The organism is Streptomyces sp. P9-A4 (genome assembly GCF_036634195.1).
Taxonomy (GTDB): Bacteria; Actinomycetota; Actinomycetes; order Streptomycetales; family Streptomycetaceae; genus Streptomyces.
The window spans coordinates 1,117,844-1,175,124 of record NZ_JAZIFY010000001.1 but is presented as its reverse complement, the minus strand read 5'-3'; the positions used below and the strand labels follow the sequence as shown (position 1 = coordinate 1,175,124).

The 57,281-nt window shown below is 71.3% G+C and carries 54 protein-coding genes and 1 tRNA gene (2 of these 55 running past the window's edge); 46 read left to right on the top strand and 9 right to left on the bottom strand.

Annotated elements, in window-relative coordinates; genetic code table 11:
- Window positions 1-144, bottom strand: partial view of an SCO7613 C-terminal domain-containing membrane protein gene (locus V4Y03_RS05165; protein WP_332434164.1) — the start only. Its footprint begins 2,406 nt before the window's first position; only the first 144 of its 2,550 coding nucleotides appear in the window; its start codon is at window positions 142-144; its stop codon lies beyond the left edge, outside the window.
- Between the two features lie 92 nt (window positions 145-236).
- Here V4Y03_RS05165 and V4Y03_RS05160 point away from each other — a divergent pair, with 92 nt between their 5' ends.
- Together V4Y03_RS05160 and V4Y03_RS05155 are read left to right on the top strand one after the other, a co-directional pair.
- On the top strand, window positions 237-698 hold the full coding sequence (locus V4Y03_RS05160) for an SRPBCC family protein (protein ID WP_332434163.1): 462 nt from the start codon (window positions 237-239) through the stop codon (window positions 696-698).
- A 73-nt stretch (window positions 699-771) separates the two neighbouring features.
- Window positions 772-843 (top strand) — tRNA-Val (locus V4Y03_RS05155).
- Window positions 844-891: 48 nt separating this feature from the next.
- Here the strand turns inward: V4Y03_RS05155 and V4Y03_RS05150 are convergent.
- Entirely contained in the window at window positions 892-1,620 is a 729-nt protein-coding gene (locus V4Y03_RS05150; protein ID WP_332434162.1) for a 3'-5' exonuclease, read from the bottom strand.
- A gap of 122 nt (window positions 1,621-1,742) precedes the next feature.
- Here V4Y03_RS05150 and V4Y03_RS05145 point away from each other — a divergent pair, with 122 nt between their 5' ends.
- The 3 genes from V4Y03_RS05145 to thrS all read left to right on the top strand — a co-directional run bounded on the left by V4Y03_RS05145 (window position 1,743) and on the right by thrS (window position 5,786).
- Window positions 1,743-2,309, top strand: coding sequence for a DUF4365 domain-containing protein (locus V4Y03_RS05145; RefSeq protein ID WP_317878797.1), 567 nt, complete (start codon window positions 1,743-1,745; stop codon window positions 2,307-2,309).
- Entirely contained in the window at window positions 2,309-3,622 is a 1,314-nt protein-coding gene (locus V4Y03_RS05140) for a hypothetical protein (RefSeq protein ID WP_332434161.1), read from the top strand. The genes V4Y03_RS05145 and V4Y03_RS05140 overlap by 1 nt, the downstream gene beginning before the upstream one ends.
- A 187-nt stretch (window positions 3,623-3,809) precedes the next feature.
- Window positions 3,810-5,786 carry a threonine--tRNA ligase gene (gene thrS / locus V4Y03_RS05135; RefSeq protein ID WP_317874506.1) on the top strand — a complete coding sequence of 659 codons (1,977 nt, stop codon included), beginning with the start codon at window positions 3,810-3,812 and terminating at the stop codon, window positions 5,784-5,786.
- A gap of 30 nt (window positions 5,787-5,816) precedes the next feature.
- Here the strand turns inward: thrS and V4Y03_RS05130 are convergent, their stop codons facing one another.
- Entirely contained in the window at window positions 5,817-6,503 is a 687-nt protein-coding gene (locus V4Y03_RS05130) for a potassium channel family protein (protein ID WP_332434160.1), read from the bottom strand.
- Between the two features lie 65 nt (window positions 6,504-6,568).
- Between V4Y03_RS05130 and V4Y03_RS05125 the strand changes: the two genes are divergently transcribed.
- A complete protein-coding gene (locus tag V4Y03_RS05125) occupies window positions 6,569-7,132 on the top strand; it encodes an HIT family protein (protein WP_332434159.1) in 564 nt (187 codons plus the stop codon).
- Between the two features lie 86 nt (window positions 7,133-7,218).
- Here V4Y03_RS05125 and V4Y03_RS05120 read toward each other — a convergent pair whose 3' ends face one another.
- Window positions 7,219-8,874: a hypothetical protein gene (locus V4Y03_RS05120; RefSeq protein ID WP_332434158.1), complete on the bottom strand. Its 1,656-nt coding sequence runs from the start codon at window positions 8,872-8,874 to the stop codon at window positions 7,219-7,221.
- A gap of 175 nt (window positions 8,875-9,049) precedes the next feature.
- Window positions 9,050-11,257, bottom strand: coding sequence for an elongation factor G-like protein EF-G2 (locus tag V4Y03_RS05115; protein ID WP_332434157.1), 2,208 nt, complete (start codon window positions 11,255-11,257; stop codon window positions 9,050-9,052).
- Window positions 11,258-11,531: 274 nt separating this feature from the next.
- Here V4Y03_RS05115 and pgsA point away from each other — a divergent pair, with 274 nt between their 5' ends.
- The 15 genes from pgsA (at window position 11,532) to V4Y03_RS05040 (ending at window position 26,761) form a co-directional block, all read left to right on the top strand.
- Window positions 11,532-12,194 (top strand): phosphatidylinositol phosphate synthase, encoded by a 663-nt coding sequence (gene pgsA, locus V4Y03_RS05110; RefSeq protein ID WP_317874511.1) that lies wholly within the window; start codon window positions 11,532-11,534, stop codon window positions 12,192-12,194.
- On the top strand, window positions 12,191-13,135 hold the full coding sequence (locus V4Y03_RS05105) for a phosphatidylinositol mannoside acyltransferase (protein WP_332434156.1): 945 nt from the start codon (window positions 12,191-12,193) through the stop codon (window positions 13,133-13,135). Before pgsA ends, V4Y03_RS05105 begins: the two co-directional genes overlap by 4 nt.
- A complete protein-coding gene (locus V4Y03_RS05100) occupies window positions 13,132-14,283 on the top strand; it encodes a glycosyltransferase family 4 protein (protein ID WP_332434155.1) in 1,152 nt (383 codons plus the stop codon). Before V4Y03_RS05105 ends, V4Y03_RS05100 begins: the two co-directional genes overlap by 4 nt.
- Window positions 14,284-14,428: 145 nt before the next feature.
- Window positions 14,429-14,971, top strand: a complete 543-nt coding sequence (locus V4Y03_RS05095) for a hypothetical protein (RefSeq protein WP_317874514.1) — start codon at window positions 14,429-14,431, stop codon at window positions 14,969-14,971.
- 117 nt (window positions 14,972-15,088) lie between these two features.
- Window positions 15,089-16,003, top strand: a complete 915-nt coding sequence (gene pdxS, locus V4Y03_RS05090; RefSeq protein ID WP_317874515.1) for a pyridoxal 5'-phosphate synthase lyase subunit PdxS — start codon at window positions 15,089-15,091, stop codon at window positions 16,001-16,003.
- Window positions 16,004-16,009: 6 nt separating this feature from the next.
- Window positions 16,010-16,600 carry a pyridoxal 5'-phosphate synthase glutaminase subunit PdxT gene (gene pdxT / locus V4Y03_RS05085; protein WP_317874516.1) on the top strand — a complete coding sequence of 197 codons (591 nt, stop codon included), beginning with the start codon at window positions 16,010-16,012 and terminating at the stop codon, window positions 16,598-16,600.
- A 62-nt stretch (window positions 16,601-16,662) separates the two neighbouring features.
- The gene (locus V4Y03_RS05080) at window positions 16,663-17,415 is read left to right on the top strand and encodes a YebC/PmpR family DNA-binding transcriptional regulator (RefSeq protein WP_317874517.1); all 753 of its coding nucleotides are present in this window, start codon (window positions 16,663-16,665) and stop codon (window positions 17,413-17,415) included.
- A gap of 110 nt (window positions 17,416-17,525) precedes the next feature.
- The gene (gene ruvC, locus V4Y03_RS05075; RefSeq protein WP_332434154.1) at window positions 17,526-18,089 is read left to right on the top strand and encodes a crossover junction endodeoxyribonuclease RuvC; all 564 of its coding nucleotides are present in this window, start codon (window positions 17,526-17,528) and stop codon (window positions 18,087-18,089) included.
- Window positions 18,086-18,718, top strand: a complete 633-nt coding sequence (ruvA, locus tag V4Y03_RS05070; protein ID WP_332434153.1) for a Holliday junction branch migration protein RuvA — start codon at window positions 18,086-18,088, stop codon at window positions 18,716-18,718. Before ruvC ends, ruvA begins: the two co-directional genes overlap by 4 nt.
- A 74-nt stretch (window positions 18,719-18,792) precedes the next feature.
- Complete coding sequence (ruvB, locus tag V4Y03_RS05065; protein WP_332434152.1) at window positions 18,793-19,881, top strand: Holliday junction branch migration DNA helicase RuvB; 1,089 nt, start codon at window positions 18,793-18,795, stop codon at window positions 19,879-19,881.
- Between the two features lie 165 nt (window positions 19,882-20,046).
- The gene (yajC, locus tag V4Y03_RS05060; RefSeq protein ID WP_332434151.1) at window positions 20,047-20,523 is read left to right on the top strand and encodes a preprotein translocase subunit YajC; all 477 of its coding nucleotides are present in this window, start codon (window positions 20,047-20,049) and stop codon (window positions 20,521-20,523) included.
- 144 nt (window positions 20,524-20,667) lie between these two features.
- On the top strand, window positions 20,668-22,419 hold the full coding sequence (secD, locus tag V4Y03_RS05055; RefSeq protein WP_332434150.1) for a protein translocase subunit SecD: 1,752 nt from the start codon (window positions 20,668-20,670) through the stop codon (window positions 22,417-22,419).
- A 1-nt stretch (window position 22,420) separates the two neighbouring features.
- Window positions 22,421-23,500 (top strand): protein translocase subunit SecF, encoded by a 1,080-nt coding sequence (secF, locus tag V4Y03_RS05050; protein ID WP_317874523.1) that lies wholly within the window; start codon window positions 22,421-22,423, stop codon window positions 23,498-23,500.
- A complete protein-coding gene (locus tag V4Y03_RS05045) occupies window positions 23,497-24,048 on the top strand; it encodes an adenine phosphoribosyltransferase (protein ID WP_317874524.1) in 552 nt (183 codons plus the stop codon). Before secF ends, V4Y03_RS05045 begins: the two co-directional genes overlap by 4 nt.
- Before the next feature lie 229 nt (window positions 24,049-24,277).
- Window positions 24,278-26,761 carry a RelA/SpoT family protein gene (locus tag V4Y03_RS05040; RefSeq protein ID WP_332434149.1) on the top strand — a complete coding sequence of 828 codons (2,484 nt, stop codon included), beginning with the start codon at window positions 24,278-24,280 and terminating at the stop codon, window positions 26,759-26,761.
- A gap of 67 nt (window positions 26,762-26,828) precedes the next feature.
- On the opposite strand, the gene V4Y03_RS05035 is transcribed toward V4Y03_RS05040, so the two are convergent.
- Together V4Y03_RS05035 and V4Y03_RS05030 are read right to left on the bottom strand one after the other, a co-directional pair.
- Window positions 26,829-28,058, bottom strand: coding sequence for a DUF349 domain-containing protein (locus V4Y03_RS05035; protein WP_317874444.1), 1,230 nt, complete (start codon window positions 28,056-28,058; stop codon window positions 26,829-26,831).
- Between the two features lie 200 nt (window positions 28,059-28,258).
- A complete protein-coding gene (locus tag V4Y03_RS05030) occupies window positions 28,259-29,056 on the bottom strand; it encodes a peptidylprolyl isomerase (protein ID WP_317874443.1) in 798 nt (265 codons plus the stop codon).
- A 161-nt stretch (window positions 29,057-29,217) separates the two neighbouring features.
- Between V4Y03_RS05030 and V4Y03_RS05025 the strand changes: the two genes are divergently transcribed.
- From V4Y03_RS05025 to rpsD, 5 genes are all read left to right on the top strand, one after another.
- On the top strand, window positions 29,218-29,925 hold the full coding sequence (locus V4Y03_RS05025; RefSeq protein ID WP_317874442.1) for an MBL fold metallo-hydrolase: 708 nt from the start codon (window positions 29,218-29,220) through the stop codon (window positions 29,923-29,925).
- Window positions 29,926-29,933: 8 nt separating this feature from the next.
- Window positions 29,934-31,196, top strand: coding sequence for a histidine--tRNA ligase (gene hisS / locus V4Y03_RS05020; protein WP_332434148.1), 1,263 nt, complete (start codon window positions 29,934-29,936; stop codon window positions 31,194-31,196).
- 165 nt (window positions 31,197-31,361) lie between these two features.
- The gene (locus V4Y03_RS05015; RefSeq protein WP_317874440.1) at window positions 31,362-31,988 is read left to right on the top strand and encodes a vitamin K epoxide reductase family protein; all 627 of its coding nucleotides are present in this window, start codon (window positions 31,362-31,364) and stop codon (window positions 31,986-31,988) included.
- Window positions 31,989-32,042: 54 nt separating this feature from the next.
- Window positions 32,043-33,395, top strand: coding sequence for a replication-associated recombination protein A (locus V4Y03_RS05010; protein WP_317874446.1), 1,353 nt, complete (start codon window positions 32,043-32,045; stop codon window positions 33,393-33,395).
- A 354-nt stretch (window positions 33,396-33,749) separates the two neighbouring features.
- Window positions 33,750-34,364: a 30S ribosomal protein S4 gene (rpsD, locus tag V4Y03_RS05005; RefSeq protein ID WP_015032311.1), complete on the top strand. Its 615-nt coding sequence runs from the start codon at window positions 33,750-33,752 to the stop codon at window positions 34,362-34,364.
- Between the two features lie 34 nt (window positions 34,365-34,398).
- On the opposite strand, the gene V4Y03_RS05000 is transcribed toward rpsD, so the two are convergent.
- On the bottom strand, window positions 34,399-36,585 hold the full coding sequence (locus V4Y03_RS05000; RefSeq protein ID WP_332434147.1) for an ATP-binding protein: 2,187 nt from the start codon (window positions 36,583-36,585) through the stop codon (window positions 34,399-34,401).
- 158 nt (window positions 36,586-36,743) lie between these two features.
- On the opposite strand from V4Y03_RS05000, the gene V4Y03_RS04995 reads away from it, so the two are divergent.
- The 14 genes from V4Y03_RS04995 to nusB all read left to right on the top strand — a co-directional run bounded on the left by V4Y03_RS04995 (window position 36,744) and on the right by nusB (window position 50,411).
- Window positions 36,744-37,181, top strand: a complete 438-nt coding sequence (locus V4Y03_RS04995) for a DUF948 domain-containing protein (RefSeq protein ID WP_317874438.1) — start codon at window positions 36,744-36,746, stop codon at window positions 37,179-37,181.
- A gap of 6 nt (window positions 37,182-37,187) precedes the next feature.
- Complete coding sequence (locus tag V4Y03_RS04990; RefSeq protein WP_317874437.1) at window positions 37,188-37,544, top strand: DUF6167 family protein; 357 nt, start codon at window positions 37,188-37,190, stop codon at window positions 37,542-37,544.
- Window positions 37,544-40,213 (top strand): alanine--tRNA ligase, encoded by a 2,670-nt coding sequence (gene alaS / locus V4Y03_RS04985; RefSeq protein ID WP_332434146.1) that lies wholly within the window; start codon window positions 37,544-37,546, stop codon window positions 40,211-40,213. Before V4Y03_RS04990 ends, alaS begins: the two co-directional genes overlap by 1 nt.
- A 2-nt stretch (window positions 40,214-40,215) precedes the next feature.
- Window positions 40,216-40,680, top strand: a complete 465-nt coding sequence (ruvX, locus tag V4Y03_RS04980; RefSeq protein WP_056566744.1) for a Holliday junction resolvase RuvX — start codon at window positions 40,216-40,218, stop codon at window positions 40,678-40,680.
- 102 nt (window positions 40,681-40,782) lie between these two features.
- On the top strand, window positions 40,783-42,561 hold the full coding sequence (gene mltG / locus V4Y03_RS04975) for an endolytic transglycosylase MltG (protein ID WP_332434145.1): 1,779 nt from the start codon (window positions 40,783-40,785) through the stop codon (window positions 42,559-42,561).
- A 2-nt stretch (window positions 42,562-42,563) separates the two neighbouring features.
- Window positions 42,564-43,388 carry a shikimate dehydrogenase gene (locus tag V4Y03_RS04970; RefSeq protein WP_332434144.1) on the top strand — a complete coding sequence of 275 codons (825 nt, stop codon included), beginning with the start codon at window positions 42,564-42,566 and terminating at the stop codon, window positions 43,386-43,388.
- A 210-nt stretch (window positions 43,389-43,598) separates the two neighbouring features.
- On the top strand, window positions 43,599-44,783 hold the full coding sequence (gene aroC / locus V4Y03_RS04965) for a chorismate synthase (RefSeq protein ID WP_317874433.1): 1,185 nt from the start codon (window positions 43,599-43,601) through the stop codon (window positions 44,781-44,783).
- A complete protein-coding gene (locus tag V4Y03_RS04960) occupies window positions 44,780-45,301 on the top strand; it encodes a shikimate kinase (protein WP_332434143.1) in 522 nt (173 codons plus the stop codon). Before aroC ends, V4Y03_RS04960 begins: the two co-directional genes overlap by 4 nt.
- Window positions 45,298-46,395 carry a 3-dehydroquinate synthase gene (aroB, locus tag V4Y03_RS04955; protein WP_332434142.1) on the top strand — a complete coding sequence of 366 codons (1,098 nt, stop codon included), beginning with the start codon at window positions 45,298-45,300 and terminating at the stop codon, window positions 46,393-46,395. The genes V4Y03_RS04960 and aroB overlap by 4 nt, the downstream gene beginning before the upstream one ends.
- Window positions 46,392-46,838: a type II 3-dehydroquinate dehydratase gene (gene aroQ, locus V4Y03_RS04950; protein WP_317874430.1), complete on the top strand. Its 447-nt coding sequence runs from the start codon at window positions 46,392-46,394 to the stop codon at window positions 46,836-46,838. Before aroB ends, aroQ begins: the two co-directional genes overlap by 4 nt.
- A gap of 407 nt (window positions 46,839-47,245) precedes the next feature.
- Window positions 47,246-48,172, top strand: coding sequence for an AAA family ATPase (locus V4Y03_RS04945; protein WP_332434141.1), 927 nt, complete (start codon window positions 47,246-47,248; stop codon window positions 48,170-48,172).
- Window positions 48,173-48,242: 70 nt separating this feature from the next.
- Entirely contained in the window at window positions 48,243-49,355 is a 1,113-nt protein-coding gene (locus V4Y03_RS04940) for an aminopeptidase P family protein (protein WP_332434140.1), read from the top strand.
- A gap of 49 nt (window positions 49,356-49,404) precedes the next feature.
- Complete coding sequence (gene efp / locus V4Y03_RS04935) at window positions 49,405-49,971, top strand: elongation factor P (protein ID WP_317874994.1); 567 nt, start codon at window positions 49,405-49,407, stop codon at window positions 49,969-49,971.
- 2 nt (window positions 49,972-49,973) lie between these two features.
- Window positions 49,974-50,411 carry a transcription antitermination factor NusB gene (nusB, locus tag V4Y03_RS04930; RefSeq protein WP_317874995.1) on the top strand — a complete coding sequence of 146 codons (438 nt, stop codon included), beginning with the start codon at window positions 49,974-49,976 and terminating at the stop codon, window positions 50,409-50,411.
- A 170-nt stretch (window positions 50,412-50,581) separates the two neighbouring features.
- Here nusB and bldD read toward each other — a convergent pair whose 3' ends face one another.
- Window positions 50,582-51,082, bottom strand: a complete 501-nt coding sequence (gene bldD, locus V4Y03_RS04925; protein ID WP_015032294.1) for a transcriptional regulator BldD — start codon at window positions 51,080-51,082, stop codon at window positions 50,582-50,584.
- Between the two features lie 246 nt (window positions 51,083-51,328).
- Between bldD and pyrR the strand changes: the two genes are divergently transcribed.
- From pyrR to carB, 6 genes are all read left to right on the top strand, one after another.
- Window positions 51,329-51,895, top strand: a complete 567-nt coding sequence (gene pyrR, locus V4Y03_RS04920) for a bifunctional pyr operon transcriptional regulator/uracil phosphoribosyltransferase PyrR (RefSeq protein ID WP_317874996.1) — start codon at window positions 51,329-51,331, stop codon at window positions 51,893-51,895.
- A gap of 87 nt (window positions 51,896-51,982) precedes the next feature.
- A complete protein-coding gene (locus V4Y03_RS04915; RefSeq protein WP_332434139.1) occupies window positions 51,983-52,963 on the top strand; it encodes an aspartate carbamoyltransferase catalytic subunit in 981 nt (326 codons plus the stop codon).
- A gap of 2 nt (window positions 52,964-52,965) precedes the next feature.
- Entirely contained in the window at window positions 52,966-54,279 is a 1,314-nt protein-coding gene (locus tag V4Y03_RS04910) for a dihydroorotase (protein WP_317874998.1), read from the top strand.
- A complete protein-coding gene (locus V4Y03_RS04905; protein ID WP_332434137.1) occupies window positions 54,276-54,848 on the top strand; it encodes a PH-like domain-containing protein in 573 nt (190 codons plus the stop codon). The genes V4Y03_RS04910 and V4Y03_RS04905 overlap by 4 nt, the downstream gene beginning before the upstream one ends.
- The gene (gene carA / locus V4Y03_RS04900) at window positions 54,845-55,987 is read left to right on the top strand and encodes a glutamine-hydrolyzing carbamoyl-phosphate synthase small subunit (RefSeq protein ID WP_332434136.1); all 1,143 of its coding nucleotides are present in this window, start codon (window positions 54,845-54,847) and stop codon (window positions 55,985-55,987) included. The genes V4Y03_RS04905 and carA overlap by 4 nt, the downstream gene beginning before the upstream one ends.
- Window positions 55,980-57,281: the start of a carbamoyl-phosphate synthase large subunit gene (gene carB, locus V4Y03_RS04895; RefSeq protein WP_317875001.1), read on the top strand. Its footprint extends 2,007 nt past the window's final position; only the first 1,302 of its 3,309 coding nucleotides appear in the window; it begins with the start codon at window positions 55,980-55,982; the stop codon falls past the right edge of the window. Before carA ends, carB begins: the two co-directional genes overlap by 8 nt.

Below are 57,281 nucleotides of genomic sequence, written 5' to 3'. Positions count from 1 at the left end.
GGGCGCCATCGGCGCGGCCGACGCGTGGAGGACCTGGATCAGCCAGGCCCGCCGGGCCAGCAACTGGGACCGGCGTCCGTCGAGTTGGGCCAGCTCGCGGTCGACGAGCACCAGTTCGTCCGCGGGTGGCAGGGAGTTGTCCATGTCCGGAGTGTGGCCCCGGCCCCGGCCCGCAGGAATGCGTCCCGGTACTCATCTTCCGGCCCGAACGCCCTGAGTACCCCCACACTGGGGTCATGGACTGGTGCCGGTACCGCTTCCGCAGCGTCTGGCGGCTCGCCGCCCCGCCGGAGGCCGTCTACGCCGTCCTCGAACGCGCCGAGGAGTACCCGAGCTGGTGGCCCCAGGTCCGCGAGTTCGTCCCCCTCGACACCACCACCGGCACCGCCCGCTTCCGCTCCCTCCTCCCGTACGACCTCGTCGTCACGGCCGGCGCCCTGCGCCGCGACCCCGCGGCCGGGGTCCTGGAGGTCGGACTCGGCGGCGACCTGGTGGGCTGGGCCCGCTGGACGCTCGCCCCGGAGGGCACCGGCACCCGCGCCGTCTACGAGCAGGAGGTCGAGGTCCACGCCCGCCTCCTGCGGGCCCTCGCCGTCCTCGGCCGGCCCGTCTTCCGCGCCAACCACGCCTGGATGATGCGAGGCGGACGGCGGGGACTCGCCGCCCGTCTGAAGGGGTCGCTCGAAGAGCGTCGTTGAGGGCGGTGGCCGGGCGGCCGGCCGGCCGGTTTGAACGCGGGGCGCGAAGGCCTGTATGGTTCAACCCGTTCCCGGGCGATTAGCTCAGCGGGAGAGCACTTCGTTCACACCGAAGGGGTCACTGGTTCGATCCCAGTATCGCCCACCGGGTAGAGGCCGGTCCGTCGAAAGACGGACCGGCCTCTGTCATGTGTCAGGCCGCCGTGCCCAGTTCCGGCCGCAGCGGCCACGCCGGGTCGACCGTCTCCGGCGTCCCCTGCCGGGTGAACCACGCCTGTAGGCCCCGCGCCTGCGCCGCGTGCCACACCGCCTGGAGGGTGTGCAGCTCCGCCGGGGTCAGCCGCTCCAGGCGGGCCGAGAAGCGCCGCGCCACCGCCCGTACGACATCGAGCGCCGCCGCCGCGTCCGCCGCCGCGTCGTGCGCCCCCGCCAGATCCACCTCGTAGTGCGCGCACAGGTCGGTCAGCGTCCGGCGGCCCTTGCGGTACCGGTCCAGATGCTTGTCCAGCACCCGGGGGTCCAGCACGCACAGCGGGCTGCCCGCCAGGTAGTCGCCGAGCGTGGACGCCCGGTGCCTGCGCAGCTCGCGGTCGAGGATCGTCAGGTCGAACGGCGCGTTCATCACCACCAGCGGCCGTCCCGCCGCGGACTGCTCGGCCAGCGCGCGCGCCAGCTCCTCCATCACCGGGGCCGGCCAGCGGCCGTTCCGCTGGAGGTGATCGTCCGTCAGCCCGTGCACGGCGGTGGCCCCCTCGGGCACCGGTATGCCCGGATTGACCAGCCAGCGCGTGACCCGCGGACGTGCTCCCGCCGTGTCCTGCACGACGAGAGCGGCCGACACGATCCGGTCGCCCTCGACGTCGACCCCGGTGGTCTCCGTGTCGAAAGCGGCCAGGGGTCCTTCGTACCAGTGCATCGTCATCCCTGAACTCCCTGCACACGTGCGGCAGATGGCCAACCCCCTGCCCCCGAAACGGTGATACCCGGACTGTTTGCGCCGTACGCGGACCGGTCACAACAGAAGGGACGGGGAAGGAAGAAGACATGGCGCTCGCCCAGCCCGAGTCGGGAGGGCTGCCGCCCCAGCGGCTGGCTCCGACACGCGGCTCACTCGCCACCACCGCCTGCATGGAGACCCTTCAGGTGGGATACCTGCACGCCGTCGCGGCCGCGGCCGGCTGCTCGCTGTCCCAGCCCTTTCCGGACAACGGCATCGACTGGCACGTGAGCCACAGCGCTCCCGGCCACACCGTCGACGACGAGGTGACCATCAAGGTGCAGCTCAAGTGCACCTACCAGATACCGCCGCGCCCGCCCGGGAGCACGTTCTCGTTCACTCTCGACAACGACCACCTGGTGAAACTCGCCAGGACCCCGGTCTCCGTCCACAAGATCCTCGTCGTGATGCTCGTCCCGCGGGCACCTGAGGACTGGCTCAGGGCGAGCCACGACCGCCTCGACCTGCGGCACTGCTGCTACTGGACCAACCTGGCCGGACAGCCGGTCACGGGACGGCGCCGGACCACCGTGCGCATCCCGACGACGCGGATCTTCGACGACCGGGCACTCTGCGAGATCATGACCCGGGTCGGCGTGGGAGGGAGACCTTGATGCACCGACCGATCGACGAACCGGGGTTCGGGGACGAGGGGGGCGGAGCCGGGCGCGGCCCCGTCCCTCCGCCCTACCGGCCCCACCCGCCGCCCGGCGACACCCCCGGGCCCTGGACGGGCATCCCCGCCCCGCCCACCGGACCCTGGGCCGACACCCAGGGCGCCCCCGACCCGGGCAGGGTCGACCCGCGCGTCCTCGGCGCCCTCCTCGCCCGGCACGGCTGGCGGCGGCGCGGCGGGGCGGCCGGCCGCTACAGCCGCTGGACCCCGCCCGGCAGCGGCTCCGGCACCAGCCTCCTGGTCCCGGAGAGCCGCTCCTTCCCGGACTGCGAGGACCTGCTCGGCGAGGCCCTCACCGCCCTCGCCCACAGCGCCACGCCCTCCGCCCGCGAGGTCCTCACCGGCCTCGCCGTGCCCAGTGACGAGATCCGCTGGTGGCGCGACGTGCCCCCGGGCCCCGCGGGTACGGTCCCCTGGACCGTGCAGGAGCAGCTCAGGTCCGCCGCCCGCCAGCTCCTGCTGGCCGGCGCCCTCGCCGTACGCGGCCGGGCCGGCTACTACGGGGCCCGGCACCGGCGACCCGCCCAGACCTCCCTGGAGACCGTCGTCGTCGGCGCGGCCCCCGGCGGGCGCGGCCTCACCGCCTTCCTGCCCGTCGACCCCGGCCGCCCGATCGCCGTGCGGCTCTACCACGCGCTCCACGCGGCCCGCGAGGCCACCGACTACCAGCGGGCCACCGGCGGCATGGAGGCCTTCGACGCCGCCGTCGAGGCGGGTGTCAGCCGGGAACTCACCGAGGCCCTCGTCGCCCTCGTGCGGGGCACCGAGGGCGCCCGCGTCGCCCTGGAGTGGGCGCCGTCCGCCGGGGCGCCCGAGGGCTGCGCCGCCCGGCCCGAACCGGTCGAGTTCTCGCCCGGCGACCTGCCCGCGCTGCGCGAGGCGAGCGCCCGCTACCTCACCGGCGAACCGTCCGTACCGGTCAGGCTCACCGGCGCCGTCGTCCGCATGCGCCGCTCCGGGACGCGCGGCGAGGGCACCGTACGGCTCCGCGTGCTCGGCGGCGCGGAGGTCCCGCACGTCCGGGTGACCCTGGACGAGGAGGCGTACCGCACGGCGGGGCACGCCCATCTCGTAGGGCTCCCCATCCGGGTCGTGGGCCGGCTGGAGAGCCGGGGCGGCTTCCGGCGGCTCACCGACGCGTCGGGGGTCGTCCCCGTACAGGTCGATGAGACGGAGCGGGACCGGCTGATGAAGTCGCTCCAGGAGAATCTGGACTTCTTCGAGGAGGCGTGCGGGCCGGACGAGGGCTGAAAGGACGGAGGCCGGGACCGGGGACGGTGCGGCCGGACCGGGGACGGTGCGGCCGGGCGGTGGCAAACCGCTTCGCGGGCGGGCCGGTCGTCTCGGTAGGATCAGCGGTGCGCGGCACCTCGTCTCTGTCGCGCACCGCCGGCGCCGGCACCTCGTGTCTGCCTGCGCCCTTATGTACGGAGTACCCGTGTCTGATGTCCGTGTGACCGTCCAGTCCGCCTCGGAAGCAGAGGAGAGGGCGGTGAGCGCGGGCACCACCGCCGGCGCCCTGTTCGCCGACGACCGCACCGTCATCGCCGCCCGTGTGGCCGGCGAACTGAAGGACCTGTCGTACGAGCTCGCCGACGGCGATGTCGTCGAGGGCGTCGAGATCTCCTCCCCGGACGGTCTCGACATCCTGCGCCACTCGACCGCGCACGTCATGGCCCAGGCCGTGCAGGAGCTCTTCCCCGAGGCCAAGCTGGGCATCGGCCCGCCGGTCCGGGACGGCTTCTACTACGACTTCGACGTCGAGAAGCCCTTCACTCCCGAGGACCTCAAGGTCATCGAGAAGAAGATGCAGGAGATCCAGAAGCGCGGCCAGCGCTTCGCCCGCCGTGTGGTGACCGACGAGGACGCCCGCGCCGAGCTGGCGGACGAGCCGTACAAGCTGGAGCTCATCGGCATCAAGGGCTCCGCGTCGACCGACGACGGCGCGAACGTCGAGGTGGGCGGCGGCGAGCTGACCATCTACGACAACCTCGACGCCAAGACCGGCGACCTGTGCTGGAAGGACCTCTGCCGCGGTCCGCACCTGCCCACCACCCGGAACATCCCGGCGTTCAAGCTCATGCGCAACGCCGCCGCCTACTGGCGCGGCAGCGAGAAGAACCCGATGCTCCAGCGCATCTACGGCACCGCCTGGCCGTCGAAGGACGAGCTCAAGGCCCACCTCGACTTCCTCGCCGAGGCCGAGAAGCGCGACCACCGCAAGCTCGGCAACGAGCTGGACCTCTTCTCCATCCCGGACGAGATCGGCTCCGGCCTCGCGGTCTTCCACCCCAAGGGCGGCATCATCCGCCGGGTCATGGAGGACTACTCGCGCCGGCGGCACGAGCTGGAGGGCTACGAGTTCGTCTACTCGCCGCACGCCACCAAGGGCGCCCTCTTCGAGAAGAGCGGCCACCTGGACTGGTACGCGGAGGGCATGTACCCCCCCATGCAGCTCGACGGTGGTACCGACTACTACCTCAAGCCCATGAACTGCCCGATGCACAACCTGATCTTCGACGCGCGCGGCCGCTCCTACCGTGAACTGCCGCTGCGCCTGTTCGAGTTCGGCACCGTGTACCGGTACGAGAAGTCCGGCGTCGTGCACGGTCTGACCCGGGCCCGCGGCTTCACCCAGGACGACGCGCACATCTACTGCACCCGCGAGCAGATGGCGGAGGAGCTGGACAGGACCCTCACCTTCGTCCTGAACCTGCTGCGCGACTACGGTCTGACCGACTTCTACCTGGAGCTGTCCACCAAGGACCCGGAGAAGTTCGTCGGCTCCGACGAGGCGTGGGAGGAGGCCACCGCGGTCCTCCAGCAGGTCGCCGAGAAGCAGGGCCTCCCGCTGACCCCCGACCCGGGCGGCGCCGCGTTCTACGGCCCGAAGATCTCCGTGCAGGCGCGGGACGCCATCGGCCGCACCTGGCAGATGTCGACCGTGCAGCTCGACTTCAACCTGCCGGAGCGCTTCAACCTGGAGTACACCGCGTCGGACGGCACCAAGCAGCGCCCGGTCATGATCCACCGCGCGCTGTTCGGTTCCATCGAGCGCTTCTTCGCGGTGCTCCTCGAGCACTACGCGGGCGCGATGCCGCCGTGGCTGGCGCCCGTCCAGGCGGTCGGCATCCCGATCGGCGACGCGCACGTCGAGTACCTCCAGGACTTCGCGGCCGACGCGAAGAAGCTGGGGCTGCGGGTCGACGTGGACGCCTCGTCCGACCGGATGCAGAAGAAGATCCGCAACCAGCAGAAGCAGAAGGTTCCGTTCATGATCATCGTCGGTGACGACGACATGGCCGCGGGCACCGTCTCCTTCCGCTACCGCGACGGTTCGCAGGAGAACGGCATCGCCCGTGACGAGGCGCTGGCGAAGCTCCTCGACGTGGTGGAGCGCCGCGTCCAGGTGTGACGCGCGCCCCGCGTGAGCGGGGTGCTTGGATCAGGCCCCCGGGAAATTCCCCGGGGGCCTCTTCTCGTCCTCCCTGGCGAACGTCTGGATCAGCCAGGACGAGAAGGAACCCGTCACCGCGCCCAGCAGCGCCAGGCCGACGGCCATCAGGCCCACCGCCACCAGCCGTCCCATCGGGGTCACGGGCGTCACGTCCCCGTACCCCACCGTCGCGAGGGTGGAGCAGGCCCACCACACCGAGTCGCCGAAGGTGACGATCGTGGCGCCGGGGGCGCCGACCTCGTACTTGTAGACGGCGAGCGCGCCCGAGAAGCCCAGCAGGGCCACGGTCAGGCCGGCGTAGACCATCACGCGCGCGTAGAGGCTGAGCCGGGGCTTGTCCTGGCGGCGCTGCACCCGGTCGTAGATGCTCACCATGCGCACCGGCCGCAGCAGCGGAAGCACCAGGACCACCGTGTCGAGGAGATGGGTGCGGAGGAAGCGGAACACGCCCTGGCCGCTGAGGCGGAGCCGTACCGCATAGTCCAGGACGAACAGGGCCCAGGCCGCCAGGGTGGCGGTGAGGCAGATGTTGAGCCAGAGCTGCGGGAGGTGGTGGCGGGCGAGGACACGGACCGCGTAGCCCGCGAGATAGACGAGGGAGGCCACGGCGAGCGGGATCTCCATACGACGGTCCCAGCGCTCCTGGCGGGGCGGTTTCGGTGGCCTGACGCTCATCGGATCAGCATGGCCGCTCCATGGATCTTCCGCCCCGGCGACACGTTCCGAACGGGCGACGCAATATGCTGCACAGCATGACGACTGAGCCGGAGCAGCAGATCGGAGTGGGGACGCGGGACGCGTTCCAGCGCCTGTGGACGCCTCATCGGATGGCGTACATCCAGGGCGAGAACAAGCCCACCGGGCCGGGCGCCGACGACGGCTGTCCGTTCTGCTCGATTCCGGCGAAGTCGGACGAGGACGGTCTGGTGATCGCGCGCGGTGAGAGCGTGTACGTGGTCCTCAACCTGTATCCGTACAACGGCGGCCACCTCATGGTCGTCCCCTACCGTCACGTCGCCGACTACACGGACCTGGACGCGGCGGAGACGACGGAGCTCGCCGACCTCACCAAGCGCGCGATGGTCGCGCTGCGGGCGGCGTCCGGGGCTCACGGCTTCAACATCGGCATGAACCAGGGTGCCGTCGCGGGCGCCGGCATCGCCGCGCACCTGCATCAGCACGTGGTGCCGCGCTGGGGTGGGGACACCAACTTCATGCCGGTCGTCGGGCACACCAAGGTGCTGCCGCAGCTGCTCGCCGACACCCGCAAGATGCTGGCCGACGCCTGGCCGGCCACGGTCTGAGCGGACGGTGAGGGGCCCGGACCACGGTCGTGGTCCGGGCCCCTTCGCGTTTGTCGGGGACCGGGTCCCTCCCGGGTGCGCCCCGGTCAGGCGTCGTAGACGTCGGCCTTCTTCGGGCCCGGTTCCTGGATGCCGCCGCTGAGGGCCAGCGAGCGGTTGGTGAAGCGCTCCGTGTCCACGTTGTGCTCGTCGAGCACCTTGAGCGTCGCGGAGTGGACGGCGCGGAGCACGGGCGCGGCCATGCGGATGGCGTCGTCGGCCATGAAGCGGTTCTTCCAGAGCGGCCCCGCCCACACGTGCCGCAGACCGAACGGCTCGGGCAGGCTCATCTTGCCGCCGAGGTACTCCAGGACCGGCGGGTACCAGGTGAGCGGGGCGCGCACCGCGAGCCGGACGATGTCGTTGGTGCCGAGCAGCGGCTGCTGGATCTCCTTGGTCTCCCAGAAGCGGACGGTCTTGGAGACCTCCTTGGTCTTCGCCTTCGGCTTCGTGGTGAAGAGGCCGTGGACGGGGCCGAGCGCGTGCCCGGTGACCTCGATCCGGAGCGTGTGGAGGAGGGAGGTCACGGTGACCATCATGGTCAGCACCAGATTGCCGTCCCAGAGCGTGAACTGCACGCCGAGGTAGTGGCGGTTGCCCGCGCCGAACTGCTGGTCGTTGCAGATGCGCTGTATCTCGTGCGGCTTGACCTGGTAGTGGACGATGTTGTCGCCCTCGGGGCGGCTGACCTCGTCGGCGCCCTCGCCGACCGGGGAGACGATCCAGTGCTTGACGGTCGGCTTGGGGAAGCCGGTCTTGAGGGTGCCGCGCTCCAGGAGGGTCAGCTCGTCGTGGATCCTGCGGACGATGTCCCAGGCGCGGAAGGCGTGGAGTTCCCGGCCGGCCTGCGGGACCAGTTCCTCGGCGAGCGTCCAGTTGCCCCAGCGGGTGCCCAGACCGAGGATTCCCTTGGTTCCGGCGTAGAAGACGATGTTGGACTGCTGCTCGGCGGAGAGCTTCTCCAGGTTGACCCGCAGTGCCTCCGCCGACTTCTCGCCCGGGTCCTGGGGGACGGACTTGGGGACGTGGGGGCCGACGCCGCCGCCGCCGAGCAGGCCGCTCCAGCGCTCGCGGAGGTCGATCGCGGCGTTCAGGCAGATCCGGCTCGCGAGGAACCAGCCGACGACCGGGGCGACGACCATCGCGCGCAGGTAGTTCGGCAGGATCCCGTCGAAGGGCAGCTTGAGCAGGACGAGCGCGGCGAAGATCCCGGCGGCCCAGAGCAGGGCGGTGCCGATGGCGCTGTTGCGCTTGTTCTCGGAGCCGGAGACGAGCCGGCGGAGCTGGATGACACCGAGCCAGAGCAGCAGGCCGGGCAGGAAGAGGACGCCGCAGAAGAAGGTGACCAGGGTCAGCTTGACGTCGCGCTGCCTGCGCAGGTGCGTGGCGGCCAGGCAGTGTTCGACGACCGGCTGCGGCTCGGCGCCGAAGGACTGGATGAGGGCCTTGCGGGCGCCGCCGAGCATGCGGGCCTGGACCGCGCGGGAGAAGGCCTCCCCGAGGTCGGGGCTGAAGAGCCCCCACTTCCCTTCCTTGACCGTGGTCTTGTAGAGCTCGCTGTCGGCCTGCTTGATCGTGTCCAGAGGACTGTCCCGGTACGCGGCGGAGGCGAGCGCGTTGGTCGCGCCCGTACCGCCCCCCGAGTTCTGGAGGGGGATCTGAGCCCCGGGTCCGAAACCGTCGATCGCCACTGCCGCCCCCATCGCGCGCGAGTATTTGTGCGGGCTGTTCCCAACTGCCGCGCCCCGCACACCTTCTGAGCTGGGCACCACAGCGTAACCGGGGACCGACCTGTGCGTCACCGCCTGTGGATATCGCGGCCGAATGATGTACGCCCGACCTGGGGCGGGCGCCCGTCGCTCGCTGTCATTCTCTCAACTAGGCACTGTTTTCGGCCTGTTCGCGCATCGTCGCGGCGAGCTGCGGCGGCATCGGTTCGTGCCGGGCGTACGCGCGGTCGAACCGGCCGGTGCCGTGCGACACCGACCGCAGGTCGATCGGGTACCGCCCGATCTCGATCTCCGGCACCTCGGCCCTCACCAGGGTCCGCCCGGGACCTGCCTGTTCGGTGCCGACCACCCGGCCCCGTCGCCCCGACAGATCGCTCATCACCGGCCCGACGTACTCGTCCGGGACGAGCACCCGGACCTCCACGACCGGCTCCAGGAGGGCGACGTCGACCTCGGCGGCCGCCTCCCGCAGGGCCAGCGCGCCGGCGGTCTGGAAGGCGGCGTCGGAGGAGTCCACCGAGTGCGCCTTGCCGTCCCGCAGGGTGACCCGGACGTCGACCAGCGGATAGCCGGCGGCGACCCCCCGCGCGGCCTGGGCACGTATCCCCTTCTCCACGGAGGGGACGAACTGGCGCGGGACCGCCCCGCCGACCACCTTGTCGACGAACTCGATGCCGCTGCCCGAAGGGAGCGGCTCCACCTCGATCTCGCAGATCGCGTACTGGCCGTGGCCGCCGGACTGCTTGACGTGCCGGCCCCGGCCCGCCGAGGCACCACCGAACGTCTCGCGCAGCGACACCTTGTGCGGCACGGCGTCGACCTGTACCCCGTACCGGCCCCTGAGGCGTTCGAGGACGACGTCCTGGTGCGCCTCGCCCAGGCACCACAGCACCACCTGGCGGGTGTCCGGGTTCTGTTCGAGCCTCAGGGTCGGGTCCTCGGCCACCAGCTTGGCGAGGCCCTGGGAGAGCCGGTCCTCGTCCGCCTTGCCATGGGCCCGGACCGCGAGCGGCAGCAGCGGCTCCGGCATGCTCCACGGCCGCATCAGGAGCGGATCGTCCTTCGAGGAGATCGTGTCGCCCGTCTCGGCCCGGCCCAGCCGGGCCACGCACGCGAGATCACCGGCGATGCACCGCGCCATGGGCCGCTGCTGCCTGCCGAACGGAGAGGTGAGCCCGCCGATCCGCTCGTCGACGTCGTGGTCCTCGTGGCCCCGGTCGGCGAGACCGTGACCGGAGACGTGCACGGTCTCGTCGGGGCGCAGGGTGCCGGAGAAGACCCTGACCAGGGAGATCCTTCCCACGTAGGGGTCGGCGGCGGTCTTGACGACCTCCGCCACCAGGGGTCCCTCGGGGTCGCAGGAGAGCGGGGGCCGGGGGCGCCCGTCGGGGGTGGTGACGGCGGGGGGCTCGTGCTCCACGGGGGAGGGGAAGCCGCCCGTGATCAGCTCCAGGAGTTCGAGGGTGCCCAGACCCTGCGTCCCGCCGTCGGCGGCCGGGGCGGCCGCGAGCACCGGGTGGAACGCGCCCCGCGCGACGGCCTTCTCCAGGTCGTCGACGAGGGTCTTCCCATCGATCGCCTCGCCGCCCAGATAGCGGTCCATGAGGGTCTCGTCCTCGCTCTCGGCGATGATCCCCTCGATCAGCCGGGCGCGGGCCTCCGCGATCCGCTCCCGCTGCTCCTCGTCCGGCGGGACCTCCCGGCGCACCCCCGTGGAGTAGTCGAGGATCCGCTCCGACAGCAGGCCGGCGAGGCCGGTCGCGGGCGCGTGCCCGTCGGCGCCCTCCGGGCCGCGCACCGGCAGGTAGAGGGGGAGGACGGCGTCCGGGTCGTCACGGCCGAAGAGGCCGGCGCAGAGGGCGGTCAGCTCGCCGAAGTCGGTGCGGGCCGTGTCGAGGTGGGTGACGACGATGGCGCGGGGCATGCCGACGGCGGCGCACTCCTCCCAGATCATCCGGGTGGAGCCGGCGACCGCGTCGGCCTCCTGGGCGGCCGAGACGACGAAGAGGGCCGCGTCCGCCGCGCGCAGACCGGCCCTCAGCTCCCCGACGAAGTCGGCGTACCCCGGTGTGTCCAGGAGGTTGATCTTGTACCCGTCCCAGCCGACCGGTACGAGCGAGAGCTGTACGGAGCGGTGCCGGCGGTGCTCGATCTCGTCGTAGTCGGAGACGGTGCCGCCGTCCTCGACCCGCCCGGCCCGGTTGACCGCACCGGCCGTCTGCGCGAGCGCCTCGACCAGGGTCGTCTTCCCCGATCCGCTGTGGCCGACCAGCACCACGTTCCGTACGGCCGTGGGCCGGTCGGCCGTCGGAGCCCTTCCGGCGGCCCCGGCGGCCGTGTTCGCCTTGTCACCCATGATGTGTTCCTCCCGACTGCTCGCACGGTGCGGCGTGACGCGGGCGGGCGCGGGGGAGTGGTGCGTCGCGGTACGGCTCCTGCGGGTGCCCGCGGTGGTCCTTCGAGCTTTGCACCGACGCCAGGACGCGTCCATACGTCGTACGCGGGAGGACCCACCGGGGGACGCCGACGCGGCCGGGCGGGTGCCCGCCGGTACGCCGGGGCGCTCGTGGCTACGATGGGTGAGCCGGTGGTCATAGGGGCCGCGCGGCCCACCGAACCTCGGGAAGGCCATGCTGAACAAGTACGCGCGTGCATTCTTCACGCGTGTCCTCACACCGTTCGCAGCGTTTCTGCTCCGCCGGGGCGTCAGCCCCGACGCGGTCACGCTCATCGGCACGGCGGGGGTGATGGCCGGCGCGCTGGTCTTCTTCCCCCGCGGAGAATTCTTCTGGGGCACCATCGTCATCACCCTCTTCGTCTTCTCCGACCTCGTCGACGGCAACATGGCCCGGCAGGCCGGCATCTCCAGCCGCTGGGGGGCCTTCCTCGACTCCACGCTCGACCGGGTCGCCGACGGCGCCATCTTCGGCGGCTTCGCCCTCTGGTACGCGGGCAAGGGCGACGACAACGTGCTGTGCGCCGTGGCGATCTTCTGCCTGGCGAGCGGCCAGGTCGTGTCGTACACCAAGGCGCGAGGCGAATCGATCGGCCTGCCCGTCGCCGTCAACGGCCTGATCGAACGCGCCGAGCGCCTGGTGATCTCGCTGGTCGCCGCCGGCCTCGCCGGGCTGCACAAGTTCGGCGTGCCCGGGATCGAGGTGCTGCTTCCGATCGCGCTGTGGATCGTGGCCGTCGGCAGCGCCGTGACCCTGGGGCAGCGGGTCGTGACCGTACGGCGGGAATCGGCCGAGGCGGACGCCGCCGCGGCCCAGGGGGGCGGGGCCACCACGTGAGCGCGTTGAAGGACAAGCTGAGCGACGGGCTGTACGGCGCCGGCTGGGCGACCGTCAAGAAGCTGCCCGAGCCGGTGGCCGCGGGCCTCGGCCGGCGGATCGCGGACCTGGCGTGGAAGCGACGCGGGAAAAGCGTCCTGCGGCTGGAATCCAACCTCGCGCGCGTGGTGCCGGACGCCACGCCCGAGCGGCTCGCGGAGCTGTCGAAGGCCGGCATGCGTTCGTACATGCGGTACTGGATGGAGTCCTTCCGGCTGCCGACCTGGAGCAGGGAACGGGTCGAGCGCGGGATAGACATCAAGGACGTCCACCACCTGCAGGAAGGGCTCGCCGCCGGCCGCGGGGTCGTCCTCGCCCTGCCGCACCTGGCGAACTGGGACCTGGCCGGGGTGTGGGTGACCCGCTCCCTCGGCGTGCCGTTCACCACGGTCGCGGAGCGGCTCAAGCCGGAGACGCTGTACGACCGGTTCGTCGCCTACCGCGAGTCCCTCGGTATGGAGGTCCTCCCGCACACCGGGGGCTCCGCCTTCGGCACCCTGGCGCGGCGCCTGCGGGCCGGCGGGCTCGTCTGCCTGGTCGCCGACCGCGACCTGTCGGCCTCCGGCGTCGAGGTCTCCTTCTTCGGGGACACCGCGCGCATGCCCGCGGGCCCGGCGATCCTCGCCCAGCAGACCGGCGCGCTGCTGCTGCCGGTGACGCTCTGGTACGACGACACCCCGGTCATGAGGGGGCGGATCCACGCCCCCGTCGACGTGCCCGAGTCAGGTACACGGGCCGAGAAGACGTCCGTCATGACACAGGCGCTGGCCGATGCCTTCGCCGGCGGCATCGCGGACCACCCGGAGGACTGGCACATGCTGCAACGACTGTGGCTCTCGGACCTGGAAGCACGCCCGGAACCGGCCACCGGTGCCGCGCTGGACGGGGAGCGCGGCGCGTGAAGATCGGGATCGTCTGCCCGTACGCCTGGGACGTGCCGGGTGGCGTCCAGTTCCACATCCGCGACCTCGCCGAGCATCTGATCCGGCTCGGCCACCAGGTCTCCGTCCTCGCCCCCGCCGACGACGAGACCGCGCTGCCGCCGTACGTGGTCTCGGCCGGCCGGGCCGTGGCCGTGTCGTACAACGGCTCGGTGGCCCGGCTCAGCTTCGGCTTCCTCTCGGCCGCGCGGGTACGCCGCTGGCTGCACGACGGCACCTTCGACGTCGTCCACATCCACGAGCCGACCTCGCCCTCCCTCGGGCTGCTGACCTGCTGGGCGGCGCAGGGGCCGATCGTCGCCACCTTCCACACCTCGAACCCGCGCTCGCGCGCCATGATCGCCGCGTACCCGATCCTCCAGCCCGCGCTGGAGAAGATCAGCGCGCGGATCGCGGTCAGCGAGTACGCGCGGCGCACGCTCGTCGAGCACCTCGGCGGTGACGCCGTCGTCATCCCCAACGGCGTCGACGTGGACTTCTTCGCGCGCGCCGAGCCGAAGAAGGAGTGGCAGGGCGAGACCCTCGGCTTCATCGGCCGGATCGACGAGCCGCGGAAGGGCCTGCCGGTCCTCATGCGGGCCCTCCCGAAGATCCTCGCCGCGCGGCCCGGGGCGCGGCTCCTGGTCGCCGGGCGCGGGGACGAGGAGGAGGCGGTGGCCTCGCTGCCGCGCGAGACGCGCTCCCGGGTGGAGTTCCTCGGCATGGTCAGCGACGAGGACAAGGCGCGGCTGCTGCGCAGCGTCGACGTGTACGTGGCGCCCAACACCGGCGGCGAGAGCTTCGGCATCATCCTCGTGGAGGCGCTGTCGGCCGGAGCGCCGGTCCTCGCCTCCGACCTGGACGCCTTCGCCCAGGTCCTGGACCAGGGGGCGGCGGGCGAGCTCTTCGCCAACGAGGACGCGGACGCGCTGGCGGAAGCCGCGATCCGGCTCCTCGGCGACGGGGAGCGCCGCGCGGAACTGAGCGCCCGGGGCTCGGCCCATGTGCGCCGCTTCGACTGGACGACGGTGGGCGCGGACATCCTCGCGGTCTACGAGACGGTGACGGACGGGGCGGCGGCGGTGGACACGGACGAACGCGTGGGGCTGCGGGCGCGGTTGGGGCTGTAGCCGCAGCGGCAGCCGCATGGGGGCGGGCTCCACGCGCGCGTGGAGCCCGCCCCTGGATGTCCCGTGCGGTACGCGCGCGTGTCCCGTTCGCCCATGACCGTGACGTTTGGGAAGGGGCGCCGTCGCCCCGGTAGCCTGTGCGCCCGTGACCGAAACCCTGATCTGGACCGTCGTCGCGCTGATTCTCATCGGCGTCTATCTCAGCTGGACCGCCGGACGGCTCGACCGGCTGCACTCCCGTATCGACGCCGCCCGCGCGGCCCTGGACGCGCAACTGCTGCGCCGGGCCTCGGTCACCCAGGAGCTGGCCACCTCCGGTGTGCTCGACCCGGCCGCCTCGATCGTCCTGTACGAGGCCGCGCACGCCGCCCGGCAGGCCGAGGAGGAGCAGCGGGAGGTCGCCGAGAGCGAGCTGAGCCAGGCCCTGCGGGTCGTGTTCGGCGAGCCCGAGCAGGTGGAGCTCGTACGGGAGGCGGCCGGCGGCGAGGAGGCCGCGGAAGAGCTCGCGCAGGCCGCCCGGCGGGTGCCGATGGCCCGCCGGTTCCACAACGACTCCGTACGGGCCGCCCGCGCCCTGCGCCGCCACCGGAAGGTCCGCTGGTTCCGGCTCGCGGGCCACGCGCCCTTCCCGCTGGCCTTCGAAATGGACGACGAGCCGCCGGTGGCCCTTGCCGATCGCCCGGCCTGACACCCCGTAACCTGCGAAAACGATCCACCAGGTCCACATTGGCCCTTGCTGTGGACCGCAGGTGGACTGTTTCCTCACTGTTGTCGTCAATTCGCTGTTGTCACGAGTGAGGTACTTGTGTCCACCACGCCTTCCCCCTCCCCCCAGTCCCCCGAGACCGGCACCGCCCGTGTGAAGCGCGGCATGGCCGAGCAGCTCAAGGGTGGCGTGATCATGGACGTGGTCAACGCCGAGCAGGCGAAGATCGCCGAGGACGCCGGCGCCGTGGCCGTCATGGCCCTGGAGCGGGTCCCCGCGGACATCCGCAAGGACGGCGGCGTGGCCCGCATGTCCGACCCGAACATGATCGAAGAGATCATCGGCGCGGTGTCCATCCCGGTCATGGCCAAGTCCCGCATCGGCCACTTCGTCGAGGCCCAGGTCCTGCAGTCCCTCGGCGTCGACTACATCGACGAGTCCGAGGTCCTCACCCCGGCCGACGAGGTCAACCACTCCGACAAGTGGGCCTTCACGACCCCCTTCGTCTGTGGCGCCACCAACCTGGGCGAGGCCCTGCGCCGCATCGCCGAGGGCGCGGCCATGATCCGCTCCAAGGGCGAGGCCGGCACCGGCAACGTCGTCGAGGCCGTCCGCCACCTGCGCCAGATCAAGAACGAGATCGCCAGGCTGCGCGGCTTCGACAACAACGAGCTGTTCGCCGCCGCCAAGGACCTGCGCGCCCCCTACGAGCTGGTCAAGGAGGTCGCCGAGCTCGGCAAGCTGCCGGTCGTGCTGTTCTCCGCCGGTGGTGTCGCCACCCCCGCTGACGCCGCGCTGATGCGCCAGCTCGGTGCCGAGGGCGTCTTCGTCGGCTCCGGCATCTTCAAGTCGGGCGACCCGGCCAAGCGCGCCGCCGCCATCGTGAAGGCCACCACCTTCTACGACGACCCGAAGATCATCGCGGACGCCTCCCGCAACCTGGGCGAGGCCATGGTCGGCATCAACTGCGACACCCTCCCCGAGTCCGAGCGCTACGCCAACCGCGGCTGGTAGTCACTCATGAGCACCCCCGTCATCGGTGTCCTGGCACTCCAGGGCGACGTACGGGAGCATCTGATCGCCCTGGCCGCGGCTGACGCCGTGGCCAGGCCGGTGAGGCGCCCCGAGGAGCTGGCCGAGGTCGACGGCCTGGTCATCCCCGGTGGAGAATCCACCACCATCTCCAAGCTGGCCGAGCTGTTCGGCCTGATGGAGCCGCTGCGCGAGCGCATCGCCGCGGGCCTGCCCGTCTACGGCACCTGCGCCGGGCTCATCATGCTCGCCGAGAAGATCCTCGACCCGCGCTCGGGCCAGGAGACCTTCGGCGGCATCGACATGATCGTCCGCCGCAACGCCTTCGGCCGGCAGAACGAGTCCTTCGAGGCCGGCGTCACCGTCGCGGGCATCGAGGACGGCCCCGTCGAGGGCGTCTTCATCCGGGCCCCCTGGGTGGAGTCCGTCGGCGCCGAGGTCGAGATCCTCGCCGAGCACGGCGGTCATGTCGTCGCCGTACGGCAGGGCCGGGCGCTCGCGACCTCGTTCCACCCCGAGCTCACCGGGGATCACCGCATCCACGCCCTGTTCGTCGACATGGTGCGCGCCGCGGGCTGATCCGATCCCGGTAGGATCTCTCGGGTTCGTGCAGTAATGGGTTACGCGAAGGAGACAGGCAGATGTCCGGCCACTCTAAATGGGCTACGACGAAGCACAAGAAGGCCGTGATCGATGCCAAGCGCGGCAAGCTCTTCGCGAAGCTGATCAAGAACATCGAGGTCGCGGCCCGTACGGGCGGCGCCGACCTGGACGGCAATCCGACGCTGTTCGACGCCGTCCAGAAGGCGAAGAAGCAGTCGGTCCCCAACAAGAACATCGACTCCGCGCTCAAGCGCGGTTCGGGTCTTGAGGCCGGCGGCGCCGACTACGAGACGATCATGTACGAAGGCTACGGCCCGAACGGTGTCGCGGTGCTCATCGAGTGCCTCACCGACAACCGCAACCGCGCCGCCTCCGACGTGCGCGTGGCCATGACCCGGAACGGCGGCTCCATGGCCGACCCGGGCTCGGTCTCGTACCTGTTCAACCGCAAGGGCGTCATCGTGCTCCCCAAGGGCGAGCTGTCCGAGGACGACGTCCTCGAGTCGGTGCTCGAGGCCGGCGCCGAGGAGGTCAACGACCTCGGTGAGTCCTTCGAGATCATCAGCGAGGCCACCGACCTGGTCGCGGTCCGTACCGCCCTCCAGGAGGCCGGCATCGACTACGACTCCGCCGAGTCCAGCTTCGTCCCGACCATGCAGGTCGAGCTCGACGAAGAGGGCGCGCGCAAGATCTTCAAGCTGATCGACGCGCTGGAGGACAGCGACGACGTGCAGAACGTCTTCGCCAACTTCGACGTCAGCGACGAGGTCATGGAGCAGGTCGACGCCTGATCACGGCCGTTCACCAGCGGGCCGACGGGGACACACCCCCGTCGGCCCGCTGCGTTGTCGGTGGCAGCCGATAGCCTGCACAAACAGATGAGCGAAGGAAGGGGGGCGACGTGCGCGTTCTCGGGGTGGACCCCGGACTGACCCGGTGCGGCATCGGCGTCGTCGAGGGCGTCGCCGGACGGCCCCTGACCATGCTCGGCGTGGGTGTGGTCCGGACGGCCGCGGACGACGACATCGGCGTGCGCCTGGTCGGCATCGAGCGCGGCATGGAGGAGTGGCTCGACCGCTTCTCACCCGAACTCGTCGCCGTGGAGCGGGTGTTCAGCCAGCACAACGTGCGTACGGTGATGGGCACGGCCCAGGCCAGCGCGGTCGCCATGCTCTGTGCCTCCCGCCGCGGCATCCCCGTCGCCCTGCACACCCCCAGCGAGGTCAAGGCCGCCGTCACCGGCAGCGGGCGCGCCGACAAGGCCCAGGTCGGGGCCATGGTGACCCGTATCCTCCGGCTCCCCGCCCCGCCCAAGCCGGCCGACGCCGCCGACGCCCTCGCCCTCGCCATCTGCCACATCTGGCGGGCCCCCGCCCAGAACCGACTCCAGCAGGCCGTCGCCCAGAACCGACTCCAGCAGGCGGTCGCCCGGCAGGCGTCCGCAGTGAAAGGCCGAACCCGATGATCGCCTTCGTCAGCGGCCCGGTCGCCGCGCTCGCCCCCACCACGGCCGTGATCGAGGTCGGCGGCGTGGGCATGGCCGTCCAGTGCACCCCGGCGACCCTCGCGGGCCTGCGGATCGGCGAGGACGCCCGGCTCGCCACCTCCCTCGTCGTCCGTGAGGACTCCCTCACCCTGTACGGCTTCGCCGACGACGACGAGCGGCAGGTCTTCGAACTCCTCCAGACCGCCAGCGGCGTCGGCCCCCGCCTCGCCCAGGCCATGCTCGGCGTGCACAGCCCCGACGCCCTGCGCGTCGCCGTCTCCACCGGCGACGAGAAGGCCCTCATGGCCGTCCCCGGCATCGGCAAGAAGGGCGCGCAGAAACTCCTCCTCGAACTGAAGGACAAGCTCGGCGCCCCCCTCGGCAGCAGCGGCCTGGTCGGCGCCCAGCGCGCCTCGGCCACCGGCCCCGCGCCCTGGACCGAGCAGCTGTCCGCCGCGCTCATCGGCCTCGGGTACGCGAGCCGCGAGGCGGAGGAGGCGGTCAGCGCCGTCGCACCGCAGGCCGAGGCCGCGATCGCCGAGGGCGGTACCGCCCCCGTACCGCAGCTGCTCCGGGCCGCCCTGCAGACCCTCAACCGGACCCGCTGACCGCCCCCTGACCCTGGCGGGACCGGGGGAGGCACCCCCACCGACCAGGCCGTACGAACGAGAAGGCATCCACCGTGAACTGGGACGACGACATCACCGCCGAGGCCACCGACGCCGAGGCGCGCATCGTCGGCGCCTCCGCCGAGGGGGACGACCAGGCCGTCGAGGCGGCCCTGCGCCCCAAGGACCTCAGTGAGTTCGTCGGCCAGGAGAAGGTCCGCCAGCAGCTCGACCTGGTCCTCAAGGCCGCCCGCCAGCGCGGTGCCACCGCCGACCACGTCCTGCTCTCCGGTGCCCCCGGCCTCGGCAAGACCACCCTCTCGATGATCATCGCGGCCGAGATGAACGCCCCGATCCGCATCACCTCGGGCCCCGCCATCCAGCACGCCGGAGACCTCGCCGCGATCCTCTCCTCCCTCCAGGAGGGCGAGATCCTCTTCCTCGACGAGATCCACCGCATGTCCCGGCCCGCCGAGGAGATGCTCTACATGGCGATGGAGGACTTCCGCGTCGACGTCATCGTCGGCAAGGGCCCCGGCGCCACCGCCATCCCGCTGGACCTCCCGCCCTTCACCCTGGTCGGCGCCACCACCCGGGCCGGCCTCCTGCCGCCACCGCTGCGCGACCGCTTCGGCTTCACCGGGCACATGGAGTTCTACGACCCCGCCGAACTCCAGCGCGTGATCCACCGCTCCGCCGGACTCCTCGACGTCGAGATCGACGCCGCCGGAGCCGCCGAGATCGCCGGCCGCTCCCGCGGCACCCCCCGTATCGCCAACCGGCTGCTCCGCCGCGTCCGCGACTACGCGCAGGTCAGGGCCGACGGAGTGATCACCCGGGAGATCTCCGAGGCCGCCCTCAGCGTGTACGAGGTCGACGGCCGCGGCCTCGACCGCCTCGACCGGGCCGTCCTGGAGGCCCTGCTCAAGCTCTTCGGCGGCGGTCCGGTCGGCCTCTCCACCCTCGCGGTGGCCGTCGGGGAGGAGCGCGAGACCGTCGAGGAGGTCGCCGAACCCTTCCTCGTACGCGAAGGCCTGCTGGCCCGTACACCCCGTGGCCGGGTCGCCACTCCGGCGGCATGGGCGCACCTCGGACTCCTTCCGCCGCAGGCAGCGGGCCCGGGCGGCGGGGGAAAGGGACAACAGGGGCTCTTCGGGGCGTGACGGTGCCGACACTCGCCCGGACAGGAACCGGGGTGCGATGCTGGACGTTGTTCCATCGATGCGGACTCGCCTAGACTCCGCCGATGCCGCCCTTTCCGGTCGGCGCGCCCACCCCCGAAGATCAGGCCGCGGGTTCTCCGCGACCGTGCGAAGGAAACCCGTCCCGTGAGCATCGTGACCCTCCTCCCCTTCATCGTCCTCATCGGGGCCATGTTCCTGATGACCCGCTCTGCCAAGAAGAAGCAGCAGGCGGCGGCGCAGATGCGCAACGAGATGCAGCCCGGCACCGGCGTGCGCACGATCGGGGGGATGTACGCCACCGTCAAGGAGATCGGCGACGAGACCGTTCTCCTCGAGGTCGCGCCGGGCGTTCACGCGGTCTACGCGAAGAACTCGATCGGTGCGGTCCTGGAGGACTCCGAGTACAACCGGATCGTCCACGGCGACGAGGAGGAGTCGGACACCGACACCGTCGTCCCGGACGACGCCTCCTCGCTGACCGAGGCCGCCGAGGCCGAGGCCACGGAGACCATCGAGGACGCGGCGCCCAAGGCCGACCTGACCAAGAAGTCGGACGCGGCCGAGGCCGCCACCGAGGGGCAGAAGGACGGCAAGACCGACGGCGAGACCGACGCGAAGTAGTCGCGGCCGGGGACACCGCGCACGCCCACCGGCGCGCGCGGTCCCCCGAACGGTTCCAGGTCTGCGGGGGATGGTCCCCACACACACTTCGTGGCCGTCGTGCGCACACCCGGCGCGGGACGGTTGGACAGGGAGATACGACAGGTGGCAGCACCGAAGAAGGGCCGAAGGCCGGCGGGGGGACAGAGCCGGCCGGGCCGCGCCCTGGCACTCATCCTGATCGCCATGGTCGCGCTCACCGGCGGGATGTTCTGGTCGGGGCACACCACCCCGCGCCTGGGCATCGACCTCGCCGGCGGTACGTCGATCACGCTCAAGGCCAAGGCTGAGCCGGGCCAGGAGTCGGCGGTCAACGAGACCAACATGAACACCGCCGTCAGCATCATCGAACGGCGTGTCAACGGTCTCGGTGTCTCCGAGGCCGAGGTCCAGACGCAGGGCCGCGAGAACATCATCGTCAACATTCCTCGCGGGACGAACGAGAAGCAGGCCCGGGAGCAGGTCGGTACCACCGCTCAGCTCTACTTCCGGCCCGTCCTCGCCGTCGCGGCAGCCGCGCCGCAGCCGACGCCGACCGGTACCGCCTCCGGCTCCCCCTCGGCCCCGCCGAAGCCGTCCGCCTCCGGCGCGACGGCGGGCAAGAAGTCGGCCACCCCGACGGCCACCGCCTCCACGCAGGGCCGCGCGGTCACCGAGGCCCTCAAGGCCCCGACCCCCACGCCCACCGGGACCCCCAAGGCCACGGAGACCCCCAAGGCGAAGCCGACTCCGGACCCCGCCACCGCGGCGCTGGAGCAGAAGTTCACCACGCTGAACTGCCTCGACCCCAAGCAGCGGACCGCCGCCGGCCAGGGCGTCCTGCCGGCCCAGCCGGCCGTCGCCTGTGGCAAGAACGCGATCGGCCAGTGGGAGAAGTACCTCCTCGGCCCGGCCGAGGTCGAGGGCAAGGACGTCGACAACGCCAAGGCCGCGATCGACCAGCGCAGCGGTCAGTGGATCGTCGACATGGAGTTCACGGGCGCCGGCTCGAAGAAGTTCCAGTCGATCACCAGCAAGCTCTCGCAGCAGACCGAGCCGCAGAACCAGTTCGCGATCGTCCTGGACGGCGAGGTCGTCTCCGCGCCCCGCGTCCAGACCACGCTGAGCGCCAGCGCGCAGATCTCCGGCAGCTTCAACCAGCAGTCCGCCCAGGACCTCGGCAACATCCTGTCCTACGGCGCCCTGCCGCTCGCCTTCCAGACCCAGAGCGTCGACACCGTCACCGCCGCCCTCGGCGGTGACCAGCTGCAGGCCGGTCTGATCGCCGGCGCCATCGGCCTCGGTCTCGTCATCATCTACCTGGTGGCCTACTACCGCGGCCTGTCGCTGATCGCGATCCTCAGCCTCGGCGTCTCGGCACTGCTCACCTACGTGCTCATGGCCCTGCTCGGCCCGGCCATCGGCTTCGCGCTGAACCTGCCGGCCGTCTGTGGTGCCATCGTCGCCATCGGTATCACCGCGGACTCGTTCATCGTCTACTTCGAGCGCATCCGCGACGAACTCCGCGAGGGCCGCACGCTCCGCCCGGCCGTCGAGCGCGCCTGGCCGCGTGCCCGCCGCACCATCCTGGTCTCCGACTTCGTGTCGTTCCTGGCCGCGGCCGTGCTCTTCCTCGTCACCGTCGGCAAGGTCCAGGGCTTCGCGTTCACGCTCGGCCTGACCACCCTGCTCGACGTCGTCGTGGTGTTCCTCTTCACCAAGCCGGTCATGACGCTCCTCGCGCGGACCAAGTTCTTCGGCGACGGCCACCCCTGGTCCGGCCTGGACCCGAAGCGACTCGGCGCCAAGCCGCCGCTGCGCCGCACCCGCCGTGCCAATGCCTCTGCCGCTGGCCCTGTCGACCCGAAGGAGGCGTGAGATGTCGAAGCTCGGCGATCTCGGCGCCCGGCTCCACCGCGGTGAGGTCGGTTACGACTTCATCGGCAACCGCAAGATCTGGTATGGCCTGTCCATCCTGATCACCATCACCGCCATCGTCGCCCTGGCCGTCCGCGGCCTCAACATGGGCATCGAGTTCCAGGGCGGCGCGGTCTTCACCACCCCGAAGTCGGAAGTCTCCGTCAGCCAGGCGCAGGAGTACGCGGAAGAGGCCTCCGGCCACGACGCGATCGTCCAGCAGCTCGGCAACGGCTCCCTGCGCATCCAGGTCGGCGGTCTCGACACCGAGAAGTCCGACCAGGTCCGCGCGGAGCTCGCCAAGGACCTGAACGTCCCCGAGGACAAGATCGCGGCGGAGCTGGTCGGCCCCAGCTGGGGTGAGCAGATCGCCAACAAGGCCTGGACCGGCCTCGGGGTCTTCATGATCCTCGTGGTGATCTATCTGGCCATCGCCTTCGAGTGGAGAATGGCGATCGCGGCGCTCGTCGCGCTCATCCACGACCTCACGATCACGGTCGGCATCTACTCGCTGGTCGGCTTCGAGGTCACCGTCGGTACGGTCATCGGCCTGCTGACGATCCTCGGCTACTCGCTGTACGACACCGTCGTCGTCTTCGACTCCCTCAAGGAGCAGACGAAGGACATCACGAAGCAGACCCGCTTCACCTACAGCGAGCTGGCCAACCGCTCGATCAACGGCACCCTGGTCCGTTCGATCAACACCACCGTCGTCGCGCTGCTGCCGGTCGCCGGCCTGCTCTTCATCGGTGGCGGCGTCCTCGGCGCCGGCATGCTCAACGACATCTCGCTGTCGCTGTTCGTCGGTCTCGCCGCCGGTGCGTACTCGTCGATCTTCATCGCCACCCCGCTCGTCGCCGACCTCAAGGAGCGCGAGCCGGCGATCAGGGCCCTCAAGAAGCGCATCCTCGCCAAGCGGGCCAGCGCGGCCGCCAAGGGCGAGTCGTACGACGGCACCGACGAGCTGTCCGACGTGGCCGAGGCGGCCGTCGTCGGGCCGCGGGCGGGCCGCCGCGGGCGCACCCAGGAGCACCGAGGATGACCGCCGAGGCCCAGGACGTCACCGGGCTCCTGCTCAGCCGCATCCGCGACGTCCCCGACTACCCGAAGCCGGGCGTGCTGTTCAAGGACATCACGCCGCTGCTCGCGGACCCGGAGGCGTTCACGGCGCTCACCGACGCCCTCGCCGGGCTGTGCTCCGCGCACGGCGCGACGAAGATCGTCGGCCTGGAGGCGCGCGGCTTCATCCTGGCCGCCCCGGTGGCCGTCCGCGCGGGCCTGGGATTCATCCCGGTCCGCAAGGCCGGCAAGCTCCCCGGGGCCACGCTCCGCCAGGCGTACGAGCTGGAGTACGGCACCGCCGAGATCGAGGTGCACGCCGAGGACCTGGTGGCGGGCGACCGCGTCATGGTCATCGACGACGTCCTCGCCACCGGCGGCACGGCCGAGGCCTCGATCGAGCTCATCCGCCGCGCGGGTGCCGAGGTCGCGGGCGTCGCGGTCCTCATGGAGCTCGGCTTCCTGCCGGGCCGTGCCCGGCTGGAGCCCGCTCTCGGCGGGGCACCGCTCACGGCACTGATCACGGTCTGACATCGGGGTTCACCCCGACAGGGGCGCTCCGGGGAATCCCCGGAGCGCCCCTTCGCGTTCTCCCTGACGTCCTCCCGGCCGCCGCGGCGATGCCCGCCAGGGAGCCGTCCAAACCCGGGCGCGTGAGCACGGGCACTCTTGGCTCGATACCATGGGTTTTCCGGGCCTGACCGGGGGACCCGGAACCTCCCCCAGACTCCGTCCGGGGGGACCGCCAGAGGAGCGCTTCTTGCCAGACGAGGCCCAGTCACTCTCCGCCGCGCAGCCCGACCCGAAGGCCGAAAAGGCCGCGCCGGGGACCGGCACGCCCCAGAACAAGCCCGCGGAGACCGGGCCCCCGCCTGCCGAGCCCGCCCCGGCCCCCGAGGCCCCGGCGCCCGCGCCCGCGCGGCCCGCGCCCGCCGCGCCCACCCGCTCGGGCGGCTCCTCCAACCGCGTCCGCGCCCGCCTCGCCCGGCTCGGCGTCCAGCGGTCCTCCCCGTACAACCCGGTCCTCGAACCGCTGCTGCGGATCGTCCGCTCCAACGACCCCAAGATCGAGACGGCCACGCTCCGCCAGATCGAGCGGGCCTACCAGGTCGCCGAGCGCTGGCACCGCGGCCAGAAGCGCAAGAGCGGCGACCCGTACATCACCCACCCGCTCGCCGTCACCACGATCCTCGCCGAACTCGGCATGGACCCGGCGACCCTCATGGCGGGGCTCCTGCACGACACCGTCGAGGACACCGAGTACGGCCTCGACACCCTCCGCAGGGACTTCGGCGACCAGGTCGCCCTGCTCGTCGACGGCGTCACCAAGCTCGACAAGGTCAAGTTCGGCGAGGCCGCGCAGGCCGAGACCGTCCGCAAGATGGTCGTCGCCATGGCCAAGGACCCGCGCGTCCTGGTCATCAAGCTCGCCGACCGCCTGCACAACATGCGCACCATGCGCTACCTCAAGCGGGAGAAGCAGGAGAAGAAGGCCCGCGAGACCCTTGAGATCTACGCGCCCCTGGCCCACCGCCTGGGCATGAACACCATCAAGTGGGAGCTGGAGGACCTCGCCTTCGCGATCCTCTACCCCAAGATGTACGACGAGATCGTCCGGCTCGTCGCCGAGCGCGCCCCCAAGCGGGACGAGTACCTCGCCATAGTGACCGACGAGGTCCAGGCAGACCTGCGCGCCGCCCGCATCAAGGCCACCGTCACCGGCCGCCCCAAGCACTACTACAGCGTCTACCAGAAGATGATCGTCCGCGGTCGTGACTTCGCGGAGATCTACGACCTGGTCGGCATCCGCGTCCTCGTGGACACCGTCCGCGACTGCTACGCGGCCCTCGGCACCGTCCACGCGCGATGGAACCCGGTCCCCGGCCGGTTCAAGGACTACATCGCGATGCCGAAGTTCAACATGTACCAGTCGCTGCACACGACGGTCATCGGACCCAACGGCAAGCCCGTCGAACTCCAGATCCGCACCTTCGACATGCACCGGCGCGCCGAGTACGGCATCGCCGCGCACTGGAAGTACAAGCAGGAGGCCGTCGCCGGAGCCTCCAAGGTCCGCGCCGACGTGCCCAAGAAGGCCGGCAAGGACGACCACCTCAACGACATGGCGTGGCTGCGCCAGCTCCTCGACTGGCAGAAGGAGACCGAGGACCCCAGCGAGTTCCTGGAGTCCCTGCGCTTCGACCTCTCCCGCAACGAGGTCTTCGTCTTCACGCCCAAGGGCGACGTCATCGCGCTGCCCGCCGGCGCCACCCCCGTCGACTTCTCGTACGCCGTCCACACCGAGGTCGGCCACCGCACCATAGGAGCGCGGGTCAACGGCCGGCTCGTGCCGCTCGAATCGACCCTCGACAACGGCGACCTGGTCGAGGTCTTCACCTCCAAGGCGGCCGGCGCCGGGCCCTCCCGCGACTGGCTCGGCTTCGTCAAGTCCCCGCGCGCCCGCAACAAGATCCGAGCCTGGTTCTCCAAGGAGCGCCGCGACGAGGCCATCGAGCAGGGCAAGGACGCCATCGCGCGGGCCATGCGCAAGCAGAACCTGCCGATCCAGCGGATCCTGACCGGCGACTCTCTCGTCACCCTCGCCCACGAGCTGCGCTACAGCGACATCTCCTCGCTGTACGCGGCGATCGGCGAGGGCCATGTCACCGCCCAGTCCATCGTGCAGAAGCTGGTCCAGGCGCTCGGCGGCGAGGAGGCCGCCACCGAGGACATCGACGAGGCGTCGCCGCCCACCCGGGGCCGCTCCAAGCGCCGCTCCAGCGCCGACCCCGGCGTTGTCGTCAAGGGCGTCGAGGACGTCTGGGTGAAGCTGGCCCGCTGCTGCACCCCCGTGCCCGGCGACCCGATCATCGGATTCGTCACCCGCGGCAGCGGCGTATCGGTCCACCGCAGCGACTGCGTCAACGTGGAGTCGCTGTCCCGGGAGCCCGAGCGGATCCTGGAGGTCGAGTGGGCCCCCACCCAGTCCTCCGTCTTCCTCGTCGCCATCCAGGTCGAGGCCCTGGACCGCTCCCGGCTGCTCTCGGACGTCACCCGGGTCCTCTCGGACCAGCACGTCAACATCCTCTCGGCGGCCGTCCAGACCTCCCGCGACCGGGTGGCCACCTCCCGCTTCACCTTCGAGATGGGCGACCCGAAGCACCTGGGCCACGTCCTGAAGGCGGTACGGGGCGTGGAGGGCGTCTACGACGTGTACCGCGTGACGAGCGCCCGGCGCCCGTAGCCGTACGTACGAGGAAGGCCCCCGGCGCGCTGCCGGGGGCCTTCCTCGTACGCGAAGAGCTACGGACTCAGCCGCCGAACTCCTCCAGGCCCTTCATGGCCTGGTCGAGCAGGGCCTGACGGCCCTCCAGCTCGCGGGAGAGCTTGTCGGCCTTGGAGTCGTTGCCGGCGGCACGGGCCGCGTCGATCTGCTTGCGCAGCTTCTCGACCGCGTCCTGGAGCTGACCGGTCAGACCCGCGGCACGCGCGCGTGCCTCCGGGTTCGTCCGGCGCCACTCGGCCTCCTCGGACTCCTGGATCGCCCGCTCCACCGTGTGCATCCGGCCCTCGACCTTGGGACGGGCGTCACGCGGGACGTGGCCGATGGCCTCCCACCGCTCGTTGAGGGAACGGAAGGCCGCGCGCGCCGCCTTCAGGTCCGTCACCGGCAGCAGCTTCTCGGCCTCGGTCGCGAGCTCCTCCTTGAGCTTGAGGTTCTCGGTCTGCTCCGCGTCCCGCTCGGCGAAGACCTCGCCGCGCGCCGCGAAGAAGACGTCCTGGGCGCCGCGGAAGCGGTTCCACAGATCGTCCTCGTGCTCGCGCTGGGCGCGGCCGGCCGCCTTCCACTCCGTCATCAGGTCGCGGTAGCGGGCCGCCGTGTTCGCCCAGTCGGTGGAGTTCGACAGCGACTCCGCCTCGGTGACCAGACGCTCCTTCGCCTTGCGGGCGTCCTCGCGCTGCGCGTCCAGCGAGGCGAAGTGGGCCTTGCGGCGCTTCGAGAACGCCGAGCGGGCGTGCGAGAAGCGGTGCCACAGCTCGTCGTCGGACTTGCGGTCGAGCCGGGGGAGGCCCTTCCAGGTGTCCACCAGGGCCCGCAGCCGCTCGCCCGCGGAGCGCCACTGCTCGCTCCGGGCCAGCTCCTCGGCCTCCGTGACCAGCTTCTCCTTGGCGCCGCGCGCCTCGTCGGTCTGCTTGGCCTTCTGGGCCTTGCGCTCCTCGCGGCGCGAGTCGACCGTCTCCACGAGCTTGTCCAGCCGGGCGGCGAGCGCGGCCAGGTCGCCGACGGCGTGATGCTCGTCGACCTGCTGCCGGATGTGCTCGATCGCCGCGGTGGCGTCCTTCGCCGAGAGGTCGGTGGTCCTCACCCGCTTCTCGAGGAGGCCGATCTCGACAACCAAGCCCTCGTACTTGCGCTCGAAGTAGGCCAGGGCCTCCTCAGGGGTGCCGGCCTGCCACGATCCGACGACCTTCTCGCCCTCGGCCGTCCGCACGTACACGGTGCCCGTCTCGTCGACGCGGCCCCACGGGTCGCTGCTCACAGCGCCTCCTCACCATGATGCCGTCGCGGGGTCGTACCCCCCGGGCATCGTCCACAGTTTCCCGGCGGGCCTCGCCCGCCATCCGCAGCGCGGCCGACGGCCCAACGCTGCACAACGCCAATCTAGGCGAACGGCGGCCCGGCTGTCCGCACTCAGCGCGACCGAGATTCGACGGTCACGCGCGCGTGCGGACCCCCGGCTCACTTCTTCGTGACGGTCGCCTTCGCGATGGTGACGGCCTTCTTCGGGGCGCCGTCGGTGGCGCTGCCCTCGACACCGTCCTTCGCCACGTCCTGGACCGCCTTGAGGCCGGCCGCGTCGATCTTCCCGAACGGGGTGTAGGTCGGCGGCAGCTTGGTGTCCTTGTAGACGAGGAAGAACTGCGAGCCGCCGCTGCCCGGCTGTCCCGTGTTGGCCATCGCCACGGAGCCGGCCGGGAAGGTCACCGCGCCGTCCGCGCCCGCCTTTCCGAGGGCGCCCAGGTTCTCGTCCGGGATGGTGTAGCCGGGGCCGCCGGTGCCGTCGCCCTTGGGGTCACCGCACTGGAGCACGAAGATGCCCTGGGTGGTGAGCCGGTGGCACTTCGTCCCGTCGAAGTACTTCTTGTCGGCCAGGTGCTTGAAGGAGTTCACCGTGCGCGGGGTCTTCGCCGCGTCCATGGTGATGGTGACGGGGCCCTGGTTCGTCGTGAGCGTCATGGCGTACGTGGCCTTGGTGTCCACGGCCATCTTCGGCTCCGGGCCCGCCGACTCGCTCTGCGAGGGCGCCGGGGTGCTGGGCGTGTCGCTCGCCGCGCTGTCCGAGCCCTTCGAGGGGTCGTCGCCCGTCAGCGCCACGGAGGCGTAGACGGCGCCGCCCGCCGCGAGGACCACCGCGAGGGCGGCCGCGATGACGACGTTGCGCTGCTTCGCCTTGCGCCGGTTCTCCTGCCGCCGCTGCTGCTGCCGCGCGTACTTCTCCCTGGCAAGCTGCCGCCGCCGCTGATCGCTGGTGACCACCGGTTCCGCTCCTGTCGCTCGTCTGTTCCTGTCCTGGCCGGATGTGCCCGTACCGTATACGGGTTGGCTGTGGAACCGGCACCGCCGGTAGGCTCTGATCTGCTGGATCCCGCGTTTCCCGCGATTTCCGCGCCCGTGCCGGACGACAACTAAGGACGAACGTGCTGATTGCCGGGTTCCCCGCCGGGGCCTGGGGGACCAACTGCTACCTGGTCGCCCCCGCCGCAGGCGAGGAGTGCGTGATCATCGACCCGGGCCACCAGGCCGCCCAGGGTGTCGAGGAGACGCTGAAGAAGCATCGGCTCAAGCCCGTCGCCGTCGTCCTCACCCATGGACACATCGACCACGTCGCCTCCGTCGTCCCGGTGTGCGGCGCCCATGACGTCCCCGCGTGGATCCACCCGTCCGACCGCTACATGATGAGTGACCCGGAGAAGGCCCTCGGTCGCTCCATCGGGATGCCCCTCATGGGCGAGCTGACCGTCGGAGAGCCCGACGACGTGCGAGAACTGTCCGACGGCGCCGAGCTCAAGCTCGCCGGTCTGGACTTCTCCGTCGCCCACGCGCCCGGTCATACCAAGGGGTCGGTGACCTTCAGGATGCCGGAGACCACGGAGATCCCCTCCGTCTTCTTCTCCGGGGACCTGCTGTTCGCCGGCTCCGTCGGACGCACCGACCTTCCCGGCGGTGACATGGACGAGATGCTCGCTTCGCTGGCCCGTGTGTGCCTGCCGCTCGACAACTCGACCGTGGTGCTGTCGGGACACGGTCCCCAGACGACCATCGGCCAGGAGCGTGCCACCAACCCGTATCTGCGGGACGTGGCTGCCGGCCTCGGGAGCACGAAGGCTCCCCGACGAGGAATGTGACGACTTTCGTGAGCACCTTCAAGGCCCCCAAGGGCACGTACGACCTGATCCCGCCCTACTCCGCCACCTACCTGGCGGTCCGTGAGGCGATCTCCGCCCCGCTGCGGAAGTCCGGCTACGGCTACGTCGAGACCCCCGGCTTCGAGGACGTGAACCTCTTCGCCCGCGGCGTCGGTGAGTCCACGGACATCGTGACCAAGGAGATGTACGCCTTCGAGACCAAGGGCGGCAGCAAGCTCGCGCTGCGGCCCGAGGGCACCGCGTCCGTGCTGCGCGCCGCCCTGGAGGCCAGCCTCCACAAGCAGGGCAACCTGCCGGTGAAGCTCTGGTACTCCGGCTCGTACTACCGCTACGAGCGCCCGCAGAAGGGCCGTTACCGGCACTTCTCGCAGGTCGGCGCCGAGGCGATCGGCGCCGAGGACCCGGCGCTCGACGCCGAGCTGATCATCCTGGCCGACGAGGCCTACCGCTCGCTGGGCCTGCGGAACTTCCGCATCCTGCTCAACTCGCTCGGCGACAAGGAGTGCCGCCCCGTCTACCGCGAGGCGCTCCAGACCTTCCTGCGCGGTCTCGACCTCGACGAGGAGACCCTGCGCCGCGCCGAGATCAACCCGCTGCGGGTCCTCGACGACAAGCGCGAGTCCGTGCAGAAGCAGCTGGTCGGCGCGCCGCTCCTGGGCGACTACCTGTGCGAGGCCTGCAAGGCGTACCACGCGGAGGTGCGCGCCCTGATCACCGCGGCGGGCGTGGTCTTCGAGGACGACGCCAAGCTGGTGCGCGGCCTGGACTACTACACCCGGACCACCTTCGAGTTCGTCCACGACGGTCTCGGCTCGCAGTCGGCGGTCGGCGGCGGCGGCCGTTACGACGGCCTCTCCGAGATGATCGGCGGCCCCGCGCTGCCGTCCGTGGGCTGGGCGCTCGGTGTCGACCGTACGGTCCTCGCCCTGGAGGCGGAGGGCGTCGAGCTCGACATCCCCGCCGTCACCAGCGTCTTCGCGGTGGCCATCGGCGAGGAGGCCCGGCGTCTGCTCTTCGGCAAGGTCACCGAGCTGCGCAGGGCCGGGATCGCCGCCGACTTCGCCTTCGGCGGCAAGAGCCTCAAGGGCGCCATGAAGGACGCCAACCGCTCCGGCGCCCGCCTCGCCGTCGTCGCCGGCGAGCGCGACCTGGCCGAGGGTGTCGTCCAGCTCAAGGACATGGAGTCCGGCGAGCAGCAGGCGGTCACCCTGGACGGCCTCCTGGACGCGGTGCGGGCCACGCTGGCCTGACCGGCCGTCACGCATCGAGGGGCCCGGTCCACGCGCGCGCGTGGACCGGGCCCCTTCGCGTGATCCTTACGCCGGCTTCACTTATGTCCCTCGAACGGTGGAGTCGGTGCCCCGTACGGCAGAATGACCATGCCCATACGGCCCGCGAGCGAGGGAAAAGGCGACATGACGAAGGCAGCGGTGGACGAGGCCGCGTCCGGCGGGAACGGCGCCGGAACGATCGGGGCGAGCAAGGCCTTCGCCTGGCTGCTGGTGATCACCGGAGCGGCCGGGGTGCTCGCCGCCTGGATCATCACGATCGACAAGTTCAAGCTGCTGGAGGACCCCAACTTCACCCCGGGGTGCAGCCTCAACCCGATCGTCTCCTGCGGCAACATCATGAAGAGCGAGCAGGCCTCGGTGTTCGGCTTCCCGAACCCGATGCTCGGCCTCGTGACGTACGCCATGGTGATCGCGATCGGCGTGGGCCTGCTCGCCGGGGCCCGCTACCGCCGCTGGTACTGGCTCGGCCTCAACGCCGGCACCCTGTTCGGTGTCGGCTTCTGCACCTGGCTGATGTACGAGTCGCTGTACGAGATCAACTCGCTCTGCCTCTGGTGCTGCCTGGCCTGGGTCGCCACCATCGTCATGTTCTGGTACGTGACCTCGCACAACGTCCGCAACGGCGTCCTCCCCGCCCCGCGCGGCCTCAGGACCTTCTTCGACGAGTTCACCTGGATCCTGCCCGTCCTGCACATCGGGATCATCGGCATGCTGATCCTGACCCGCTGGTGGGACTTCTGGACCAGCTGACGGACCGGCCGCGGGTGACGGCCCTGTCAGTGCCCTGACTTAGGCTTCATGACTGTGGAGCCCGACCTCTTTACCGCAGCCGCCGAAGACCGCCAGGAGAAGGATCCGGCCAGCAGCCCGCTGGCTGTCCGGATGCGCCCGCGCACCCTCGACGAGGTGGTGGGCCAGAAGCACCTCCTCAAGCCCGGATCGCCGTTGCGCCGACTCGTGGGGGACGGCGACGGCGGCCCGGCCGGAGCCTCCTCCGTGATCCTCTGGGGGCCGCCGGGCATCGGCAAGACCACCCTGGCGTACGTGGTCTCCAAGGCGACCAACAAGCGGTTCGTGGAGCTCTCGGCCATCACCGCCGGCGTCAAGGAGGTCCGCGCCGTCATCGACGGCGCGCGGCGCGCGGTCGGCGGCTACGGCAAGGAGACCGTCCTCTTCCTCGACGAGATCCACCGCTTCTCCAAGGCCCAGCAGGACTCACTGCTGCCCGCCGTCGAGAACCGCTGGGTGACGCTCATCGCCGCCACCACCGAGAACCCCTACTTCTCGATCATCTCCCCGCTCCTCTCCCGCTCGCTGCTCCTCACCCTGGAGCCGCTGACCGACGACGACCTGCGCGGCCTGATGGCGCGGGCGCTCACCGGCGAGCGCGGGCTCGGCGGCGCGGTGACCCTCCCGGCGGACGCCGAGGCCCACCTTCTCCGCGTCGCGGGCGGCGACGCCCGGCGCGCCCTGACCGCTCTGGAGGCCGCAGCGGGTGCGGCGATCGCCAAGGGCGAGCCGGAGATCACCCTCCAGACGGTCGAGGAGACCGTCGACCGCGCGGCCGTGAAGTACGACCGGGACGGCGACCAGCACTACGACGTGGCCAGCGCGCTCATCAAGTCGATCCGCGGTTCGGACGTGGACGCGGCCCTGCACTACCTGGCGCGGATGATCGAGGCGGGGGAGGACCCCCGGTTCATCGCCCGGCGGCTGATGATCTCCGCGAGCGAGGACATCGGCCTCGCCGACCCGAACGCCCTGCCGATCGCGGTCGCCGCCGCCCAGGCCGTCGCCATGATCGGCTTTCCCGAGGCGGCCCTGACCCTGAGCCACGCGACCATCGCCCTGGCCCTGGCCCCCAAGTCGAACGCGGCGACGACCGCGATCGGCGCCGCCCTCGCGGACGTACGCAACGGTCTCGCGGGCTCGGTCCCGCCGCATCTGCGCGACGGCCACTACAAGGGCGCGGCCAAGCTCGGCCACGCCCAGGGGTACGTGTACCCGCACGACGTGCCGGGCGGCATCGCGGCCCAGCAGTACGCGCCGGACACCATCCATGGCAGGCAGTACTACGAACCCACCCGCTACGGCGCGGAGGCGCGGTACGCGGACGTGGTGGAGCGGGTGAGAGCGCGTCTGAAGGGCGACGAGTAGGACGGCGGACCCGGTGCGAGGGTGCCCTCCGGAGCCGCTACACTGGTCCGGATTGCTGCGTCCCGTGCCCGACCCCGGTCGGCACCACCAGAACGGGACAGTCAGCCGGAGACCCGGCCCTCGGGCGGGGTTTCCAGGAGCGTCGCGCACCTTCGAAGGTGTCGCGTGCCACCCATCACCCCCCGGATTCCCGGGACCGGCGATGGGTCGTCCGCGTGCTGCACGTATGTGCCCAGACCTGGGAGCGGCTGCCCGACAGGTCCGTCCCGTACGGACCCGGAAGGTTTCCCGGCTGCGGATGCGACCTCCCCTAACCCTGGTGAAGCCGTTTCGTTCAGATAGAGAGGTTGGTTCATGCCGAACCAGTCCCGTCCCAAGGTCAAGAAGTCGCGTGCCCTCGGCATCGCGCTGACCCCGAAGGCCGTCAAGTACTTCGAGGCCCGCCCCTACCCGCCGGGCGAGCACGGCCGTGGCCGCAAGCAGAACTCGGACTACAAGGTCCGTCTGCTCGAGAAGCAGCGTCTGCGCGCCCAGTACGACATCAGCGAGCGCCAGATGGCGCGCGCCTACGACCGCGCCAAGAAGGCCGAAGGCAAGACGGGCGAGGCGCTGGTCGTCGAGCTCGAGCGTCGCCTCGACGCCCTGGTCCTGCGTTCGGGCATCGCCCGCACCATCTACCAGGCCCGCCAGATGGTCGTCCACGGCCACATCCAGGTCAACGGTGGCAAGGTCGACAAGCCGTCGTTCCGCGTCCGTCCCGACGACGTCGTGATGGTCCGCGAGCGCAGCCGCACCAAGCCGCTGTTCGAGATGGCCCGCGAGGGTGGCTTCGCCGCCGACGGCGAGACCCCGCGCTACCTGCAGGTCAACCTGAAGGCCCTGGCCTTCCGCCTCGACCGCGACCCGAACCGCAAGGAAATCCCGGTCATCTGCGACGAGCAGCTGGTCGTCGAGTACTACGCCCGCTGATCCCAGCACGGCAGTAGTACCGCCCACGCGGTGTTCAGCCCGCCGCTTCCCCGCCCTTACCGGTGGGGGAGCCGGCGGGCTTCCGCGTTCCCGGGACCGCCGCCGCCCTCGCCGTACGGAAGGGACGCGGGGCGGACGACTCCGCCGGGCCGCCGATGGCAGGGCTCCGGCCGGCCGAGAGCGCCCGCTCCACCGCCTCCGCCGCCGACAGCCCCTGGCCCTCCCGGAACGCGAGGCCGTACGCCACCGGCCCCAGCGCCTCCGTCGCCCGCTGCTCGCACAGCGTCCGAGGCCCGTCGAACGCCGCCGAACCGAAGAGCCGGACGCCCACCGTGTCCCACATCGGCACCGCCGCCCCCTGCAGGACCGCGGCCTCCGCCGGATCGCCCTCGTACACCGTCACCAGCGCCAGCAGCTCGACCGCCAGCACCAGACCGACCAGGTCGCGGAAGGTGTGGTTGATCAGGACACTCTCGGTGAGCAGCTCCCGCGCCTCCCCGTACGCGCCCCGCGTCCACGCCGCGTACCCCAGGACGTAGAGGGCGTACGCCCGGCTCCACAGCTCGCCCCGCTCCTCGCAGATCTCCCGGACCTCCCGGCAGCGGGCGACCGCCCCCTCCAGGTCGCCCCGGAAGGCCCGCGCGAGCGCCACCTCGATCTGCCCCATCAGCACGTTGCTGTTCAGCTCGCCCAGCTCCCGGTACCCGACGAGCGCCCGGCCGATCAGCTCCTCGGCCCGCGGCAGGTCGTCCGTGAGCAGCGCCAGACAGCCCATCCGGTGCGTCGCGTACGCCTCCGCGAGGGCGTTCCCCGAGGACCGCGCGCGCTCCCCGCACTCGTGGAGCGCCGCCACCGCCGCCGTACCGTCCCCCTGGAGCACGGTCACGTACCCGAGCACCCACAGCGCCTTCAGCCGCGCCTCCTCGTGCCCGGACTCCAGCGCGAGCGCCCGCTCCAGCCAGTGCCGGCCCTCCGAGAGCCGCCCGCAGCCCACCCACGCGAACCAGAGCGTGCCCGCCAGGTGCTGGGCGAGGTGCGCGTCCCCCGGGAGTTCCAGACACAGGTCGAGAGCCGCCCGCAGATGGGGGAGCGCCGTCTCCGTACGGACCGCCACCTCGGCCTGGCGCGGGCTGAACCACTCCAGCTCGCACCAGGTCGCGAGTCCCATGTACCAGTCGCGGTGGCGCCGCCGCATCCGCTCCGTGTCGCCGAGCGCCGCGAGCCACTCCGCCCCGTACGCGGCGACCGTGTCGAGCATCCGGTACGCGGGACCGACCGGCGCGTCCTCCCGGGTCAGCAGCGACTGCGCGAGCAGCCCCCCGAGCAGGTCGAGGACCAGCTCGGGCGGCAGCTCCGGGCCGCCGCACACGTACTCCACCGCCTCCAGGTCGAAGGGGCCGGGGAACACCGAGAGCCGCGCCCAGAGCAGCCGCTCCTCCGGGGTGCACAGCTCATGGCTCCAGCCGATCGTCGTACGCAGCGTCTGATGGCGGGGGAGCGCCCCGCGCGCCCCGTCCGTGAGCAGCCGGAACCGGTCGTCGAGCCGGTGCAGCATCTGCTCGGCGGAGAGCAGGGGCAGCCGCCCGGCCGCCAGTTCGAGGGCCAGCGGGATCCCGTCGAGACGGCGGCACAGCTCGCGTACGGCCTCCGTGCCGGAGGGGAGCGGAGCGAGCCCGGCACCCGACAGGGCCGGGGCTCCCGCCTCCGCCGCCCGCTCGGCCAGCAGCGCCACCGCGTCCTCCTCGGCCAGCGGCGCCAGCGGGAACACCGCCTCGCCCGCCACCCGCAGCGGCCGGCGGCCGACCGCCAGGACGGTCAGCCCGGGAGCGTGTTCGAGCAGCTCCCGCACCAGCGCCGCACAGGGCGCCACCAGATGCTCGAAACCGTCCACGACCAGCAGCGTCCGGCGCTCCGCGAGATGGTCGAGGAGCACCTCGCGCGGCGCCCGCGGGGTGTGGTCGGTCAGGCCGAACGCCTCGACCAGGGCGTGCTCGATCAGGCCGTCGTCGCGCAGGGCCGCGAGGCCGGCCAGCCGGACCCCGTCGCCGTAGCGTTTCTGCACCCCGTGGGCGGCGCGCAGCGCAAGCCGGGTCTTGCCGACGCCCCCCACGCCCACGACCGTGACCAGGCGGGATGTGTCGAGGAGCGCCGCCAGTGCGGCCTGCTCGGCGGCCCGTCCGACGAACCGGTTCAGCTCCGCCGGGAGATTGCTCCGTCGCATGGGACACGGAGCGTACCGACCCGGACGCTCTCCGTACAATCGGTTCCCGCGACCACCGCCCCACGGGCGCTAATGCGGTACGGCGGGACGGCCGTGGCGCGATAGGGTCGGGGGACGAATTTCAGCAAGGGCCCAACGACAGCAGAGAGCGGTGCAGAGTGACCGGTGGAGAGGTTGCCGGGATCCTGGTGGCCGTCTTCTGGGCGATCCTGGTCTCCTTCCTCGCCGTGGTGCTGGTGAGGCTGGCGCAGACGCTCAGGGCGACCACCAAGCTGGTGGCGGACGTGACCGAGCAGGCCGTTCCCCTGCTGGCCGACGCCTCCGCGACCGTGCGCTCGGCACAGACTCAGCTCGACCGGGTCGACGCCATCGCCACGGACGTCCAGGAGGTCACCTCCAACGCCTCCGCGCTCTCCTCCACCGTCGCCTCCACCTTCGGCGGCCCCCTCGTCAAGGTCGCCGCCTTCGGCTACGGCGTGCGCAAGGCGCTCGGCCGGGAGCGGGACGGCGAGGACGTACCGAGGGCCTCCGCGCGACGTACTGTGATCGTCGGCCGTACCGTGCCGTCCTCGCGACGCCGGAAGCAGAAGGGCTGAACCGCGATGTTCCGCCGCACGTTCTGGTTCACGGCCGGCGCAGCCGCCGGCGTGTGGGCCACCACCAAGGTCAACCGGAAGCTCAAGCAGCTGACCCCCGAGAGCCTCGCGGCCCAGGCGGCGAACAAGGCGCTCGAGACCGGCCACCGGCTCAAGGACTTCGCCCTCGACGTGAGGGCGGGCATGGTCCAGCGGGAAGCCGAACTGGAAGAGGCGCTCGGCCTCGACGCACCCGTCGACCCGGGCCCCGCCCAGGGCCGGGAGCTCCCGGAACCGCGCCGCAGGGCCGCGCTCGGCCCCACCTCGCACCCGACCACGCATTCAATCCCCACGATCTCGTACAACCGGAATGAGGACCACTGATGGAGTCGGCTGAAATCCGCCGCCGCTGGCTGAGCTTCTTCGAGGAGCGCGGGCACACCGTCGTCCCTTCGGCGTCGCTCATCGCGGACGACCCGACTCTGCTGCTCGTCCCCGCCGGCATGGTGCCCTTCAAGCCCTACTTCCTGGGCGAGGTCAAGCCGCCGTTCTCGCGCGCCTCCAGCGTGCAGAAGTGCGTGCGCACGCCCGACATCGAAGAGGTCGGCAAGACCACCCGCCACGGCACGTTCTTCCAGATGTGCGGCAACTTCTCCTTCGGCGACTACTTCAAGGAAGGCGCCATCAAGCTCGCCTGGGAGCTGCTGACCAGCTCGGTGGAGCACGGTGGCTACGGTCTCGACCCGGAGAAGCTCTGGATCACCGTCTACCAGGAGGACGACGAGGCCGAGCAGATCTGGCGTGACGTCGTCGGCGTCCCGGCCGAGCGCATCCAGCGCCTCGGCAAGAAGGACAACTACTGGTCGATGGGCGTCCCCGGACCCTGCGGCCCCTGTTCCGAGATCAACTACGACCGCGGCCCCGAGTTCGGCGTCGAGGGCGGCCCGGCCGTCAACGACGAGCGGTACGTGGAGATCTGGAACCTCGTCTTCATGCAGTACGAGCGCGGTGAGGGCTCCGGCAAGGACGACTTCCCGATCCTCGGCGAGCTGCCGTCGAAGAACATCGACACGGGCCTCGGCCTCGAGCGCCTGGCGATGATCCTCCAGGGCGTCCAGAACATGTACGAGACGGACACCCTCCAGGTCGTCATCGACAAGGCCACCGAGCTCACCGGTGTCGCCTACGGCAAGGCCCACGACAGCGACGTCTCGCTGCGCGTGGTCGCCGACCACATGCGCACCTCCGTGATGCTCATCGGTGACGGCGTGACCCCCGGCAACGAGGGCCGCGGCTACGTGCTGCGCCGCATCATGCGCCGCGCCGTCCGCAACATGCGTCTGCTCGGCGCCACCGGACCGGTCGTCCAGGAACTCGTCGACACCGTGATCAACACGATGGGCGAGCAGTACCCGGAGCTGGTCACCGACCGCAAGCGCATCGAGACCGTCGCCCTCGCCGAAGAGGCCGCCTTCCTGAAGGCCCTCAAGGGTGGCACCAACATCCTCGACACCGCGGTGACCGAGACGAAGGCCTCCGGCGGCACGATCCTCGCCGGCGAGAAGGCCTTCCTGCTCCACGACACCTGGGGCTTCCCGATCGACCTCACCCTGGAGATGGCCGCCGAACAGGGCCTCTCCGTGGACGAGGACGGCTTCCGCCGCCTGATGAAGGAGCAGCGGGACCGCGCCAAGGCCGACGCCAAGGCCAAGAAGACCGGTCACGCCGACATGACCGCGTACCGGGAGATCGCCGACGGCAACGGCGCCACCGAGTTCACCGGCTACACCAACACCGAGGGCGAGACCACGATCGTCGGTCTGCTCGTCAACGGCGTCCCCTCGCCGGCCGCCTCGGAGGGCGACGAGGTCGAGGTCGTCCTCGACCGCACCCCGTTCTACGCCGAGGGCGGCGGCCAGATCGCCGACCAGGGCCGGATCAGGCTGCACAGCGGTGCCGTCATCGATATCCGCGACGTCCAGCAGCCCGTCCCGGGCGTCTCCGTGCACAAGGGTTCCGTGCAGGTCGGCGAGGTGACCGTGGGCGCCACCGCCTACGCCGCCATCGACGTGCGCCGCCGCCGGGCCATCGCCCGCGCCCACTCCGCCACGCACCTGACGCACCAGGCCCTGCGCGACGCCCTCGGCCCGACGGCCGCCCAGGCCGGTTCGGAGAACCAGCCCGGTCGCTTCCGCTTCGACTTCGGTTCGCCGAACGCCGTCCCGGGTGCGGTCCTCACCGACGTCGAGCAGAAGATCAACGAGGTCCTCTCGCGCGAGCTGGAGGTCCATGCCGAGGTCATGCCGATCGACGAGGCCAAGCGCCAGGGCGCCATCGCCGAGTTCGGCGAGAAGTACGGCGAGAAGGTGCGCGTCGTCACCATCGGCGACTTCTCCAAGGAGCTGTGCGGCGGCACGCACGTCCACAACACCGCCCAGCTGGGCCTGGTGAAGCTGCTCGGCGAGTCGTCCATCGGCTCCGGTGTGCGCCGTATCGAGGCCCTCGTCGGCGTCGACGCGTACAACTTCCTCGCCAGGGAGCACACGGTCGTCGCCCAGCTCCAGGAGCTGGTCAAGGGCCGTCCGGAGGAGCTGCCGGAGAAGATCTCCTCCATGCTCGGCAAGCTCAAGGACGCCGAGAAGGAGATCGAGAAGTTCCGCGCGGAGAAGGTCCTCCAGGCCGCCGCCGGTCTCGTCGACTCCGCCCAGGACATCCGCGGTGTGGCCCTGGTGACCGGTCAGGTCCCGGACGGCACCGGCGCCGACGACCTGCGCAAGCTGGTCCTCGACGTGCGCGGGCGCATCTCCGGCGGCCGGCCGGCCGTCGTCGCCCTGTTCACCACCGTCAACGGCAAGCCGCTGACGGTCATCGCCACCAACGAGGCCGCCCGTGAGCGCGGTCTCAAGGCCGGCGAACTGGTCCGCACGGCCGCCAAGACCCTCGGTGGCGGTGGCGGCGGCAAGCCGGATGTCGCCCAGGGCGGCGGCCAGAACCCGGCGGCCGTCGGCGAGGCCATCGCCGCCGTCGAGCGCCTCGTGACGGAGACGGCGTGACGATGCGCCGCGGACGACGTATCGCGGTGGACGTCGGGGACGCCCGGATCGGGGTCGCCTCCTGCGACCCCGACGGGGTCCTCGCGACGCCGGTGGAGACCGTGCCGGGACGCGACGTCCCGGCCGCCCACCGGCGGCTCCGCCAGATCGTCGAGGAGTACGAGCCCATCGAGGTCGTCGTGGGCCTGCCCCGCTCGCTCAGCGGGCGGGAGGGCCCGGCCGCGACCAAGGTCCGGGCCTTCGCCGGGGAGATGGCGCGCGGGATCGCTCCGGTCCCCGTCCGTCTGGTCGACGAGCGGATGACCACGGTCACCGCGACCCAGGGGCTGCGGGCCTCCGGCGTGAAGGCGAAGAAGGGGCGGTCCGTCATCGACCAGGCCGCCGCTGTGATCATCCTTCAGAACGCTCTTGAGTCCGAACGGGTATCAGGTAATCCGCCCGGTGAGGGCGTCGAAGTGGTCATCTGATCGCGATACGGTAACGTTCCGCGCGTTGCGGCGGTGTTCGAACAGCTGCCGCACTACGTAGAGGCGGATCGTCCGGAAGCCTCGCGGCTGTTTTGGGGATCGATGACTGAGTATGGCCGGAGCCCCGGCTCCGAACCGTGGCACCCCGGGGACCCGTTGTACGGGGACCAGGGGTGGGAGGGCCAGCAGCAGCAGTACCCGCACCCGCAGCAGGCGAGCCAGTACGGCCAGGGCGGTCAGGTCTACCAGGACCCGTACGGGCAGGGCGGTCACGCAGCTCAGAGCGGCCAGGGGTACGAGGGCGACCCGTACCAGCAGCACGGCCAGCAGCAGGCTCAGCAGTACCAGCAGCAGCCGCAGGGGTACGTCGACCCCCAGTACCAGCAGCAGTACCAGCAGCAGTCGTACGAGCAGCAGCAGTACGGGCAGACGGCGTACCAGGGCGGTTACGACACGCCCGGACATCTCGGACAGCAGTACGACGGCCACTGGGAGACGGGCCAGGCCTCGATGGCCTACGGCACGCCCCCGGCCGATCCGTACGGCGGCCAGAATCCCGACCTCTACGGCACCCCCGAGGCGTACCCGCCGCCCCAGCCTCCCGGCCGCCGGCAGAACCCGCCGGAGCCGGTGATCGACTGGGAGCCCGAGGAAGAGGCGCGTCCGGAGCCGGAGGAGGAGAAGCACCCCTTCTTCACCGGCGAGGACGCACCGGACGACGAGGACGAAGGCTACGACGAGGAGCCGGGCCGCGGTCGTGGCTCCCGCGGCGGCGACCGCGAACGCCGGAGCAAATCGAAGAAACGCAAGGGCAAGAACGGTGCGGCCTGCCTGGTCGTCGCGCTCGTCATGGCGGGCGGCGTGGGTGGCATCGGATACTTCGGCTACCAGTTCTGGCAGGGCCAGTTCGGCGCGGTCGAGGACTACGCGGGCACCGGCTCCGGCGATGTGCAGGTCGAGATCCCCAAGGGCGCGCTCGGCAACGAGATCGGCAACATCCTGAAGAAGGCGGGGGTCGTCAAGAGCGTCGACGCGTTCACCTCGGCCCAGCAGAAGAATCCCAAGGGCATCTCGATCCAGGCCGGCGTCTACACGCTGAAGAAGGGGATGTCGGCCGAGAGCGCGGTCACGCTGATGCTCAACCCGGCCAGCCAGAGCAACTTCGTCATCCCCGAGGGCCGACGGAACGTCTGGGTGTACGAGCAGATCGACAAGAAGCTCGGTCTTGAGGTCGGTACGACGAAGGACATCGCGAAGGCGAAGGCGAACGAGCTCGGCCTCCCGGACTGGGCGAAGAACCACAAGAACGTGAAGGACCCGCTGGAGGGCTTCCTCTTCCCCGCCAGCTACCCCGTGGCCAAGGGCACCAAGCCCGAAGACGCGTTGCGCAAGATGGTGAGCCGAGCGAGCCAGGAGTACGACAAGCTCGACCTGGAGGCCAAGGCGCAGGCACTCGGTGTCGACGGCCCCTGGGAGCTCGTCACGATCGCCAGCCTCGTCCAGGCGGAGGGAGTGTCGCACGACGACTTCCGCAAGATGGCCGAGGTCGTCTACAACCGTCTCAAGCCGTCGAACCCGCAGACCTACGGCGGGCTCGAATTCGACTCGACGTACAACTACATCAAGAACCAGAGCAAGCTCGACCTCACCCTCGAAGAGCTGCGGAAGTACGACAACCCGTACAACACGTACTTCGTCAAGGGCCTGCCGCCCGGTCCGATCGGCAACCCTGGCGTCGAGGCGATGCAGGGCGTGGTCAGCCCGACGAGCGACGGCTGGTACTACTTCATCTCGATCGACGGCAAGACCTCCCAGTTCACGAAGACCAACGCCGAGCACCAGAAGCTCGTCGAGAAGTTCAACGAGTCGAGGAAGAACTGACAGTGGCAGCACGACGTGCGGCGGTTCTGGGATCGCCGATCGCCCACTCGCTCTCCCCGGTCCTGCACCGGGCCGCGTACGCCGAGCTGGGCCTCGACGACTGGTCGTACGAGCGCTTCGAGGTCGACGAGGCCGGGCTGCCCGGCTTCGTCGGTGAGCTGGACGACAGCTGGGCGGGGCTCTCGCTGACCATGCCGCTCAAGCGGGCGATCATCCCGCTGCTCGACGGGATCAGCGACACGGCCGCCTCCGTCGAGGCCGTGAACACGGTCGTCCTCACCGAGGACGGCCGCCGGGTCGGCGACAACACCGACATCCCCGGCATGATCGCCGCCCTGCGCGAGCGGGGCGTCGAGAAGGTGGAGTCGGCGGCGATCCTCGGCGCCGGCGCCACCGCCTCCTCCGCGCTCGCCGCGCTCTCCCGGATCTGCGCGGGCCCCGTCACCGCGTACGTACGGAGCGAGGCGCGCGCGCAGGAGATGCGCGGCTGGGGCGAGCGGCTCGGCGTGGACGTCCGTACCGCCGGCTGGGACGACGCGGCGGAGGCCTTCGCCGCGCCGCTGGTGATCGCGACCACCCCCGCCGGCAGCACCGACGAGCTGGCGGCCGGCGTCCCCGAGGCCGTCGGCACCCTGTTCGACGTCCTGTACGACCCCTGGCCGACCGCGCTCGCCGCCGCCTGGTCCGACCGCGGCGGCAAGGTGGTCGGCGGCCTCGACCTCCTCGTCCATCAGGCCGTCCTCCAGGTCGAGCAGATGACGGGCGTCCCGAAGGCACCCCTGGCCGCGATGCGCGCGGCCGGGGAGCGGGCGCTCGCCGCCCGGTAGCCCACCGGACGGCACCCGGACCGCACGTGGACGGCGTACGAGCGCCATTCGCGTGAGGGGCTTCACGGCTCACCGGAACGAGACGGACGTCCGACAGCTGGACCGGCGGCCTGGGGAGCGGTCCGGACGTGGGAGGATCGGGGTGGCGGGCCAGGGCCGCGCACCCGGCCGCGTCGTCGCAGTGCCCAGGCGCGAGCATGAGGAGCATCGTTGAGCAGGTTGCGTTGGCTGACCGCTGGGGAATCCCACGGACCCGCGCTGGTCGCGACGCTGGAGGGTCTTCCCGCCGGCGTCCCGGTCACCACTGAGCTGGTGGCGGACCACCTCGCGCGGCGACGACTCGGCTATGGGCGTGGCGCCCGGATGAAGTTCGAGCAGGACGAGATCACCTTCCTCGGTGGCGTCCGGCACGGACTCTCCCTCGGCTCCCCGATCGCCGTCATGGTCGGCAACACCGAGTGGCCCAAGTGGGAGAAGGTCATGTCGGCCGACCCGGTCGACCCCGCGGAGCTCAAGGAGACGGGCCGCAACGCCCCCCTGACCCGGCCCCGCCCCGGCCACGCCGACCTCGCCGGCATGCAGAAGTACGGCTTCGACGAGGCCCGGCCGATCCTGGAGCGCGCCAGCGCCCGTGAGACCGCCGCCCGGGTCGCCCTCGGCGCCGTCGCCCGCTCCTTCATCAAGGAGGCCGCCGGCATCGAGATCGTCTCGCACGTCGTCGAACTGGCCGCCGCCAAGGCGCCGTACGGCGTCTACCCGACCCCCGCCGACGTCGACAGGCTCGACGCCGACCCGGTCCGCTGCCTCGACGCCGACGCGTCGAAGGCGATGGTCGCCGAGATCGACCAGGCCCACAAGGACGGCGACACCCTCGGCGGCGTCGTCGAGGTCCTCGCGTACGGCGTGCCCGTCGGCCTCGGCTCGCACGTCCACTGGGACCGGCGGCTCGACGCCCGGCTCGCGGCGGCCCTCATGGGCATCCAGGCCATCAAGGGCGTCGAGGTCGGCGACGGCTTCGACCTGGCCCGCGTGCCCGGTTCGAAGGCCCACGACGAGATCGTGCGCACCGAGGACGGCATCAAGCGCACCTCCGGCCGCTCCGGCGGCACCGAGGGCGGCCTGACCACCGGTGAGCTGCTGCGCGTCCGCGCCGCGATGAAGCCGATCGCGACCGTCCCGCGCGCCCTCGCCACCATCGACGTCGCCACCGGCGAGGCCACGGCCGCCCACCACCAGCGCTCCGACGTCTGCGCCGTCCCGGCCGCCGGCATCGTCGCCGAGGCCATGGTCGCGCTCGTCCTCGCGGACGCGGTAGTCGAGAAGTTCGGCGGCGACAGCGTCCCCGAGACCCGCCGCAACGTGCGCTCGTACCTCGAGAACCTGCGCATCCGGTGAACGCCGGGCCACTGGTCGTCCTCGTCGGCCCCATGGGCTCCGGCAAGTCCACGGTGGGCGCGCTCCTGGCCGAACGGCTCGGCGTGCCCTACCGGGACACCGACGCCGACATCGTCGCCGCCGAGGGACGCGAGATCTCCGACATCTTCGTCGAGGACGGCGAGGAGCACTTCCGCGCCCTGGAGCGGGCGGCGGTCGCCGCCGCCCTTGCCGGGCACGAGGGCGTCCTCGCCCTCGGCGGCGGCGCGATCCTCGACGCCGGCACCCGTGCCCTGCTCGCCGGACTGCCCGTCGCGTACCTCTCGATGGACGTCGACGAGGCGGTCCGCCGGGTGGGCCTGAACACCGCGCGGCCGCTGCTCGCCGTCAACCCGCGCCGCCAGTGGCGCGAGCTGATGGAGGCACGCCGCCACCTGTACACCGAAGTCGCGCGGGCCGTCGTCACCACCGACGACCGCACCCCCGAAGAGGTCGCGGACGCGGTCCTCGACGCACTGGATCTGAAGAAGGACGCATGACGACGGACCAGGACGTGACCCGAATCCACGTGGCGGGCAGCGCGGGCACCGATCCGTACGAGGTGCTGGTCGGCCGGCAGCTGCTCGGCGAGCTCCCCGCCCTGATCGGCGGCCAGGCCAAGCGGGTCGCCGTGATCCACCCCGAGGCGCTCGCCGACACCGGCGAGGCGCTCCGCGCCGACCTCGCGGACCAGGGCTACGAGGCGGTCGCCATCCAGGTGCCGAACGCCGAGGAGGCGAAGACCGTCGAGGTCGCCGCCTACTGCTGGAAGGCGTTGGGCCAGACCGGTTTCACCCGCAGCGACGTGATCGTGGGCGTCGGCGGCGGCGCCACCACCGACCTGGCCGGCTTCGTCGCCGCGACCTGGCTGCGGGGCGTGCGCTGGATCGCCGTACCGACCACGGTCCTCGCCATGGTCGACGCGGCCGTCGGCGGCAAGACCGGCATCAACACCGCCGAGGGCAAGAACCTCGTCGGTGCCTTCCACCCGCCGGCCGGGGTCCTCTGCGACCTCGCCGCGCTGGACTCGCTGCCGGTGCACGACTACGTCAGCGGTCTCGCGGAGATCATCAAGGCCGGTTTCATCGTCGACCCGGTGATCCTCGACCTCATCGAGGAGGACCCGCAGGCCGCCCGCACCCCGGCCGGTCCGCACACCGCCGAGCTGCTCGTCCGCTCGATCAAGGTCAAGGCCGAGGTCGTCTCCGGCGACCTCAAGGAGGCCGGGCGCCGCGAGATCCTCAACTACGGCCACACCCTCGCCCACGCCATCGAGAAGAACGAGCGGTACAAGTGGCGCCACGGCGCCGCCGTCTCCGTCGGCATGGTCTTCGCCGCCGAGCTCGGCCGTCTCGCCGGCCGGCTCGACGACGCCACCGCCGACCGGCACCGCGCGATCCTGGAGTCCGTCGGTCTGCCGCTCACCTACCGCGGTGACCAGTGGCCCAAGCTTCTGGAGACCATGCGGGTCGACAAGAAGTCCCGCGGCGACCTGCTCCGCTTCATCGTCCTCGACGGGATCGGCAAGCCGACCGTCCTGGAGGGCCCCGACCCGGCGGTCCTGATCGCGGCGTACGGCGAGGTGTCCGCGTGAGCGAGCCCCGTCCGGTGCTGGTGCTCAACGGTCCCAACCTGGGCCGGCTCGGCTCCCGCGAGCCCGACATCTACGGCGCCACGTCGTACAAGGGGCTCGTCGAGTCCTGCCGTGCGCTCGGCGCGGAGCTGGGCTTCGACGTCGAGGTGCGGGAGACGAACGACGAGGGCGAGATGATCCGCTGGCTGCACGAGGCCGCGGACGGCTCGATCCCGGTGGTCATCAACCCCGGGGCGTTCACGCACTACTCGTACGGGATGCGGGACGCGGCCGCCCAGCGGACCGCCCCGCTCATCGAGGTGCACATCTCGAACCCGTACGCCCGGGAGGAGTTCCGGCACACCTCGGTCGTCGCGGCCGTGGCGACCGGTACCGTCGCGGGGTTCGGGATCGGCTCCTACCGGCTGGCGCTGCGGGCGCTCGCCGAGGAACTGACCGGCTGACAAGCGGTTCACGGTGTCCCGGCGTCCCGGGGCACCGGGGGGCGTCCCCGGCCGTTCCCCCTGTGGGGGGCCGGGGCGGTAACGTTCCGGCGCACCGGATACACCGGATACGACAGGCGTACGAGACGGAGTGGGACCGGATGCAGCACGCAGTGGGGGGTCCGCTGCCACCGCCCGAGCGACCGGGCGGCCAGGAACCCGTCCCCGGACCCGGCGCGGGGCCTGGTGCGGGCCTCGGAGCGGGCCCCGGACCCGGCTCGGTCGGGCCGGTTGGACCGGTCTCCGGACCGGTCGGTCCCGGGCCTGTGTCCGGATCCGTAGGACCCATAGGACCCGTAGGACCCGTCGCGGGCCCCGGCCCGGTCGCCGGACCCGGTTCCTTTCCGGCGGGACCCGCTCCCGTACCCATGCCCGGAGCCGCCGGTCCCCCCGGCGCGCGTCCCACCGCTCCGCCGCCCCCGCCGGGCGCCCCCTACCCGCCTCCCCCCGCCGGACCCCGGCTCGGCGTGCACCCCACCCTGCCGAGCGGAGCCGCGCGCCCCCCGCACGCCGCCCCGCCTCCGCACGCCGCCCCGCCCCCCGCCGCTCCGCCTCCGCACGCCGCTCCGCCCCCCGTCGGTTCCGGCGCGCCCGGCTGGAGTGCGCCCGGGGCCCGACCGCAGTACCCGGGCGTCTCCGGCGGGCCCTCGCCCCGTGCCGACCTCACCGGACAGGTGCCGCTGCCGCCCGTGAGCGCGCCGCTCGCGCCCCCGGCGGAGCATGGCGCGGGCACCGGCACCGCCACCCTCGCCGTGCTGCTCATCGGCCCCGCGGGCGCGGGGAAGACGACCGTCGCCCGGCACTGGGCGCGGCGCCGCCGGGTGCCCACCGCGCACATCAGCCTCGACGACGTCCGCGAGTGGGTCTGCTCCGGCTTCGCCGACCCGCAGTCCGGGTGGAACGAGCACTCCGAGGCGCAGTACCGGCTCGCCCGCCGCACCTGCGGCTTCGCCGCCCGCAACTTCCTCGCCAACGGCATCTCCTGCATCGTCGACGACGCGGTCTTCCCCGACCGCCCGGTCGTCGGACTCGGCGGCTGGAAGCGCCATGTCGGCCCCGGCCTGCTCCCCGTGGTGCTCCTGCCCGGCCTGGAGGTCGTCCTGGAGCGCAACGCCGAGCGCAGCGGCAACCGGCGCCTCTCCGACGAGGAGGTCGCCGCCATCCACGGCCGGATGGCGGGCTGGTACGGCTCCGGGCTGCCGATCATCGACAACTCCACCTACGACGTCGAGACCACCGCCCGGGTCCTCGACGAAGTCCTCGCGCGCGCGATAGCCAGCCCGCCGACCTGGTGACCCCACCGGGCCCCGCCCGGTCGGATGCGTACAACAGGCCACCGGGGCGCGCTCCTCGTACGCTCGGAGCATGTCAGAGGTGTATGCGGACCGCCGTGTACGGCTGCGCGATCGTTGCGCGGCCGCCGGCAGCCCGGCGGCCCTGGTCTCCCGCCCCGCCAACGTCCGCTATCTCGCGGGTGGTTCGCCTCCGGGCGCCGCCCTCCTCGTCGGCCCCGAGCCGGACGCCGACGTGCTGCTCTGCCCGGTCGCGCCCGGCACCGACCCGGCCGACGGGCGGCTCGACGAACTGCTCCGCCGGCAGGTCCTGCCCGTAGGCGGGGGAGATCCCGCGGTCGCCGCCGTCGACCTCGCCCGCCGGGCGGGCGCCGACGCCCTCGCCGTCGAGGAGCACCACCTGACCGTGGCCCGGCACCGGGCCATGGGCTCCGTCGCGCCCGGACTCCGGCTGGCCGACCTCGCCTGCGCCGTCGAACAGCTCAGGATCGTCAAGGACGAGGACGAGATCGCCTGTCTGCGGATCGCCGCAGAGATCGCCGACCAGGCGCTCGGCGAACTCCTGGAGTCGATCCTCGTGGGACGGACCGAGCGCCATCTCGCGCTGGAGCTGGAACGGCGGCTCGTCGACCACGGCGCCGACGGCGCTGCCTTCCCCACCTCGGTGGCGACCGGCCCGCATTCCGGGCGCCGGGGGCACCGGCCCACCGACCGCCGGGTCGAGGAGGGTGATTTCCTGACGGTCGGCCTCGGCGCCGACTACCGCGGCTACCGGTGCGAGATCGGCCGCACCTTCGTCATCGGCACCACTCCGGCCGACTGGCAGATCGAGCTGTACGAGCTCGTCTTCGCCGCTCAGCGGGCCGGCCGGGAGGCCCTGGCACCGGGCACCGAGTACCGCGACGTGGACCGGGCGGCCCGCCAGATCCTGGACGCGGCGGGGTACTCGGAGGCCGCCGTTCCCCTCACCGGGCACGGGGTGGGGCTCGAAATCGACGAGGACCCGCAGCTGTCACCCTCGGCCATGGGTAAACTGGACGCTTGTGTGCCGGTCACCGTCGAACCGGGGGTCCACCTCCCGGGCCGGGGCGGGGTCCGGATCGATGACACGCTCGTCGTGCGCCAGGAGGCGGACGGCGGACCCGAGCTACTCACCATCACGACCAAGGAGCTGCTCGCGCTGTAAGGCGCGTACGCCTCCACGGTCCCACGTCAGTCCAGGAGATTCCGCAACCGTGGCTTCCACGAACGACCTCAAGAACGGCATGGTGCTCAAGCTCGAAGGCGGCCAGCTCTGGTCCGTCGTCGAGTTCCAGCACGTCAAGCCCGGCAAGGGCCCGGCCTTCGTGCGCACCAAGCTCAAGAACGTGCTGTCCGGCAAGGTCGTCGACAAGACCTTCAACGCCGGCGTGAAGGTCGACACGGCCACCATCGACCGCCGCGACATGCAGTTCTCCTACATGGACGGCGACTACTTCGTCTTCATGGACGAGGAGACCTACGACCAGCTGCACGTCGACCGCAAGTCGGTCGGCGACGCCGCCAACTTCCTGATCGAGGGCTTCACCGCCTCGGTCGCGCAGCACGAGGGCTCGGTGCTCTACGTCGAGCTCCCCGCCGCCGTCGTGCTGACGATCAAGCACACCGACCCGGGCGTCCAGGGCGACCGCTCCACCGGCGGCACCAAGCCCGCCGAGCTGGAGACGGGCCACGAGATCCAGGTCCCGCTCTTCATCACCACCGGTGAGAAGGTCAAGGTCGACACCCGCACCAGCGACTACCTCGGCCGGGTGAACAGCTAACCGTGGCCGCTCGGAGCAAGGCCCGCAAGCGCGCCTTCCAGATCCTCTTCGAGGCCGATCAGCGGGGTGCCTCCGTGCAGGAGGTCCTCGCCGACCAGGTCCGGCACGCGCGGTCGGACGACCGGCAGCCGCCGGTGAGCGACTTCACCATGCAGCTGGTCGAGGGGTACGCGGACCATGTGGCGCGGATCGACGAGCTCATCGCGACCTACGCGGTGGACTGGGACCTCGACCGGATGCCCGTCGCCGACCGGAACATCGTGCGCCTCGGCGCGTACGAGCTGATCTGGGAGGACGGCACGCCGGACGCGGTCGCGATCGACGAGGCGGTGCAGCTCGCCAAGGAGTTCTCCACGGACGAGTCGCCGACATTCGTCAACGGTCTCCTCGCGCGCTTCAAGGACCTCAAGCCGCGTCTGCGCCGCGACGCCGACGTCTGAGTCCTTAGACGCCACCGGCAGTCGAAGGGGCCCGCAGCACTCGTGCTGCGGGCCCCTTCGGCGTCCTTGGGGGTGCCGTGTGGCAGGTGGGACGAAAAGCGCCGGGCCCGTGGACGTCGGATGACGTCCACGGGCCCGGCGGTACGTTTCTGCTGTGTCCCCTTAAGGGGTCAGTTCTCCTCGTGGGCGACCGCGCGGCGCGCGTCCGCGTCGAGGACGCCCCAGCTGATGAGCTGCTCGGTGAGGACCGAGGGGGACTGGTCGTAGATCACGGCGAGGGTGCGCAGGTCGTCCTGACGGATCGACAGCACCTTGCCGTTGTAGTCACCGCGCTGCGACTGGATCGTCGCGGCGTAGCGCTGGAGCGGGCCCGCCTTCTCCTGCGGCACGTGTGCCAGGCGCTCCAGATCGAGGACCAGCTTCGGCGGCGGCTCGGCGGCCCCGCCCGGGGTCGTGCCCGGCAGCAGTTCCTGCACCGGCACCCCGTAGAAATCGGCCAGCTCGGCAAGGCGCTGCACGGTCACCGCGCGGTCGCCACGCTCGTACGAACCGACCACGACGGCCTTCCAGCGGCCCTGGGACTTCTCCTCCACCCCGTGGAGCGAGAGACCCTGCTGGGTGCGGATGGCGCGGAGTTTGGCCCCGAGCTGCTTTGCGTATTCGCTGGACATAACGCTCCCGGACGCTGTGACGACATGCGGCTGCGCCGCGCGGCTGGTAACTCACTGTGAGGTTACGCAGCGTTACTCTTTCCCGTCAAGCCGAATGGTCCGTACCGCCTCCTCCCGGGGGACGGCGCCCGGAGTGGCGCGAGGGGGGCGAGGAGGTCCGCGTCCGCCCCCTGGTATCGTTGATGTCGCAAATCCGACGTCCTTTAAGAGCCGTCCCGTGAGGCGGAGAAGGAGGTCCGTTTTTTCATGGACACTCAGCAGCAGTACAGCGATGAGGCACGGCCCGTTCTCGAGGCCCCGGACATCGCGCGGGTCCTGACCCGCATCGCACACGAGATCGTCGAGCGCGCCAAGGGCGCCGACGACGTGGTTCTCCTCGGCATTCCCACCCGCGGCGTCTTCCTCGCCCGCCGGCTCGCCGAGAAGCTCGAATCGATCACCGGCACCAAGGTCCCGGTCGGATCCCTCGACATCACCATGTACCGGGACGACCTGCGACTGAAGCCGGCCCGCGCCATCGGCCGCACCGATATCCCCGCCGACGGCGTCGACGGCCGTCTCGTCGTCCTCGTCGACGACGTGCTCTTCTCCGGCCGCACCATCCGCGCCGCCCTCGACGCCCTCGGCGACATCGGCCGCCCGCGCGCCGTCCAGCTCGCCGTCCTCGTCGACCGCGGCCACCGCGAGCTTCCGATCCGCGCCGACTACGTCGGCAAGAACCTCCCCACGTCGTTGCGGGAGACGGTCAAGGTCCAGCTCGCCGAGGAGGACGGCCGCGACACCGTCCTGCTCGGTTCCAGGCCCGCCGCCTAGCCGGACCGGCCTTCCCCCGCGGGGCCGGGGCACACCCCTGCGCCCCCGCATGCCCTCACACCCTCCCCACCACGGAGAGACACCCCGATGATGCGTCACCTCATCTCGGCCGCCGACCTCACCCGCGACGACGCCGTCCTGATCCTCGACACCGCCGAGGAGATGGCCCGGGTGGCCGACCGGCCCATCAAGAAGCTGCCGACCCTGCGCGGCCGGACCATCTGCAACCTGTTCTTCGAGGACTCCACCCGTACCCGGATCTCCTTCGAGGCCGCCGAGAAGCGCCTCTCCGCCGATGTGATCAACTTCGCGGCCAAGGGCTCCAGCGTCTCCAAGGGCGAGTCCCTCAAGGACACCGCGCAGACCCTGGAGGCCATGGGCGTCGACGCGGTCGTCATCCGGCACGGATCCTCCGGCGCCCCCTACCGCCTCGCCACCTCCGGCTGGATCGACGCCCCCGTCATCAACGCCGGCGACGGCACCCACCAGCACCCCACCCAGGCCCTGCTGGACGCCTTCACCATGCGCCGCCGCCTGGTCGGCCGCGACACCGGCCTCGGCCGCGACCTCGCCGGCAAGCGGATCACGCTCGTCGGCGACGTCCTGCACAGCCGGGTCGCCCGCTCCAACGTGGACCTGCTGCACACCCTCGGCGCCGAGGTCACCCTGGTGGCCCCGCCCACCCTCGTCCCCGTCGGCGTCGAGACCTGGCCCTGCGAGATCTCCTACGAGCTCGACCGCGTGCTGCCGAAGTCCGACGCGGTGATGATGCTGCGTGTGCAGCGAGAGCGGATGAACGCCGCCTTCTTCCCGACCGAGCGCGAGTACTCGCGCCGGTACGGGCTCGACGGCGAGCGGATGGCGAAGATGCCCGAGCACGCCATCGTCATGCACCCCGGCCCGATGGTCCGCGGCATGGAGATCACCGCCGAGGTCGCCGACTCCGACCGCTGCACGGTCGTCGAGCAGGTCACCAACGGCGTCTCCGTCCGGATGGCCGTCCTCTACCTGCTTCTGGGCGGCAACGAGTCCGCCGTCAGCCACACCCGTACCGAGGAGAACAAGTAACCATGGGCAAGACTCTCATCCGCGGTGCGAAGGTCCTCGGCGGCGAGGTGCTGGACGTCCTCGTCGAGGGCGAGACCATCGTCGCCACCGGCCGGCAGGGCGAAATCGACTGGAGCGGCACCGGTCTGTCCGCCGAGGGCGCCACCGTGATCGAGGCCGAAGGCCAGATCCTGCTGCCCGGCCTCGTCGACCTCCACACCCATCTGCGCGAGCCCGGCCGCGAGGACTCCGAGACCGTCCTCACCGGCACCCGCGCCGCCGCCTCCGGTGGCTACACCGCCGTCTTCGCCATGGCCAACACCCACCCGGTCGCCGACACCGCCGGCGTCGTCGAGCAGGTCTACCGGCTCGGCAAGGAGTCCGGCTACTGCGACGTGCAGCCGATCGGCGCCGTCACCGTCGGCCTGGAGGGCAAGAAGCTCGCCGAGCTGGGCGCCATGCACGACTCCGCCGCCGGCGTCACCGTCTTCTCCGACGACGGCAAGTGCGTCGACGACGCGGTCATCATGCGCCGCGCCCTGGAGTACGTGAAGGCCTTCGACGGCGTCGTCGCCCAGCACGCCCAGGAGCCCCGCCTCACCGAGGGCGCCCAGATGAACGAGGGCATCGTCTCCGCCGAGCTGGGCCTCGGCGGCTGGCCCGCCGTCGCCGAGGAGTCGATCATCGCCCGCGACGTCCTCCTCGCCGAGCACGTCGGCTCCCGCGTCCACATCTGCCACCTCTCCACCGCCGGCTCCGTCGAGATCGTCCGCTGGGCCAAGTCCCGCGGCATCGACGTCACCGCAGAGGTCACCCCGCACCACCTCCTCCTCACGGACGAGCTGGTCCGCTCGTACAACCCGGTCTACAAGGTCAACCCGCCGCTGCGCACCGAGAAGGACGTCCTCGCACTCCGCGAGGCGCTGGCCGACGGCACGATCGACATCGTCGCCACCGACCACGCCCCGCACCCGCACGAGGACAAGGACTGCGAGTGGGCCGCGGCCGCCATGGGCATGGTCGGGCTGGAGACCGCGCTCTCCGTCGTCCAGCAGACGATGGTGGAGACCGGCCTCCTCGACTGGGCCGGCGTCGCCGACCGGATGTCCTTCGCCCCCGCCCGCATCGGACGGGCCACCGGCCACGGACGACCCGTCTCGGCTGGTGAGCCCGCGAACCTGACGCTGGTCGATCCGGCTTACCGTGGTGTCGTGGACCCCGCGGACTTCGCCTCCCGCAGCCGCAACACTCCCTACGAGGGCCGTGAGCTGCCGGGACGCGTCACCCACACCTTCCTGCGGGGCCGGGCAACGGTCGTGGACGGGAAGCTGGCGTGACACCACTCATCGCAATCGCCGCAGAGGCAGCCGATCAGAAGTCGGCGGAGGTGACCGACTGGGCCGGAAGGATCGGCTGGGTCGCCGGACTGCTGCTCTTCGTCGCCTTCGTCTACTGGCTGATGCGCCAGGGCTGGAAGTGGCGCGGCAGCATCCAGTCGGACCTGCCCGAGCTTCCCACCGCGCCCGAGGCGGCCGGTACGGCCAGACTGACTCTCAGCGGGCGCTACCACGGGTCCACGACCGCCGGGCAGTGGCTCGACCGGATCGTCGCCCACGGCCTCGGCGCCCGCAGCCGCGCCGAGCTCACCCTCACCGACGCCGGGCTGGTGGTCGTACGCCCCGGGGCGAACGACTTCTTCGTCCCGGCCGAGGCCCTGCGCGAGGCCCGCCTCGACAAGGGCATCGCGGGCAAGGTCCTCGCCGAGGGCGGCCTGCTGATCGTCACCTGGGCGCACGGCGGCACACTGCTCGACTCCGGTTTCCGGTCCGACCGGGCGGCCGAGCACACCGCCTGGGTCGAGGCCATCAACTCCATGACCAACACGACGGAAGGCATCGCACGATGACGACCTCCACCCGGGGAACCAGCAAGGTTCCCGCCGTACTCGTCCTGGAGGACGGCCGCATCTTCCGCGGCCGCGCCTACGGGGCCGTGGGGGAGACCTTCGGCGAGGCCGTGTTCTCCACCGGCATGACCGGCTACCAGGAGACCCTCACCGACCCGTCGTACCACCGCCAGGTCGTCGTCATGACGGCCCCGCACGTCGGCAACACCGGCGTCAACGACGAGGACCCCGAGTCCGGCCGCATCTGGGTCGCCGGCTACGTCGTCCGCGACCCCGCCCGCGTCTCCTCCAACTGGCGCGCCCGGCGCTCGCTGGACGAGGAGCTGCGCAACCAGGGCGTCGTCGGCATCTCCGGCATCGACACCCGCGCCCTCACCCGCCACCTGCGCGAGAGCGGCGCCATGCGCGTCGGCATCTTCTCGGGCAACGCGCTCCCCGACGAGGGCACCATGCTCGCCGAGGTCCGCCAGGCCCCCGAGATGAAGGGCGCGAACCTCTCCGCCGAGGTCGCCACCAAGGAGACCTACGTCGTCCCCGCGATCGGCACGAAGAAGTTCACCGTCGCCGCCGTCGACCTCGGCATCAAGGGCATGACCCCGCACCGGATGGCCGAGCGCGGCATCGAGGTCCACGTGCTGCCCGCCACCGCCACCGCCGAGGACATCTACGCCGTCCGGCCCGACGGAGTGTTCTTCTCCAACGGCCCCGGCGACCCGGCCACGGCCGACGGCCCCGTCTCCGTCATGAGGGCCGTCCTGGAGCGGAAGACGCCGCTCTTCGGCATCTGCTTCGGCAACCAGATCCTCGGCCGCGCGCTCGGCTTCGGCACCTACAAGCTGAAGTACGGCCACCGAGGCATCAACCAGCCGGTCCAGGACCGCACCACCGGCAAGGTCGAGGTCACCGCGCACAACCACGGCTTCGCCGTCGACGCGCCCCTCGACAAGGTCTCCGACACGCCCTACGGGCGCGCCCAGGTTTCCCACGTCTGTCTGAACGACCAGGTCGTCGAAGGCCTCCAGCTGCTCGACCAGCCGGCCTTCTCCGTCCAGTACCACCCCGAGGCGGCCGCGGGCCCGCACGACGCCGCGTACCTCTTCGACCGTTTCGTAGCCCTCATGGAGGCCGAGCGTGCCTAAGCGCACCGATATCCAGTCCGTCCTGGTCATCGGCTCCGGCCCGATCGTCATCGGCCAGGCCGCCGAGTTCGACTACTCCGGCACCCAGGCCTGCCGCATCCTCAAGGCCGAGGGCCTGCGGGTGATCCTGGTCAACTCCAACCCGGCCACGATCATGACCGACCCGGAGATCGCCGACGCCACGTACGTCGAGCCGATCACCCCCGAGTTCGTCGAGAAGATCATCGCCAAGGAGCGCCCCGACGCCCTCCTGCCCACCCTCGGCGGCCAGACCGCGCTGAACACCGCGATCTCCATGCACGAGCAGGGCGTCCTGGAGAAGTACGGCGTCGAGCTCATCGGCGCCAACGTCGAGGCCATCAACAAGGGCGAGGACCGCGACCTCTTCAAGGGCGTCGTCGAGGCCGTCAAGGCCAAGATCGGTTACGGCGAGTCCGCCCGCTCGGTCATCTGCCACACCATGGACGACGTCATCAAGGGCGTCGAGACGCTCGGCGGCTACCCCGTCGTCGTCCGCCCCTCCTTCACCATGGGCGGCGCCGGCTCCGGCTTCGCCCACGACGAGGAGGAGCTGCGCCGCATCGCCGGCCAGGGCCTGACCCTCTCGCCGACCACCGAGGTCCTCCTGGAGGAGTCCATCCTCGGCTGGAAGGAGTACGAGCTGGAGCTGATGCGCGACAAGAACGACAACGTCGTGGTCGTCTGCTCCATCGAGAACTTCGACCCGATGGGCGTCCACACCGGTGACTCGATCACCGTCGCCCCGGCGATGACGCTCACCGACCGCGAGTACCAGCGGCTCCGCGACATCGGCATCGCGATCATCCGCGAGGTCGGTGTCGACACCGGCGGCTGCAACATCCAGTTCGCGATCGACCCGGTCGACGGCCGGATCATCGTCATCGAGATGAACCCGCGCGTCTCCCGCTCCTCGGCGCTCGCCTCCAAGGCGACCGGCTTCCCGATCGCCAAGATCGCGGCCCGTCTCGCCGTCGGCTACACGCTGGACGAGATCCCGAACGACATCACGGAGAAGACCCCGGCGTCCTTCGAGCCCACGCTCGACTACGTCGTCGTCAAGGCCCCGCGCTTCGCCTTCGAGAAGTTCCCCTCCGCCGACTCCACGCTGACCACGACCATGAAGTCGGTCGGCGAGGCCATGGCGATCGGCCGCAACTTCACCGAGGCGCTGCAGAAGGCCCTGCGCTCCCTGGAGAAGAAGGGCTCGCAGTTCACCTTCGTCGGCGAGCCCGGTGACAAGACCGAGCTGCTGCGCGAGTCGGTCCGCCCGACC

Bases quoted from the DNA above. Each gene is read 5' to 3' on its own strand.
- V4Y03_RS05130 (WP_332434160.1), bottom strand. From the start codon at position 6,503: ATGAGCGTCAGGCCACCGAAACCGCCCCGCCAGGAGCGCTGGGACCGT.
- ruvX (WP_056566744.1), top strand. From the start codon at position 40,216: ATGCGCCGCGGACGACGTATCGCGGTGGACGTCGGGGACGCCCGGATC.
- alaS (WP_332434146.1), top strand. From the start codon at position 37,544: ATGGAGTCGGCTGAAATCCGCCGCCGCTGGCTGAGCTTCTTCGAGGAG.
- rpsD (WP_015032311.1), top strand. From the start codon at position 33,750: ATGCCGAACCAGTCCCGTCCCAAGGTCAAGAAGTCGCGTGCCCTCGGC.
- V4Y03_RS05120 (WP_332434158.1), bottom strand. From the start codon at position 8,874: ATGGGGGCGGCAGTGGCGATCGACGGTTTCGGACCCGGGGCTCAGATC.
- pdxT (WP_317874516.1), top strand. From the start codon at position 16,010: ATGAGCACCCCCGTCATCGGTGTCCTGGCACTCCAGGGCGACGTACGG.
- V4Y03_RS05150 (WP_332434162.1), bottom strand. From the start codon at position 1,620: ATGACGATGCACTGGTACGAAGGACCCCTGGCCGCTTTCGACACGGAG.
- mltG (WP_332434145.1), top strand. From the start codon at position 40,783: ATGACTGAGTATGGCCGGAGCCCCGGCTCCGAACCGTGGCACCCCGGG.
- V4Y03_RS05045 (WP_317874524.1), top strand. From the start codon at position 23,497: ATGACCGCCGAGGCCCAGGACGTCACCGGGCTCCTGCTCAGCCGCATC.
- carA (WP_332434136.1), top strand. From the start codon at position 54,845: ATGACGACCTCCACCCGGGGAACCAGCAAGGTTCCCGCCGTACTCGTC.
- V4Y03_RS04990 (WP_317874437.1), top strand. From the start codon at position 37,188: ATGTTCCGCCGCACGTTCTGGTTCACGGCCGGCGCAGCCGCCGGCGTG.
- bldD (WP_015032294.1), bottom strand. From the start codon at position 51,082: ATGTCCAGCGAATACGCAAAGCAGCTCGGGGCCAAACTCCGCGCCATC.
- V4Y03_RS04945 (WP_332434141.1), top strand. From the start codon at position 47,246: ATGCCCGGAGCCGCCGGTCCCCCCGGCGCGCGTCCCACCGCTCCGCCG.
- V4Y03_RS05000 (WP_332434147.1), bottom strand. From the start codon at position 36,585: ATGCGACGGAGCAATCTCCCGGCGGAGCTGAACCGGTTCGTCGGACGG.
- V4Y03_RS05080 (WP_317874517.1), top strand. From the start codon at position 16,663: ATGTCCGGCCACTCTAAATGGGCTACGACGAAGCACAAGAAGGCCGTG.
- V4Y03_RS04940 (WP_332434140.1), top strand. From the start codon at position 48,243: ATGTCAGAGGTGTATGCGGACCGCCGTGTACGGCTGCGCGATCGTTGC.
- V4Y03_RS05140 (WP_332434161.1), top strand. From the start codon at position 2,309: ATGCACCGACCGATCGACGAACCGGGGTTCGGGGACGAGGGGGGCGGA.
- ruvA (WP_332434153.1), top strand. From the start codon at position 18,086: ATGATCGCCTTCGTCAGCGGCCCGGTCGCCGCGCTCGCCCCCACCACG.
- V4Y03_RS05115 (WP_332434157.1), bottom strand. From the start codon at position 11,257: ATGGGTGACAAGGCGAACACGGCCGCCGGGGCCGCCGGAAGGGCTCCG.
- aroB (WP_332434142.1), top strand. From the start codon at position 45,298: ATGACGACGGACCAGGACGTGACCCGAATCCACGTGGCGGGCAGCGCG.
- secF (WP_317874523.1), top strand. From the start codon at position 22,421: ATGTCGAAGCTCGGCGATCTCGGCGCCCGGCTCCACCGCGGTGAGGTC.
- V4Y03_RS05160 (WP_332434163.1), top strand. From the start codon at position 237: ATGGACTGGTGCCGGTACCGCTTCCGCAGCGTCTGGCGGCTCGCCGCC.
- V4Y03_RS05125 (WP_332434159.1), top strand. From the start codon at position 6,569: ATGCTGCACAGCATGACGACTGAGCCGGAGCAGCAGATCGGAGTGGGG.
- V4Y03_RS05015 (WP_317874440.1), top strand. From the start codon at position 31,362: ATGACGAAGGCAGCGGTGGACGAGGCCGCGTCCGGCGGGAACGGCGCC.
- V4Y03_RS05145 (WP_317878797.1), top strand. From the start codon at position 1,743: ATGGCGCTCGCCCAGCCCGAGTCGGGAGGGCTGCCGCCCCAGCGGCTG.
- V4Y03_RS04915 (WP_332434139.1), top strand. From the start codon at position 51,983: ATGATGCGTCACCTCATCTCGGCCGCCGACCTCACCCGCGACGACGCC.
- V4Y03_RS04910 (WP_317874998.1), top strand. From the start codon at position 52,966: ATGGGCAAGACTCTCATCCGCGGTGCGAAGGTCCTCGGCGGCGAGGTG.
- pyrR (WP_317874996.1), top strand. From the start codon at position 51,329: ATGGACACTCAGCAGCAGTACAGCGATGAGGCACGGCCCGTTCTCGAG.
- pgsA (WP_317874511.1), top strand. From the start codon at position 11,532: ATGCTGAACAAGTACGCGCGTGCATTCTTCACGCGTGTCCTCACACCG.